Annotated in this window: 58 protein-coding genes and 1 tRNA gene (2 of these 59 cut by a window edge); 28 read left to right on the forward strand and 31 right to left on the reverse strand. The window is 53.9% G+C overall.

Annotated features, from left to right (window positions below; all coding sequences use genetic code 11):
• The 3 genes in view from AC6I8W_RS02285 to cydC are tightly spaced (at most 7 nt apart) and all read left to right on the forward strand, a layout consistent with a single transcriptional unit that may run on beyond the window.
• Positions 1-419: the 3' end of a cytochrome d ubiquinol oxidase subunit II gene (locus AC6I8W_RS02285; RefSeq protein WP_497836820.1), read on the forward strand. 628 nt of this gene lie to the left of the window's left edge; the window shows 419 of its 1,047 coding nt (coding positions 629-1,047); its start codon lies beyond the left edge, outside the window; it ends in the stop codon at positions 417-419.
• Between the two features lie 7 nt (positions 420-426).
• Positions 427-2,187, forward strand: a complete 1,761-nt coding sequence (gene cydD / locus AC6I8W_RS02290) for a thiol reductant ABC exporter subunit CydD (protein WP_497836821.1) — start codon at positions 427-429, stop codon at positions 2,185-2,187.
• Positions 2,184-3,827, forward strand: a complete 1,644-nt coding sequence (gene cydC, locus AC6I8W_RS02295) for a thiol reductant ABC exporter subunit CydC (RefSeq protein ID WP_497836822.1) — start codon at positions 2,184-2,186, stop codon at positions 3,825-3,827. Before cydD ends, cydC begins: the two co-directional genes overlap by 4 nt.
• Before the next feature lie 169 nt (positions 3,828-3,996).
• Here cydC and AC6I8W_RS02300 read toward each other — a convergent pair whose 3' ends face one another.
• The 8 genes from AC6I8W_RS02300 to aspA all read right to left on the reverse strand — a co-directional run bounded on the left by AC6I8W_RS02300 (position 3,997) and on the right by aspA (position 10,317).
• Positions 3,997-4,170, reverse strand: a complete 174-nt coding sequence (locus AC6I8W_RS02300) for a YlcI/YnfO family protein (RefSeq protein ID WP_497836823.1) — start codon at positions 4,168-4,170, stop codon at positions 3,997-3,999.
• A gap of 204 nt (positions 4,171-4,374) precedes the next feature.
• Positions 4,375-4,551 carry a hypothetical protein gene (locus AC6I8W_RS02305; RefSeq protein WP_497836824.1) on the reverse strand — a complete coding sequence of 59 codons (177 nt, stop codon included), beginning with the start codon at positions 4,549-4,551 and terminating at the stop codon, positions 4,375-4,377.
• A gap of 20 nt (positions 4,552-4,571) precedes the next feature.
• Positions 4,572-4,647 (reverse strand) — tRNA-Phe (locus tag AC6I8W_RS02310).
• Positions 4,648-4,755: 108 nt separating this feature from the next.
• Positions 4,756-5,334, reverse strand: coding sequence for a division control transcriptional repressor DicD (dicD, locus tag AC6I8W_RS02315; protein WP_497836825.1), 579 nt, complete (start codon positions 5,332-5,334; stop codon positions 4,756-4,758).
• 65 nt (positions 5,335-5,399) lie between these two features.
• Positions 5,400-7,100, reverse strand: a complete 1,701-nt coding sequence (locus tag AC6I8W_RS02320) for a protein-disulfide reductase DsbD (RefSeq protein WP_497836826.1) — start codon at positions 7,098-7,100, stop codon at positions 5,400-5,402.
• Entirely contained in the window at positions 7,076-7,399 is a 324-nt protein-coding gene (gene cutA, locus AC6I8W_RS02325) for a divalent cation tolerance protein CutA (protein WP_497836827.1), read from the reverse strand. Before cutA ends, AC6I8W_RS02320 begins: the two co-directional genes overlap by 25 nt.
• Before the next feature lie 76 nt (positions 7,400-7,475).
• Positions 7,476-8,777 carry an anaerobic C4-dicarboxylate transporter gene (locus tag AC6I8W_RS02330; RefSeq protein ID WP_497836828.1) on the reverse strand — a complete coding sequence of 434 codons (1,302 nt, stop codon included), beginning with the start codon at positions 8,775-8,777 and terminating at the stop codon, positions 7,476-7,478.
• 103 nt (positions 8,778-8,880) lie between these two features.
• Positions 8,881-10,317: an aspartate ammonia-lyase gene (gene aspA, locus AC6I8W_RS02335; RefSeq protein ID WP_013507630.1), complete on the reverse strand. Its 1,437-nt coding sequence runs from the start codon at positions 10,315-10,317 to the stop codon at positions 8,881-8,883.
• 385 nt (positions 10,318-10,702) lie between these two features.
• Between aspA and AC6I8W_RS02340 the strand changes: the two genes are divergently transcribed.
• The 4 genes from AC6I8W_RS02340 to AC6I8W_RS02355 all read left to right on the forward strand — a co-directional run bounded on the left by AC6I8W_RS02340 (position 10,703) and on the right by AC6I8W_RS02355 (position 13,891).
• Positions 10,703-11,155: an FxsA family protein gene (locus AC6I8W_RS02340; RefSeq protein WP_497838092.1), complete on the forward strand. Its 453-nt coding sequence runs from the start codon at positions 10,703-10,705 to the stop codon at positions 11,153-11,155.
• Between the two features lie 196 nt (positions 11,156-11,351).
• A complete protein-coding gene (locus AC6I8W_RS02345; protein ID WP_013507632.1) occupies positions 11,352-11,645 on the forward strand; it encodes a co-chaperone GroES in 294 nt (97 codons plus the stop codon).
• Positions 11,646-11,693: 48 nt separating this feature from the next.
• The gene (groL, locus tag AC6I8W_RS02350) at positions 11,694-13,349 is read left to right on the forward strand and encodes a chaperonin GroEL (RefSeq protein WP_497836829.1); all 1,656 of its coding nucleotides are present in this window, start codon (positions 11,694-11,696) and stop codon (positions 13,347-13,349) included.
• A gap of 194 nt (positions 13,350-13,543) precedes the next feature.
• Positions 13,544-13,891 carry a DUF4156 domain-containing protein gene (locus tag AC6I8W_RS02355; protein ID WP_480367731.1) on the forward strand — a complete coding sequence of 116 codons (348 nt, stop codon included), beginning with the start codon at positions 13,544-13,546 and terminating at the stop codon, positions 13,889-13,891.
• 107 nt (positions 13,892-13,998) lie between these two features.
• On the opposite strand, the gene epmB is transcribed toward AC6I8W_RS02355, so the two are convergent.
• Positions 13,999-15,027, reverse strand: coding sequence for an EF-P beta-lysylation protein EpmB (gene epmB, locus AC6I8W_RS02360; RefSeq protein WP_497836830.1), 1,029 nt, complete (start codon positions 15,025-15,027; stop codon positions 13,999-14,001).
• Between the two features lie 41 nt (positions 15,028-15,068).
• Between epmB and efp the strand changes: the two genes are divergently transcribed.
• The 4 genes from efp (at position 15,069) to epmA (ending at position 17,235) form a co-directional block, all read left to right on the forward strand.
• On the forward strand, positions 15,069-15,635 hold the full coding sequence (efp, locus tag AC6I8W_RS02365) for an elongation factor P (protein ID WP_013507636.1): 567 nt from the start codon (positions 15,069-15,071) through the stop codon (positions 15,633-15,635).
• Between the two features lie 55 nt (positions 15,636-15,690).
• The gene (locus AC6I8W_RS02370) at positions 15,691-15,822 is read left to right on the forward strand and encodes an entericidin A/B family lipoprotein (RefSeq protein WP_013507637.1); all 132 of its coding nucleotides are present in this window, start codon (positions 15,691-15,693) and stop codon (positions 15,820-15,822) included.
• A gap of 101 nt (positions 15,823-15,923) precedes the next feature.
• A complete protein-coding gene (locus tag AC6I8W_RS02375) occupies positions 15,924-16,058 on the forward strand; it encodes an entericidin A/B family lipoprotein (protein ID WP_480367739.1) in 135 nt (44 codons plus the stop codon).
• A gap of 199 nt (positions 16,059-16,257) precedes the next feature.
• The gene (epmA, locus tag AC6I8W_RS02380) at positions 16,258-17,235 is read left to right on the forward strand and encodes an elongation factor P--(R)-beta-lysine ligase (RefSeq protein WP_497836831.1); all 978 of its coding nucleotides are present in this window, start codon (positions 16,258-16,260) and stop codon (positions 17,233-17,235) included.
• A 12-nt stretch (positions 17,236-17,247) separates the two neighbouring features.
• Here the strand turns inward: epmA and degS are convergent, their stop codons facing one another.
• From degS to zapG, 3 genes are all read right to left on the reverse strand, one after another.
• A complete protein-coding gene (gene degS / locus AC6I8W_RS02385; RefSeq protein WP_497836832.1) occupies positions 17,248-18,312 on the reverse strand; it encodes an outer membrane-stress sensor serine endopeptidase DegS in 1,065 nt (354 codons plus the stop codon).
• A gap of 86 nt (positions 18,313-18,398) precedes the next feature.
• A complete protein-coding gene (gene degQ / locus AC6I8W_RS02390; RefSeq protein WP_497836833.1) occupies positions 18,399-19,769 on the reverse strand; it encodes a serine endoprotease DegQ in 1,371 nt (456 codons plus the stop codon).
• A 106-nt stretch (positions 19,770-19,875) separates the two neighbouring features.
• Entirely contained in the window at positions 19,876-20,280 is a 405-nt protein-coding gene (gene zapG / locus AC6I8W_RS02395) for a Z-ring associated protein ZapG (RefSeq protein ID WP_497836834.1), read from the reverse strand.
• Between the two features lie 184 nt (positions 20,281-20,464).
• On the opposite strand from zapG, the gene zapE reads away from it, so the two are divergent.
• The 5 genes from zapE (at position 20,465) to sspB (ending at position 24,122) form a co-directional block, all read left to right on the forward strand.
• Positions 20,465-21,592 (forward strand): cell division protein ZapE, encoded by a 1,128-nt coding sequence (gene zapE, locus AC6I8W_RS02400; RefSeq protein WP_497836835.1) that lies wholly within the window; start codon positions 20,465-20,467, stop codon positions 21,590-21,592.
• Between the two features lie 236 nt (positions 21,593-21,828).
• Positions 21,829-22,257, forward strand: coding sequence for a 50S ribosomal protein L13 (gene rplM, locus AC6I8W_RS02405; protein WP_006121722.1), 429 nt, complete (start codon positions 21,829-21,831; stop codon positions 22,255-22,257).
• A 15-nt stretch (positions 22,258-22,272) separates the two neighbouring features.
• On the forward strand, positions 22,273-22,665 hold the full coding sequence (gene rpsI / locus AC6I8W_RS02410) for a 30S ribosomal protein S9 (RefSeq protein ID WP_013507645.1): 393 nt from the start codon (positions 22,273-22,275) through the stop codon (positions 22,663-22,665).
• 326 nt (positions 22,666-22,991) lie between these two features.
• Positions 22,992-23,633, forward strand: coding sequence for a stringent starvation protein SspA (sspA, locus tag AC6I8W_RS02415; RefSeq protein WP_013507646.1), 642 nt, complete (start codon positions 22,992-22,994; stop codon positions 23,631-23,633).
• 3 nt (positions 23,634-23,636) lie between these two features.
• The gene (gene sspB / locus AC6I8W_RS02420; protein ID WP_497836836.1) at positions 23,637-24,122 is read left to right on the forward strand and encodes a ClpXP protease specificity-enhancing factor; all 486 of its coding nucleotides are present in this window, start codon (positions 23,637-23,639) and stop codon (positions 24,120-24,122) included.
• A 38-nt stretch (positions 24,123-24,160) separates the two neighbouring features.
• Here sspB and AC6I8W_RS02425 read toward each other — a convergent pair whose 3' ends face one another.
• Positions 24,161-25,918, reverse strand: a complete 1,758-nt coding sequence (locus tag AC6I8W_RS02425; protein ID WP_497836837.1) for a sulfite reductase subunit alpha — start codon at positions 25,916-25,918, stop codon at positions 24,161-24,163.
• A 63-nt stretch (positions 25,919-25,981) separates the two neighbouring features.
• Entirely contained in the window at positions 25,982-31,513 is a 5,532-nt protein-coding gene (locus tag AC6I8W_RS02430; protein WP_497836838.1) for a glutamate synthase-related protein, read from the reverse strand.
• A 902-nt stretch (positions 31,514-32,415) separates the two neighbouring features.
• On the opposite strand from AC6I8W_RS02430, the gene arcB reads away from it, so the two are divergent.
• Positions 32,416-34,749: an aerobic respiration two-component sensor histidine kinase ArcB gene (gene arcB, locus AC6I8W_RS02435; protein ID WP_497836839.1), complete on the forward strand. Its 2,334-nt coding sequence runs from the start codon at positions 32,416-32,418 to the stop codon at positions 34,747-34,749.
• Positions 34,750-35,645: 896 nt separating this feature from the next.
• Entirely contained in the window at positions 35,646-36,368 is a 723-nt protein-coding gene (mtgA, locus tag AC6I8W_RS02440; RefSeq protein ID WP_497836840.1) for a monofunctional biosynthetic peptidoglycan transglycosylase, read from the forward strand.
• 5 nt (positions 36,369-36,373) lie between these two features.
• Here the strand turns inward: mtgA and npr are convergent, their stop codons facing one another.
• From npr to AC6I8W_RS02495, 11 genes are all read right to left on the reverse strand, one after another.
• Positions 36,374-36,646: a PTS phosphocarrier protein NPr gene (gene npr / locus AC6I8W_RS02445; RefSeq protein ID WP_497836841.1), complete on the reverse strand. Its 273-nt coding sequence runs from the start codon at positions 36,644-36,646 to the stop codon at positions 36,374-36,376.
• A complete protein-coding gene (rapZ, locus tag AC6I8W_RS02450) occupies positions 36,643-37,497 on the reverse strand; it encodes an RNase adapter RapZ (protein WP_480367772.1) in 855 nt (284 codons plus the stop codon). Before rapZ ends, npr begins: the two co-directional genes overlap by 4 nt.
• A 52-nt stretch (positions 37,498-37,549) precedes the next feature.
• Positions 37,550-38,032, reverse strand: a complete 483-nt coding sequence (gene ptsN / locus AC6I8W_RS02455) for a PTS IIA-like nitrogen regulatory protein PtsN (RefSeq protein WP_497838093.1) — start codon at positions 38,030-38,032, stop codon at positions 37,550-37,552.
• 172 nt (positions 38,033-38,204) lie between these two features.
• The gene (gene hpf, locus AC6I8W_RS02460; protein WP_013507656.1) at positions 38,205-38,492 is read right to left on the reverse strand and encodes a ribosome hibernation promoting factor; all 288 of its coding nucleotides are present in this window, start codon (positions 38,490-38,492) and stop codon (positions 38,205-38,207) included.
• Positions 38,493-38,513: 21 nt separating this feature from the next.
• Positions 38,514-39,947: an RNA polymerase factor sigma-54 gene (gene rpoN, locus AC6I8W_RS02465; protein ID WP_497836842.1), complete on the reverse strand. Its 1,434-nt coding sequence runs from the start codon at positions 39,945-39,947 to the stop codon at positions 38,514-38,516.
• Positions 39,948-39,995: 48 nt separating this feature from the next.
• Positions 39,996-40,721: an LPS export ABC transporter ATP-binding protein gene (gene lptB / locus AC6I8W_RS02470; RefSeq protein ID WP_013507658.1), complete on the reverse strand. Its 726-nt coding sequence runs from the start codon at positions 40,719-40,721 to the stop codon at positions 39,996-39,998.
• Positions 40,722-40,726: 5 nt separating this feature from the next.
• Positions 40,727-41,281: a lipopolysaccharide ABC transporter substrate-binding protein LptA gene (gene lptA / locus AC6I8W_RS02475; RefSeq protein WP_036626375.1), complete on the reverse strand. Its 555-nt coding sequence runs from the start codon at positions 41,279-41,281 to the stop codon at positions 40,727-40,729.
• Positions 41,250-41,828, reverse strand: a complete 579-nt coding sequence (gene lptC, locus AC6I8W_RS02480) for an LPS export ABC transporter periplasmic protein LptC (protein ID WP_021184242.1) — start codon at positions 41,826-41,828, stop codon at positions 41,250-41,252. The genes lptA and lptC overlap by 32 nt, the downstream gene beginning before the upstream one ends.
• Complete coding sequence (gene kdsC, locus AC6I8W_RS02485; RefSeq protein ID WP_497836843.1) at positions 41,825-42,391, reverse strand: 3-deoxy-manno-octulosonate-8-phosphatase KdsC; 567 nt, start codon at positions 42,389-42,391, stop codon at positions 41,825-41,827. The genes lptC and kdsC overlap by 4 nt, the downstream gene beginning before the upstream one ends.
• 13 nt (positions 42,392-42,404) lie before the next feature.
• Positions 42,405-43,385, reverse strand: a complete 981-nt coding sequence (kdsD, locus tag AC6I8W_RS02490; RefSeq protein WP_480367783.1) for an arabinose-5-phosphate isomerase KdsD — start codon at positions 43,383-43,385, stop codon at positions 42,405-42,407.
• 16 nt (positions 43,386-43,401) lie between these two features.
• A complete protein-coding gene (locus tag AC6I8W_RS02495) occupies positions 43,402-44,382 on the reverse strand; it encodes a calcium/sodium antiporter (protein WP_497836844.1) in 981 nt (326 codons plus the stop codon).
• A gap of 225 nt (positions 44,383-44,607) precedes the next feature.
• Between AC6I8W_RS02495 and mlaF the strand changes: the two genes are divergently transcribed.
• From mlaF to murA, 7 genes are all read left to right on the forward strand, one after another.
• Positions 44,608-45,423, forward strand: coding sequence for a phospholipid ABC transporter ATP-binding protein MlaF (mlaF, locus tag AC6I8W_RS02500; protein WP_480367788.1), 816 nt, complete (start codon positions 44,608-44,610; stop codon positions 45,421-45,423).
• A 4-nt stretch (positions 45,424-45,427) separates the two neighbouring features.
• Positions 45,428-46,210, forward strand: coding sequence for a lipid asymmetry maintenance ABC transporter permease subunit MlaE (mlaE, locus tag AC6I8W_RS02505; protein WP_021184247.1), 783 nt, complete (start codon positions 45,428-45,430; stop codon positions 46,208-46,210).
• 4 nt (positions 46,211-46,214) lie between these two features.
• Positions 46,215-46,742, forward strand: coding sequence for an outer membrane lipid asymmetry maintenance protein MlaD (mlaD, locus tag AC6I8W_RS02510; protein ID WP_497836845.1), 528 nt, complete (start codon positions 46,215-46,217; stop codon positions 46,740-46,742).
• A gap of 19 nt (positions 46,743-46,761) precedes the next feature.
• Complete coding sequence (mlaC, locus tag AC6I8W_RS02515) at positions 46,762-47,394, forward strand: phospholipid-binding protein MlaC (RefSeq protein WP_497836846.1); 633 nt, start codon at positions 46,762-46,764, stop codon at positions 47,392-47,394.
• Complete coding sequence (gene mlaB / locus AC6I8W_RS02520) at positions 47,394-47,699, forward strand: lipid asymmetry maintenance protein MlaB (RefSeq protein ID WP_497836847.1); 306 nt, start codon at positions 47,394-47,396, stop codon at positions 47,697-47,699. Before mlaC ends, mlaB begins: the two co-directional genes overlap by 1 nt.
• A gap of 114 nt (positions 47,700-47,813) precedes the next feature.
• Complete coding sequence (ibaG, locus tag AC6I8W_RS02525; RefSeq protein WP_497836848.1) at positions 47,814-48,071, forward strand: BolA family iron metabolism protein IbaG; 258 nt, start codon at positions 47,814-47,816, stop codon at positions 48,069-48,071.
• Between the two features lie 54 nt (positions 48,072-48,125).
• Positions 48,126-49,385, forward strand: coding sequence for a UDP-N-acetylglucosamine 1-carboxyvinyltransferase (gene murA, locus AC6I8W_RS02530; protein WP_497836849.1), 1,260 nt, complete (start codon positions 48,126-48,128; stop codon positions 49,383-49,385).
• Positions 49,386-49,443: 58 nt separating this feature from the next.
• Here the strand turns inward: murA and AC6I8W_RS02535 are convergent, their stop codons facing one another.
• Together AC6I8W_RS02535 and ispB are read right to left on the reverse strand one after the other, a co-directional pair.
• Positions 49,444-49,755, reverse strand: coding sequence for a helix-turn-helix domain-containing protein (locus AC6I8W_RS02535; RefSeq protein ID WP_497836850.1), 312 nt, complete (start codon positions 49,753-49,755; stop codon positions 49,444-49,446).
• Between the two features lie 234 nt (positions 49,756-49,989).
• Entirely contained in the window at positions 49,990-50,961 is a 972-nt protein-coding gene (ispB, locus tag AC6I8W_RS02540; RefSeq protein WP_497836851.1) for an octaprenyl diphosphate synthase, read from the reverse strand.
• A gap of 255 nt (positions 50,962-51,216) precedes the next feature.
• On the opposite strand from ispB, the gene rplU reads away from it, so the two are divergent.
• From rplU to cgtA, 3 genes are all read left to right on the forward strand, one after another.
• Positions 51,217-51,528 (forward strand): 50S ribosomal protein L21, encoded by a 312-nt coding sequence (rplU, locus tag AC6I8W_RS02545; RefSeq protein ID WP_480367804.1) that lies wholly within the window; start codon positions 51,217-51,219, stop codon positions 51,526-51,528.
• A 15-nt stretch (positions 51,529-51,543) separates the two neighbouring features.
• Positions 51,544-51,801 (forward strand): 50S ribosomal protein L27, encoded by a 258-nt coding sequence (rpmA, locus tag AC6I8W_RS02550; RefSeq protein ID WP_031375434.1) that lies wholly within the window; start codon positions 51,544-51,546, stop codon positions 51,799-51,801.
• Positions 51,802-52,047: 246 nt separating this feature from the next.
• Entirely contained in the window at positions 52,048-53,223 is a 1,176-nt protein-coding gene (cgtA, locus tag AC6I8W_RS02555) for an Obg family GTPase CgtA (RefSeq protein ID WP_497836852.1), read from the forward strand.
• A 148-nt stretch (positions 53,224-53,371) separates the two neighbouring features.
• On the opposite strand, the gene AC6I8W_RS02560 is transcribed toward cgtA, so the two are convergent.
• The 4 genes in view from AC6I8W_RS02560 to AC6I8W_RS02575 are tightly spaced (at most 17 nt apart) and all read right to left on the reverse strand, a layout consistent with a single transcriptional unit that may run on beyond the window.
• Entirely contained in the window at positions 53,372-53,788 is a 417-nt protein-coding gene (locus AC6I8W_RS02560; RefSeq protein ID WP_497836853.1) for a hotdog fold thioesterase, read from the reverse strand.
• Positions 53,789-53,791: 3 nt separating this feature from the next.
• Positions 53,792-54,550 carry a 2,3-dihydro-2,3-dihydroxybenzoate dehydrogenase gene (gene dhbA / locus AC6I8W_RS02565; RefSeq protein ID WP_497836854.1) on the reverse strand — a complete coding sequence of 253 codons (759 nt, stop codon included), beginning with the start codon at positions 54,548-54,550 and terminating at the stop codon, positions 53,792-53,794.
• Positions 54,547-55,401, reverse strand: coding sequence for an isochorismatase family protein (locus tag AC6I8W_RS02570; protein ID WP_497836855.1), 855 nt, complete (start codon positions 55,399-55,401; stop codon positions 54,547-54,549). The genes dhbA and AC6I8W_RS02570 overlap by 4 nt, the downstream gene beginning before the upstream one ends.
• Positions 55,402-55,418: 17 nt before the next feature.
• On the reverse strand, positions 55,419-56,159 hold the 3' portion of the coding sequence (locus AC6I8W_RS02575) for a (2,3-dihydroxybenzoyl)adenylate synthase (protein ID WP_497836856.1). It continues 876 nt past the right edge of the window; the window shows 741 of its 1,617 coding nt (coding positions 877-1,617); the start codon falls outside the window, past its right edge; it ends in the stop codon at positions 55,419-55,421.

A 56,159-nucleotide genomic window follows, 5' to 3' on the forward strand; every position in this document is an offset into this window, starting at 1 on the left:
CCATCTTCTGGTTAGCGATTGCCGCAGTGGTCATTACCTGGGTGTGGAGCGCCGCGATTTTTGACTGGGCGCGTGCGAAATGGTTTGGTCCGCACTTCTGGATTTGGGGGCTGTTTGGTCTTATTGCCCTGTTCTGCATTGAGCAGGTGCGTCGTGACACCCTGAAAGATAAAGATTTTGCGGCGATTATGTGGTTCAACGGTGCGGCGTTTATTTTGGGCTTCGGGATGTTGATTACCATGTTCCCATGGTTAGTACCGAATACCTGGACCATTTGGGCCGGTGCCAGTCCGCAGGTTTCCCTGATCACCTTTACCCTGACGATGGGTGGGTTTGTGCCAGTGATGATTATGTATAACTGGTATCAGATTTGGGTATTCCGGGGCCGCATCTCTAAACTGGTTGGCTACGGACACTAAACGCATCATGTCGGCTCGTCCTCCCCTTAGTGGAGCGGCCGCTCGTCTGGCGGAACGCTGGCTCTCCAGTCAGCGTCGCCAGGCTGGCGCCTTCTTCTCCCTGTCTGTCACCATGGCAACGCTGAATGCCATCATGATGATTGTCCAGTGCTGGTTGCTGGCATGGTTGATCGACCGGGTTGTCATCGGCGGCAAAGGATTGACCGAACTGTTCCCCGCACTTTGGCTACTGCCTGTCGTGATGATCCTGCGTGCAGGTCTGGACATGCTGCGCCAGGGCTTCGCGTTTGAGAGCGCCGCACGCATTCGACAGACGTTGCGGGGAACGTTACTGGAACGTATCGCCGCACTTGGCCCGACCTGGAGCCAGCAACAGCGTACCGGCAGCATCGCCAGTTCGCTGGGTGAAGGTGTCGAAGCGATCGAAACCTATTTCTCCGCCTTTCTTCCGCAAAAAATCATTATCGGTATTGTGCCACTGGCGATTCTGGTGGCGTTGTTCCCTTCCGACTGGGTGTCAGGGTTGATTATGTTGATAACGGCTCCGCTGGTGCCGTTATTTATGATCCTGGTGGGCAAGGGTGCCGAGAAAATGAGCCTCAGGCAATGGCATAAACTCAGCCTGATGAGTGCGCATTTCTTTGATGTGATTTCCGGTCTGACGACGCTGCGCCAGTCCAATGCGGCCCGCAGGCAGGCGCAGATCATTGCGGTGATTTCCGAAAACTACCGTCATACCACGATGAAGGTGCTACGCGTGGCGTTTCTGTCCTCGCTGGTACTGGAGTTTTTTGCCACCATCAGTACCGCCATGGTGGCGGTCTATGTCGGCTTCCGTCTGTACTACGGTGAACTGGCTTTCCTGCCGGGCCTGTTTGCCCTGTTGCTCGCGCCGGAATTCTTTCGTCCTTTGCGCGACCTCGGAGCGCATTATCACGCTCGCATGGATGCCCTTGGCGCGACCGAAGGCTTGTTAGCCATCCTGAATACCGAGCCGCCAGTGCCTTCGCCAAACAGGGTGGTGCCGGTGGGTGCTCCGCAGGAGATTCGCGTCGAAGGTGTGGGTTATCAGCATCAGGAAGGTGGCGGTGTTGCGGACATCTCCTTTACGCTGCGCCGGGGAGAAACGCTGGCTATCGTTGGAGCGAGTGGCGCAGGCAAAACCACCCTTGCCAGGCTGCTGCTGCGCTTTATTAGCCCAGCCACCGGGCGGATTCTGATTGATGGGCACGATCTCGCCGAGCTGGATTTGCCCGCCTGGCAAAAGCACATCGGCTGGTTGCCGCAGCGACCCACGCTGTTTGCGGGATCAATAGCGGATAACATCTGTCTGGCCCATCCTGAAGCCGGGAACAGCGAGCTGTACGCTGCCGCAACACTGGCTCAGGCGGCAACCTTTATCGAGGCGTTACCCACCAGCTACGCCACGCAGGTTGGCGATGGCGGCCAGGGGCTTTCTGGCGGCCAAATCCAGCGCGTGGCGATGGCGCGAGCAGTACTGACCGCGCCACCGGTACTGATTCTTGATGAGCCGACGGCGGCGCTGGACAGCCACACGGCGCGGCAAATGATGACCGCGTTGGCTGAAGCACTGCCCAATTCGGCACGATTAGTGATTACTCATGATACCGAGGTGGCAGCTATGGCCGATCAGGTATTGGTGTTGTCGCAGGGCAGAGTGATCGAGTCAGGCAAGCCCCAGGATCTGTTGTTGAGTGGCGGTGTGTTTGCTGAGCTTGCACGGCTGCAGAAAGGAGCAACGGCATGAACGACTTACGTCATCTCTTAATGCTGGCGCGTCCCTGGCGGTGGCGAATGGCGCTCGGTATCGGGTTGTCAGTGGTGGTTATCCTGTCGAATGTTACGCTGCTGGCGCTGTCAGGCTGGTTTATCGCTTCGATGGCGTTGGCCGGTGTTGGGGCGCTGACGCTGGAGTTCTTCACGCCTGCTGCCGCCATTCGTGGGCTGGCGGTGCTCAGGACATTCGCGCGTTACCTGGAGCGTCTGGTGACGCACGATGCAACCTTACGGTTGCTGTCGGTACTGCGTGTCTGGTTCTATCAACGTCTTGAGCCGCTGGCTCCCGCCCGCTTACAGGGTTTTCGCGACGGTGATGTGCTGGCGCGCCTGAGAGCCGATATCGATAGCCTGGATAATTTTTACCTGAGAATTCTGGCTCCGGCGATTGCCGGGCTGATCTCATCGATCGCCATTCTGTGCGTGCTGTGCTGGTTCTCTCCGGGTGTCGCTGTCATTGATGGCGTTATGTTGTTGCTCGCAGGGGTTATTGTGCCGCTGGTGGTGGCGTCCCGTACCAGGGAAAGTGGTCACGCAGTCGCGGGATTACGTGCAGCAATTCAGGCCGCGTCGACCGATCTGATTCGTGGCCTTGGTGAGTTACAGGTGGCGGGTGCCGTTGCCAGGCAGGCGCGGCATTTGTCTCTGCTTTCGCAAAAGTTGATTGCCGCACAGCGCCAGCAGGCGTGGGTCGGGGCAGCAGGCAGCGCATTGTCAGCGCTGGCCGGCCAGTTGGGTATGTTTTGTGCCTTTATCCTGTTGGTCGGTGCCAGCCATGCGGGGAGTATTGCCGGTAATGACATCGTCATGCTGCTCTTTGCGGTGCTTGCCAGCACCGAAGCAGTGGCGGCATTGCCAACGGCATTTGCCGCGCTGGGGGTCACACGTGAAGCGGCGCGCCGGATTTTTTCCATGGCAGAGCTTACCCCAACCGTGGTTTTGCCCCATAGCAGTAAAACGCCTGACACCTTCGATCTGGCCTTTGCAACGGTAACCATGCGCTATGCGCCTGAGCAGCCGGTTGTTCTGGATTCACTCAGCTTCCGGATTGCGCAAGGGAAGTGCCTGGCGCTTCTTGGCCCCAGTGGGGCAGGTAAAACCACGATTTTGAACCTGATACAGGGTTTTTGGGATTGTGACAAAGGCGATGTGTTGATTGGTGGCAGTCCGGTAAGAAACTTATCGGACGAGGTATTACGCCAGATCATCTCGGTGGTTGGACAAAAAACCTACCTGTTTAATGCCTCGATCAGGGACAACCTGCGGCTGGTGGCACCTGAAGCGGATGATGCCACCTTATGGCAGGCGCTCACTCAGGCTTCACTGGCTGAGGAAGTTCGTGCTTTCCCGGCGGCCCTGGATACGCTGGTCGGCGAACTGGGTGCCCGGCTTTCTGGTGGTCAGGCGCGCAGGATCTCAATTGCGCGAGCATTTCTGTCGCATGCCCCCATTATCTTATTAGATGAGCCGACAGAGGGATTAGATGCCAGCAATACGGAAATGGTGCTGAATTCTCTAAAAGAATTGGTCAAAGGAAAAACGACGCTACTGGTGACACACCAGATTCAGCCGTTAATCCTGGCAGACAGTCGGTTGATGCTGGAAAGTTAATAAAATAGAAGGCCTGTTATGGGAAAGTTATTATCCATAACAGGCCTTTTGTTTATCCATGCGAATATCGTTTTAAAATTCAGTCATCCTCTCACCCGCACTTATGTCTTATTATTTTTTTGTCGCTTGCATGGTGGGTTAAATAACCGGGGGTATTTAAAGGATAATTTTATCTTTTAAAATTCTTTTGAATCTCACGCACTTTAAGACGACAGGCATCGACGACCCAGGCTGAGAAGTTCTGGCTGTTTTCACTGCTCATACTTTCTTCAATCTGATCGAGCAACGCATGAGAGAATCGGATGTGTTTGCGACGGGTTTTGGAATTTGTCATTTTGTCCATATTTGTCCCCTGTAAAATTATCAAAATCTATAAAGGTGGCTGAAAGGTAGAATAATATTTCTCTCAGGCGGTTTCTGTAGAAAAATATCTGCAGGTGAATTTTGATACTTTCCTGAACCGTATAATTTTCCTGATGTGGAAATAATGCTATAAAAATTTTCTCGATAAGGGTACTAAAAGGGGAGGTAATTCATTTACAAAGCGTTAGCTAATGTAAAAACGGCTGAAGGCAAAAAAAAAACCAGTCATTGTAGCGGCGCGATTTATCGCGCGGATTAAATAACCTCTGAAAACAGCGCGATAAATCGCGCCGCTACCAATGCGGGTGGAGCGTAGTTCGATGACGAGCAGCTCGGTTTCAAAAAGCAAAAACCCAGCCATTGGCTGGGTTTTCTGAATTTTGGTGCCCGAACCCGGAATCGAACCAGGGACACGGGGATTTTCAATCCCCTGCTCTACCGACTGAGCTATTCGGGCAACGGGGCGCATTAAACCCTAATGGCTTACGGTCGTCAACGGCTTTCGCGAAAAAACCGCAGGAAACGTGATTGATTGCCTGCTTTTCAGGCAAAGCGGTCAAAATCGTCAGGATAGCGCCCCGTTTTTACGGCACAACGCGATGCTAAGCACGTCTTCCGCCAGACGGCGCGCCATCGCGACATCCTGCACATTGCGTTTCACCAGCAGCTTGCTCAGGCAACCTTCCAGAATCAACTCCATCTGATCCGCCACCATTGTCGGGTTATCCAGTTCAAGATTGACCAGAATATCGTGGGTAAATTGCCAGGAGGCGCGTTTTTGCTGCTCAGCCAGTTGATGAACCGGTTGATCGGGCTGCGGATAGAAGCTACAGGCGGCGATAAACAGGCAGCCGGGGAAACGGCCTTTGCTGACGTGCTCCGCCAACACCTCGTAACGTGCCAGCAGTTTTGCTTCGGCACTCAGATGCTCGTTAAGCTGAATCTGACGTCGCCAGCTATCAATTTGCTGGCCGTGATAGCGCAGGGCGTCATACAGCAGTGCATCGCGATCCGGCCAGTAGCGTTCCAGTTGCTCTGGTGACAGTTCACTGTCTCCGGCCAACTGGGGCAATGAAGTGGTTGCGGCGAGGCCGCGCTGTTCAAGCACATTCAACGCATGCTCGAGTATCTGTTCACGTTGCAAGTGACTCTCCTCTGGTATGCGACCCGTCCGGCAGTCGGACGGGGTGTGTCTTGCTCCAGTGTCGTTTAACGCGGCAGATTGTGCAAATGTGCGCGGAATTCGTCGGCGTTAAGGAAGCCGGTCACGCGTGAGTCAGGAATCTCTTTACCTTGCGCGTCAAAGAACAGAATGGTCGGCAGGCCCAGTACCTGTAAATGTTGCAACAGCGCGTTATCCTGGGGGTTATTGGCGGTGACGTTCGCCTGCAACAGCTGTACCTGGCTCAGGGCGCTGCGCACCTGGTCGTCGCTAAAGGTGTATTTCTCAAATTCTTTGCACGCCACACACCAGTCAGCATACAGATCAACCATGGTGATGCGTCCCTGGGCCTGTTGCAGCGCCGTATCAAGCTGCTGGCTGCTGGCAATTGGCTGGAAGGGCAGATGCGCCACGGTTTGAACTTGGTTATCGACGCCGAACGCCCAGTCCTGCAATGGACGTGCGGCCACCACCGCTGCCGCCAGCATCACCACTTGTACAATGCGTCCTTTACCTTGTAGTCCGAGGCTCAGGCGGAACGCCCAGGCAAAGAAGGCGACGCCGAGCAGACTCCACAGGCGCATTCCCCAAACATCACCAATCACGCGTTCCAACAGGAAAACCGGCAACGCGAGGATCACAAAACCAAAACCCTCTTTGACGCTATGCATCCACGGGCCGCTTTTGGGCAGCAGTTTGTTGCCGAACAACGTCACGGCAATCAGTGGCAAACCCATACCAAACGCATACAACCACAAGGTGCCGGCACCGGCCAGCAGATTGCCGCTCTGGGCGATATACAGCAGGATCGCGCTGAGTGGCGCGGTGGTGCAGGGGGAGCAGATCAAACCCGCCAGCGCGCCCATCGCGAATACGCCCGGCAGCGAGCCACCCTGATGGCGGTTGCTCCAGAGCGTCAGACGTGTTTGCAGACTGGCAGGTAGTTGCAGCGTGAACAGGCCAAACATCGACAGCGCCAAAATGATGAACAGTACCGAGAGGCCAATCAATACATAAGGATGCTGCAACGCTGCCTGAAAGCGCAGCCCGGCGGCTGCGACTACCACGCCGAGCGCGGTGTAGGTCAGCGCCATGCCCTGCACGTAGACCATCGCCAGTGCGAACAGGCGTCCGAGCGAGTAACGACGTGGGCCGCCAAGGATAATGCTGGAGATCAGCGGATACATTGGCAATACGCAGGGGGTAAAGGCCACGCCGATACCAATCAGTAACGCCCATAACGGAGAGAACGGCAGCGAGGTGCTGTGGTTGTCCGGTTGGGCGCTTACCGGCGGTGCGGCGTTATTGGCCGCAACGGCGTTGAGCGGCACCGAGCGTGTTTCTGGCGGATAACAAAAGCCCGCAGCGGCACAGCCCTGATACGTCACCGTCAGGGTGGCACCGTCGCTGGCCTGATGAATGGTCACGGGTAGTTGAAGATCCTGCGGATAGATTTCACTTTTGCCGTAGAACTCATCCTCGTGCGCTTGCCCTTGCGGCAGTGCCAACGGGGCGATCTGCGCTTTTTGCGGCGTGACGTGGATTTGCTGACGATAAAGGTAATAGCCGGATTTAACTTTCCAGCTTAACGTCAGCTGATTACCCTGCTGGCTAAAGTCAAAGCCAAAGGCCTGATCAACCGGCACAAAGCGGCTGTTGTTATTGGGCGAAAAGATTGAAGCCTGAGCCGACAGGCTGATAAACAGCGCCAGGCAGAGGCCGATCAGGCGAGAGATGCGCGCAACCATGACAAGTATTCACTGTCTCCATGTTGTACCGGCAGTGCCAGCAGTTCGGGCACATCATACGGATGCGCCGCTTTAAGCAAATTCATCAGCGCCTGCTGATGTTGCGTATCGCACTTCAGCAACATCTGTACTTCGCTGACCCGTTCCAGTTTCCCTTCCCAGACATACAACGAGGTCGCACCTGGCAGCAGCGTGACGCAGGCCGCCAGTTTCGCATTCAGTGCGCGCGCGGCCAGTTGCTCAGCACTGGCCTGATCCGGCGCAGTGCACAGCACCACAATGGCAGAGTTGATGCTCATCAGTAGGCTCCCATGACGAAAGGGGGGTGATCATAACACGACCAGCTAAACACAAGGTTTACAGGATGTAACCCGGCTACAGGATCAGGCTGCCAAACAGGAAACCAAATAACACCGACAAGGCGATAGCCAGCACACCAGGCACGATAAATGAATGATTAAAAACATACTTACCGATGCGTGTGGAGCCGGTGTCGTCCATCTCAACCGCTGCCAGTAGCGTCGGGTAAGTGGGCAACACAAACAGGGCCGAGACCGCAGCAAATGACGCAATGGCTGCATGGGGTGATACGCCCAGCAGCAGCGCAGCGGGCATCAGCGCTTTGGTGGTCGCGGCCTGTGAATAGAGCAGGGTTGCGGCAAAGAACAGCACCAGCGCCAGCAACCACGGATAGCTTTGCAGCATATCCCCGGCCAGCGTCTGGATCGCGTCAAGGTGCGCTTTCACAAAGGTATCCCCTAACCAGGCCACCCCCATTACGCAGATACAGGCGCTCATACCCGACTTGAAGGTACTGGCGCTCAGAATCTCACCGGTATCGATTTTACAGGTCAGACAGATAAGCGTGGCGATGGTTAGCATAAACACCACTATGGCTTCGTTGCGCGGCAGCACCGGGTTGGCGAGCAAACCGACGCTATCGCTGATCGCGGTGGCATACAACACTACTGCTGCAATGCCGACCAGGAATAGCACCACCGAGCGTTTCGCACCGGGTTTGAGGTCAAATACCTGCGCACCGCGTAGTGTCACTTCACCTTTTGCCAGCCGCGCCTGGTAGATTTCATCGTCTTTCAGTTCTTTACCAAGAAAATTGGTCACGATGGCGGCACAGAAGATCGCCAGCATCGTCGAGGGTAATGCCACGCCGAGCAAGGCGAGATAACTGACGCCGCGGGGTTCCAGCAGCGAGGCGAAAAACACCACCGCAGCGGAGAGGGGGGAGGCAGTGATGGCAATTTGCGACGCCACCACGGCGATGGAAAGCGGGCGTGAAGGGCGTACCCCTTGTTCTTTGGCGACTTCTGCAATCACCGGCAGAGTGGAAAAGGCGGTATGCCCGGTGCCAGCCAGTAGCGTCATGACATAAGTGACCAGCGGTGCGAGGAAGGTGACATAACGGGGATGGCGGCGCAGCAGGCGTTCGGCGAGGCTCACCAGATAATCCATGCCGCCCGCCACCTGCATGGCAGCAATGGCAGCGATCACCGCCATGATGATTTCAATCACATCAAAGGGAATCGCGCCCGGTTTCATGCCGCAAAACAACGTTAGCACCAGCACGCCGAGTCCCCCAGCGAAGCCAATACCGATGCCGCCCAGACGGGCACCCAACCAGATCGCCAGCAACACGATCATCAATTCGATCACGATCATCTTTTCACTCCCTGAAACGCGACATTCCTTAGTTGTAGTCGCCCAAAAAAAACACGCCCGTATTCTATACGGGCGTGCTTGCTACAACGTGATCCAGAACGGGTTATTGTTCGTTTTCGTCGGTGTAGCGTTTCGCTTTGTAGGCCGGGAACATCAGGTTCTGAATGGAGAAAATATCGTCCAGTTCTGCTTCAGTCAGCAGGCCGCGCTCCAGCACCACTTCACGCACGCTCTTACCGGTTTCAGCACAAATCTTACCGACGATGTCACCATTGTGGTGACCAATGTATGGATTGAGGTAAGTGACGATACCGATGGAGTTGAACACGTAGGCTTCACACACCGCTTTGTTGGCGGTGATGCCGTTGACACACTTCTCCAGCAGGTTATAGCAGGCGTTGGTCAGGATGCTGATGGATTCAAACAGCGCCTGGCCGATCACCGGTTCCATCACGTTGAGCTGCAACTGCCCGGCTTCGGCCGCCATCGTCACCGTAGTGTCGTTGCCGATGACCTTGAAGCATACCTGGTTCACCACTTCCGGCACCACCGGGTTAACTTTGGCTGGCATGATGGAAGAACCCGCCTGCAATTCCGGCAGGTTGATCTCGTTGAGACCGGCACGTGGACCTGAGGAGAGCAGGCGCAGGTCATTACAGATTTTCGACAGTTTCACCGCCAGACGCTTCAGCGATGAATGCACCATCACGTAGGCACCGCAGTCGGAAGTGGCTTCAATCAGATCTTCCGCCGGAACCACCGGCAGGTTGCTGACTTCCGCCAGACGCTGCACTGCCAACTGCTGATAACCGTCCGGCGTATTGAGGCGTGTGCCGATGGCGGTCGCGCCGAGGTTCACTTCCAGCAGCAGTTCTGCGGTACGCAATACGCTGCGCGTCTCTTCGTTCAACAGCACGTTGAACGCGTGGAACTCTTGTCCGAGGGTCATCGGCACCGCATCTTGCAACTGGGTACGGCCCATCTTGAGGATGTTCTCGAATTCCACCGCTTTGCGCTGGAAACCTTCACCCAGTTGGTTGATGGCATCGATCAGTTTCAGAATCGAGGTATACACCGCGATACGGAAACCGGTGGGATAAGCGTCATTGGTGGACTGACACTTGTTCACATGGTCGTTCGGGTTGAGATATTGATATTCACCTTTGTGATGACCCATCAGCTCCAGACCGATGTTAGCCAACACTTCATTGGTATTCATATTCACTGAAGTCCCTGCGCCGCCCTGATAGACGTCCACCGGGAATTGATCCATGCACTTACCGTTGTTCAGCACCTCATCACAGGCCTGAATAATGGTGTTAGCAATATTGCGGGGAATTGTTTGCAGCTCTTTGTTTGCCAGGGCGGCTGCTTTCTTGACCATCACCATACCGCGAACGAATTCAGGTATGTCACTGATTTTGCTATTACTAATATAGAAGTTCTCAATCGCACGCAGAGTGTGAACACCATAGTAGGCGTCGGCCGGAACTTCACGCATGCCTAACAGGTCTTCTTCGATACGAATGTTGTTCGCCATGATTACCTTCTTATTATGGCTGCTGAGTGGCTGCCGGACGCACTCTGAGGCGATCAGAGAAGGGCGGCGAGTCACGTGCAGGTGATGCAATTATATTGTCGTGGAATACCAGCGCCGACATTTTATCCATCTTCGGTCTGGCGAGCACGATCATATTCTGTCATTACAGAAAAGCCTGTGCACAGATCACTTTACGGGCTTTTGCTGACGCTACGCTAATAACGATATGTGATGTTTCTCACAATTTTAAGTCAGCCGGAAAAATTTGGCAGGATCGGTTGAAATCAGCGCTCTGAATGACCATCTCTTTCTTTACGGTCCCTTTGACCATCCCATTCTGCTGTCTGGCCTGGCGCGAGGCAGCCTCAACTCACAGGAGATATCGGTGCGCTGGTTACCGTTTGTGATCTTTTTTGTTCTGGCCTGGATTGAAATCACCCTTTTCATCAAGGTCGCGCATGTGCTGGGCGTGCTGCTCACCATGCTGCTGGTGATTTTCACCTCATGTATTGGTATCTCGCTGGTGAAAAATCAGGGTGTGAAAAACTTCATGCTGATGCAGGAGAAAATGGCGCGTAATGAAAGCCCGGCAGCAGAGATGATCAAAAGCGTTTCGCTGATCATCTCTGGTTTTTTGCTGCTGTTGCCCGGCTTTTTTACCGATTTTCTCGGCTTACTGCTGCTGTTGCCACCGGTGCAGAAGCACCTGACGCTGAAGCTGATGCCACATTTGCGCGTCTGGCGTGGACCGGGTGCAGGGCCAGACAGTGGTTTTACCGTTGATGGTGAATACGAGCGCAAAAATAACGATCGTATCGGCCACGACAAAGACCAGTAATTTTCTCAAGGCGGCGCAAGCCGCCTTTTTGCTGCATTTTTCGGCGTCTGTTACAAAAACGAAAATTTTTTCTGGTTTCCCCCTTGAAAGCCTTCTTATTAGCCCTAATCTCTTCCACCACGAGGCCGGAAGCCATGAAGCCCGGCGTTCAACCCCTAAAACTGAATGATTGGACTTTCTAAAGGAGAGCTATCACATGTCAATTCGTCCGTTACATGATCGCGTGATCGTCAAGCGTAAAGAAGTTGAAGCAAAATCAGCTGGCGGCATCGTTCTGACCGGTTCTGCGGCAGGCAAATCTACCCGTGGCGAAGTGGTTGCCGTAGGTAAAGGCCGTATCCTGGAAAACGGCAACATCCTGCCACTGGACGTTAAAGTGGGCGACGTGGTGATTTTCAACGAAGGTTACGGCGCAAAAACCGAGAAGATCGACAATGAAGAAGTCCTGATCATCTCTGAAAGCGACATTCTGGCGATTGTTGAAGCGTAATTTTTACGCGTAATTCACTGAACGAAACGAATTTAAGGGATATTTGAAATGGCAGCTAAAGACGTAAAATTCGGTAATGACGCACGCGTAAAAATGTTGCGTGGCGTGAACGTACTGGCAGATGCAGTAAAAGTTACCCTGGGCCCGAAAGGCCGTAACGTGGTACTGGATAAATCTTTTGGTGCACCGACCATCACTAAAGATGGCGTTTCTGTGGCACGTGAAATCGAGCTGGAAGACAAGTTCGAGAACATGGGCGCGCAGATGGTGAAAGAAGTGGCCTCTAAAGCGAACGACGCAGCAGGCGACGGCACCACCACCGCAACCGTACTGGCACAGGCTATCGTTAACGAAGGTCTGAAAGCTGTTGCGGCTGGCATGAACCCGATGGACCTGAAGCGCGGTATCGACAAAGCCGTTATCGCTGCTGTTGAACAGCTGAAAGCGCTGTCAGTTCCGTGCTCTGACTCTAAAGCGATTGCTCAGGTTGGTACTATTTCTGCTAACTCCGATGAAAGCGTCGGTACCCTGATCGCTCAGGCGATGGAAAAAGTGGGTAAAGAAGGCGTTATCACCGTTGAAGAAGGTACTGGCCTGCAAGACGAGCTGGACGTGGTTGAAGGTATGCAGTTCGACCGCGGTTACCTGTCTCCGTACTTCATCAACAAGCCGGAAACCGGTGCTGTTGAGCTGGAAAGCCCGTTCATTCTGTTGGCTGACAAGAAAATCTCTAACATCCGCGAAATGCTGCCGGTGCTGGAAGCCGTTGCCAAAGCAGGCAAACCGCTGCTGATCATCGCTGAAGATGTAGAAGGCGAAGCGCTGGCGACTCTGGTGGTTAACACCATGCGCGGTATCGTGAAAGTGGCTGCGGTTAAAGCACCGGGCTTCGGCGACCGTCGTAAAGCCATGCTGCAGGATATCGCTATCCTGACTGGCGGTACTGTTATTTCTGAAGAGATCGGTATGGAGCTGGAAAAAGCGGCGCTGGAAGACCTGGGCCAGGCTAAACGCGTAGTGATCAACAAAGACACCACCACCATCATCGACGGTGTGGGCGACGAAGGCGCTATCTCTGGTCGCGTGACCCAGATTCGCCAGCAGATCGAAGAAGCCACTTCTGACTACGACAAAGAAAAACTGCAGGAGCGCGTAGCGAAACTGGCAGGCGGCGTAGCCGTGCTGAAAGTTGGCGCAGCCACTGAAGTTGAAATGAAAGAGAAGAAAGCGCGCGTTGAAGATGCCCTGCACGCCACTCGTGCTGCGGTAGAAGAAGGTGTGGTTGCCGGCGGCGGCGTGGCGCTGGTACGCGTTGCGGCAAAAATCTCTGCATCTGACCTGAAAGGCCAGAACGAAGATCAGAACGTCGGTATCAAAGTTGCGCTGCGCGCAATGGAAGCTCCGCTGCGTCAGATCGTCTCTAACGCCGGTGAAGAGCCGTCTGTGGTTGCCAACAACGTGAAAGCGGGCGACGGTAACTACGGTTACAACGCGCAGACTGAAGAATACGGCAACATGATCGATTTCGGTATCCTGGACCCAACCAAAGTAACCCGTTCTGCGCTGCAGTACGCGGCTTCTGTGGCTGGCCTGATGATCACCACCGAATGTATGGTCACTGACCTGCCGAAAGGCGACGCACCTGACTTAGGTGGCGGTGCTGGCGGTATGGGTGGCATGGGCGGTATGGGCGGCATGATGTAATCGCCGTTGACTGCTTAAGTCATCTGAGAACCCCTGATCGGCAACGGTCAGGGGTTTTTCTTTTGCTGGCGAAAGGGTATAAGTAAGGGCGCAATACTTCGGCTTTGCGGGTTAGGGCAATGAATGTTCAGAAAAAATGTGCGCTTTTCTGCTACGCTGCCGCCCGACACTGATGATAATAAATGGGGATTACAATGCGGATTAACCTCTTGCTCGGACTGGCAGTCGGTAGTTTACTGCTGGCGGGTTGCAGCAGCTCAAATCAACTGAGTTCTGGCGGCGAGCGCGTGACTTTCGTCGATCAGCAACCGGGCAGTGAATGTCAGCTTCTGGGAAATGTCACTGGTTCACAGAGTAACTGGCTGAGTGGTTCTGGCGGTGAAGGCAGTTCACTGCGTGGCGCAGCCAACGATCTGCGCAACCGCGCGGCAGAAATGGGCGGCAACACGATTTATGGCGCTACCAGCCCAACGCAGAATCTGCTGTCTGCGTTTGCCCCGCTCGACAGCAAAATGACCGGTCAGGTTTACAAGTGCCCGTAATGGCATAGTCAGATAGATTCGGTATATCCCCGTAGCGGCGCGATTTATCGCGCTCTTTTCAGGCTAAAACCTGCGCGATAAATCGCGCCGCTACGGTTGGTTGTTTGCTATTCCTGACGTAACTGCAAATCGAGTGGCGTTTTACTCGGTTCCCCGCCGATCTCACGTGCCAACTTCGGCACCATATATCCCGACACCATGGTCAGTAGCTCACGCACCAGCGCACGGGCTTCATCGTCCGGCACGAAGAAATGTGCCGCGCCCTGCACCTTGTCCAGCACATGCAGGTAATAAGGCAAAATACCCGCATCAAATAACGCGTTGCTGAGGTCGGCCAGCTGTTGCGCATTATCGTTAACGCTACGCAGCAGCACGCTCTGATTAAGTAGCGTAACACCCGCACGTTTCAGCATCTGCATACCGTAGCGTAATTCATCATCGATCTCCTGCGCATGGTTGATATGGCTCACCAGCAGGACCTGCAAGCGGGTATTTGCCAGCAACTGGCATAATCCCTCGGTAATACGCGCCGGAATCACCACCGGCAGGCGGCTGTGAATACGCAGACGTTTCAGATGCGGAATCTTCTCCAATGCCTCAACCAACCACACCAGTTCATGATCCCTGGCCATCAGCGGATCGCCGCCGGAGAAAATGATCTCGTCCAGCTCGGGATGATCGGCGATGTAATCAATGGCAGCCTGCCAGTTACGTTTGTTGCCCTGATTATCCTGATAGGGGAAGTGGCGGCGGAAGCAGTAGCGGCAATTGACGGCACAGCCGCCTTTTACCAACAACAGCGCACGGTTTCTATACTTATGCAGTAAACCCGGCACCACGCTGCTCTGTTCATCCAGCGGGTCGGTGCTGTAACCGGGCGCATCATTGAATTCCTGACGGCTGGTCAACACTTGCAACAGTAGCGGGTCCTGCGCATCGCCGATTTTCATGCGCTGAATGAATGCACGTGGCACGCGCAGGGCGAAAAGTCGCCTTGCTTCAGTGCCTTCGACCAATTCAGCATGGCGATCGAGAGCTAAAAGTTGCAGTAATTCAGCAGGATCGGTGACAACATCAGCAAGTTGCTGCAACCAATCTTCTCTGGAAGGGGGATTTAGGGTTACAATGTGTGCCATTTTTTTGGCTATTACCAGTTCAATATTTACAGAGGGCCTTTATGGCGACTTATCTTAGCAACGATTTTCGTTCCGGTCTTAAAATCATGTTCGAAGGCGAGCCGTATGCCATCGAATCCAGTGAGTTCGTTAAGCCGGGTAAAGGCCAGGCATTCGCGCGCGTTAAAATGCGTCGTCTGCTGACCGGTTCTCGTGTTGAGAAAACCTTCAAATCTACCGACTCCGCCGAAGGCGCAGACGTGAAAGATATGACGTTGCAGTACTCCTACAACGACGGCGATTTCTTCTACTTTATGCACCCGGAAAGCTTCGAGCAGTATCAGGTTGAAGCTAAAGTTCTGGATGAGGTGCAGAAGTGGTTGCAGGACAATGCTGATTGTATCGTTACCCTGTGGAACGATAAAGCCATTGCCGTTCAGCCGCCGAACTTCATCGAAGCTGAAGTTATCGAAACCGATCCGGGCCTGAAAGGTGATACCGCAGGTACTGGCGGTAAGCCGGCTACGCTGGCAACAGGTGCAGTCGTTAAAGTGCCGTTGTTCGTGCAGATTGGCGAAGTGGTGAAAGTTGACACCCGCTCTGGCGAATACGTTTCTCGCGTAAAATAATCGTCAAATCAGGCGCATCCTTCGATGCGCCTTTTTTCTAAGTGAGTTCAGAATAATGAAAAAGCTGGCAAAATTCGTCGCCTTTGCGTTGCTGGTCTCCTCGGCATTGAGTGCCTGCAACACCTTTCACGGCTTTGGCGAAGATGTCTCCCACCTGGGTGGCGCTATCTCCCGAGCCGCTAAGTAATCGCCTGACATCTCCTTTTTCCGCGGTCAGTGCCGCAGCGTTGCGTATTAATACTATGCTTTAAAGGCTGTACTTTTACTGCAACCAAAAAGGATATGGCTATGTTAAAGAAAAGTATTGTTGCGATTTTCTCGGTACTGATTCTTTCCTCCCTGCTTTCTGCCTGCAACACCACCCGTGGTGTAGGGGAAGATGTCGAAGCAGGTGGCAAGGCGATTCAGCGCAGCACGCAGTAATGTCTGACCGGTGCGGAACGCGTTTCGTACCGGCTTTTCTTTTCTCCCGGCTTTATCCCAAACCTCTCATTTTCCACTCCTGACTGCTTTTAAACCTTCTGACCCTATGCTGATATTGAGGGCGTAAGCGTGGCGGCGTTGTCTGTCATCACCAATACGGGTAGACTTCCACCCCTTATCTGTATAAGGAGTCATCAACATGAGCGAAACGGCAAGCTGGCAGCCGAGCGCACCCATTGCCAATTTGTTGAAACGTGCCGCTATCATGGCGGAAATACGACGTTTCTTTGCCGATCGCGGCGTGCTGGAGGTCGATACCCCGGCGATGAGCCAGGCGACCATCACTGACATCCATCTGGTGCCCTTCCAGACGCATTTTGTTGGCCCCGGAGCCAGTGAAGGGCGTGATCTCTGGCTGATGACCAGCCCGGAATACCATATGAAGCGCCTGCTGGCGGCGGGCAGCGGCCCGATTTACCAACTGGGTCGTAGCTTCCGCAATGAAGAATCGGGGCGTCATCACAACCCTGAATTCACCATGCTGGAATGGTATCGCCCGCACTACGATATGTACCGACTGATGAATGAGGTCGATGATTTGCTGCAACAGGTGCTGGAGTGCGACAGTGCGGAATCGCTTTCGTACCAGCAGGCGTTTATTCGTCACCTGGAGCTGGATCCGCTGTCTGCGGATAAAGCGCAACTGCGCGAAGCCGCAGAAAAGCTCGGTGACGGCGAACTGGCGCGCGATGAAGACGATCGCGATACCTTGCTGCAATTGCTGTTTATGCTGGGCGTCGAACCGAAAATCGGTATCGATAAGCCAACATTTGTCTATCACTTCCCGGCCAGCCAGGCGGCACTGGCGGAGATCAGCACCGAAGATCACCGCGTCGCGGAGCGTTTTGAGGTGTATTACAAAGGGGTGGAGTTAGCGAACGGTTTCCGTGAATTAACTGACAGCCGTGAGCAGCGTCAGCGTTTTGAGCAGGATAACCGCCGTCGCGCAACGCGTGGCTTGCCACAGCATCCGATCGACACCAACCTGCTGGATGCGTTAAAACACGGTATGCCTGCCTGTTCAGGAGTAGCGCTCGGTGTGGATCGTTTGATTATGCTGGCGCTAAAAGCCAACTCGTTGAGTGAAGTGATCGCCTTCCCGGTCGATCGCAGCTAGTCGGTACGACGATTAATTCCCGCTGTTCTGCGGGAATTCCTCAATCGTCACCGGCAAACTCATCTTCTGCTCGTTACGCAGCACCTGCACATCAATCACTGAACCAGGGCGAATCTCCGCCACCTGGTCCATGGTCTCCTGCGCGGAGACCGCTGGTTTGCCGTTGACGCTAAGCAGGACATCGTTAGCCTGAATCCCGGCCCGATCGGCGGGACCACCTGGCGCCACGTCGCTGACAATAATTCCTTGCACGCGATCCAGGGTGCTGCCCTGACCATGTAATGGCGGCAATTCACGTCCGGTAATACCGATATAGCCGCGAATCACCCGGCCATCACGAATCAGTTTATCCATGATTTTGGTCGCAAGCGCGGTCGGAATGGCAAATCCAATTCCTTCCGGCGTCTCGCCATCATTGCTTTTATCAAACGTCAGGGTATTGATACCCATCAGTTCGCCCAGCGAGTTGATCAGTGCGCCGCCTGAGTTGCCCTGGTTGATCGAGGCATCGGTTTGCAGGAAGTTCTGACGGCCGGAGGAGCTGAGGCCGACACGACCGGTAGCGCTGATGATACCCTGCGTCACGGTCTGACCGAGGTTATAAGGGTTACCGATAGCCATCACCACATCGCCAATGTGTGGTACACGCTTAGCATTAATCGGGATGACGGGGAGATTGGTGGCGCTGATTTTCAGCACGGCAAGATCGGTCATGGCATCGGAACCTACCAATGTCGCTTCAAAGAAACGGCCATCCTGTAATGCGACAATAATCTGGTCGGCGTTATTGATGACGTGTTTATTGGTAAGAATGTAGCCTTTTACGTTCATGATCACGCCGGAACCCAGCGTGGTGATACCGCGATTGTTGTTGCCATGCGCGCTACGGTTATAGACGTTGACCACCGCAGGCACAGCACGACGCACACCCTGGTTAAAACTGAAGGGTGCTTCATCATTGCTGCTGTCATGTTCAATCAGGGCACTGGTGCCCATGCGGAGTGTTGGGATCGCTGCCAGCAGAATGCCTGCAACGATCAGGCCCATCACCACAGAACGCAAAAGTTTAAGAAACATGGTGTTAGTTTAAGCCGGATAAGATCGCAGGGCAGAATAGCATGAGAAAGGCGGACAAACACCTGCTTGTCCGCCTGTTGAGATGATTATCGCAATAGCAGGTAAATACTTTCGTCGCCGCGCACCACATTCAGCGCCAGCACCGGCGGTTTTGCCTCCAGCACTTTACGCATTTCCGCCAGGGTCTCCACCCGGTTGCGGTTCACGCCAACAATCACATCATCTTTTTGCAGGCCCACCTGTTCAGCTGGCGTGCCTTTTTCGATAGTGTCGACTTTCACGCCTTTATCACCCGTTTTGGTGGTGCCGTCGCTGAGGGTTGCGCCCTGCAATGCAGGTGACAGCAACTGCGCGCTGGCGGTGGTTTGCGCGCTCTGATCCAGCGTAACGTCGACGGTGATCGGTTTGCCATCGCGCAGCAGGCCCAGTTTGACTTGTTGTCCCGGTGGCGTGGTGCCGATCTTCACCCGCAATTCGGCAAAGCTGGTGATCGGTTTATCGTTCACGGAGGTGATGATATCGCCCGCTTTGATCCCGGCTTTTTCCGCCGCTGATTTCGGCAGTACTTCGGAGACGAATGCGCCGCGCTGTGCATCGACATTAAAAGCTTTCGCCATATCGGCGGTCATTTCGGTGCCTTTGATGCCCAACTGCCCACGTTTGACTTCGCCAAACTGAATCAACTGCTGCGCCAGGTTCATCGCCATATTACTTGGGATGGCAAAGCCGATACCGATATTGCCGCCGCTGGAGGCCAGAATCGCGGTGTTAATACCGATCAGCTCGCCATTCAGGTTAACCAATGCGCCGCCGGAATTGCCCCGGTTAATGGCAGCATCGGTCTGGATAAAGTTTTCCAGGCCTTCCAGATTCAGGCCGCTACGGCCCAGGGCCGAGATAATGCCCGAGGTAGCGGTCTGACCGAGGCCAAACGGGTTACCAATAGCGACCGCGAAATCGCCCACTTTAAGCGTGTCTGAATCGGCGATTTTAACCTGGGTCAGGTTTTTCGCGCCCTGAACCTGAATCAACGCAATGTCCGTCTGCTCATCGTGACCAATCAGTTTGGCGTCATATTCGTTGCCGTCGCTCATTTGAACGCTGATTTTGTCTGCACCATTGACGACGTGGTTGTTGGTCAGGATGTAACCTTTCGCGGCGTCGATAATGACGCCTGACCCCAGTCCTTCAAAAGGTTGTGGTTGATTTTGTCCTGGCATTTGGCCAAAGAAGCGTTTCAGCGGTTCAGGCAAATCCTGCCCCTGAGCGGCGGTTTCAGTGCCTTCCACATGGACACTGACCACAGCAGGCAACACTTTTTCCAGCATCGGTGCCAGGCTCGGCAGTGGCTGTCCCTGGATTTGTGCCGGGAGAGTCGCCAGGGCAGCCGGGGTGGCGGCCAGACTCATCCCAATGCTCAAGGCTAATGCGCTTAACAGTCGTGCTTGTTTTTTCATTGCTACAACGCTCTCGCTGCGAAAAGGGGATTAAAAAAGTGTGACAGTTGTTTAGGGTAAGGGTTCGACAAACAAAAAGGGCACAGCGTTGCTGTGCCCCAAAAGATTAATTACGCGGTGCGCGTTCGCCGCCACGTAACAGGCCGGATGCGCCTTCGGAGTAATCACGCGGGATTTGCACCGGCGCCTGATCGTTATCCGCCTCGGCTTCCGTAAGCTGGTAGGCAAACGGGTTTTTCTCGCCAGGCAGATTCGGTAGCAGGTCGTTCGAGCCTTTTGCCATATGCTGATACAACTGGCGGTAGTCACGCGCCATGTTATCCAGTAATTCTGCACTGCGGGCAAAATGGTTGGTCAGCTCTTCACGATAATCCGCCAGCTCTGCCTTGGATTTTTCCAGTTCGTACTGCATGGTGCGCTGTTCGCGCAGTTTTTTGTTGCCAAAACGCATTGCGACTGCGCCGACAATAATGCCAATCACTAAACCAATCAGCCCGTATTCCCAGGTCATAATGACTCCCGTGTAATTTCCGTTGCTTCGTAGGGCATTGCTTCTGCTTCAACTTCAATAACAGCCACTATACCTGTTAATCGATTGGATGTGGAACTCTGGAGCGGCATCGCTTAGTGTAGAGCGGCCTAATTTTCGACAACCGACATGTGAATCGGACTTTTTCAGGGACTCTGAGAGAACCATGCAAACCTCATCTCCGCTTGCGCGCTATGAGCAAGCGCTGTCGCAGGGCGAATTTCGCCCGGATGACGTACAACGGGAAGCCATTACCCGCTTAGATGCCATTCAGCAAGGATTGGTCGCGCGCCAACCCACGACGCAGCCAGCCAGTAAAGGCTTATTTGGCCGCCTTTCTAAGCTGATGAACAAAGAAAAGAGCAGTAAAGAAGCGCCAGTACGCGGCCTGTATATGTGGGGGGGGGTGGGGCGTGGCAAAACCTGGGTGATGGACCTGTTTTTTCAGTCTATTCCTGGAGACCGAAAATTGCGTCTGCACTTTCACCGTTTTATGCTGCGCGTCCATGAAGAACTGACGCAATTGCAGGGGCACAGTGACCCGCTGTTGATTGTGGCGGACCGCTTTAAAGCTGAAACCGATATTCTGTGCTTTGACGAATTTTTCGTCTCCGATATCACAGACGCCATGCTGCTCGGCACCTTGATGGAAGCGCTGTTTGAACGGGGCATCGCGTTGGTTGCCACTTCGAATATCCCGCCGGACGACCTCTACCGCAACGGTTTGCAGCGCGCGCGTTTTTTACCGGCGATTGAGCAGATTAAGCGTCATTGTGATGTGATGAACGTTGATGCGGGTATCGATTACCGTCTGCGTACCCTGACGTCGGCGCATTTGTGGAGCTTCCCGCTCAATGACGCCACGCATGCGGAAATGGAGCGTATGTTCCGTGCGCTGTCGGGTAAACCACGCAATGACGCACCGGTACTGGAGATTAACCATCGTCAGATGCCGACGCTGGGGGTGCAGGATGGGGTGCTGGCAATTGATTTCCTGACGCTGTGCGGTGAAGGCCGCAGCCAACATGACTATATCGAGCTGTCACGCCGTTTCCATAGCGTTTTGCTGTATGATGTGCCGGTGATGATCTACAAGACAGAAGACCAGGCTCGCCGCTTCCTCGCACTGGTGGATGAGTTCTACGAACGGCATGTGAAACTGGTGGTGGCGGCTGAAACCTCGTTGTTTGAGATCTATCAGGGCACGCGCCTGAAGTTTGAATATCAGCGCTGCCTGTCGCGCTTGCAGGAGATGCAGAGCGAAGAGTACCTGCGACTGCCACATTTACCCTGATGCAGCGCAAAAAACCTGACGTGGGGGCGTAAAAAAGTTCGATCTTTGTAGTCGACTTCTCTATAATCTTGCGACCCCACGTTACGGCAAAGGTTTTTCTTCCCAGAAACCTTTGTGATCCGGTAACTCTACCTGAGGGGGTGGGCTTGCTGGGCGAAATGGTCGTGTGAGCCTCAATCGTTAACTTGGCGTTTGGGATTTCACCAACGTGTAACTTTATTTGGGTAAGCTTTTCAATGAAAACTTTTACAGCTAAACCAGAAACCGTCCAACGTGACTGGTATGTTGTTGACGCAACTGGCAAAACCTTGGGTCGCCTGGCGACTGAACTGGCACGCCGTCTGCGTGGTAAGCACAAAGCGGAATACACTCCGCACGTTGATACCGGTGATTACATCATCGTTCTGAACGCAGAAAAAGTTGCTGTAACTGGCAACAAGCGTAGCGACAAGATTTACTATCACCACACTGGTCACATCGGTGGTATCAAGCAGGCGACCTTCGAAGAGATGATTGCCCGCCGTCCTGAGCGTGTGATTGAAATCGCGGTTAAAGGCATGCTGCCGAAAGGCCCGCTGGGTCGTGCTATGTACCGTAAACTGAAAGTTTACGCAGGCAACGAGCACAACCATGCGGCGCAGCAACCGCAAGTTCTTGACATTTAATCGGGATTACAGGCAATGGCTGAAACTCAAAACTACGGCACTGGTCGCCGCAAAAGCTCATCCGCTCGCGTCTTCATCAAGCCGGGTAGCGGTAACATCGTAATTAACCAGCGCTCTCTGGAGCAATACTTCGGTCGCGAGACTGCACGCATGGTCGTGCGTCAGCCGCTGGAGCTGGTTGATCTGGTTGGTAAACTGGACCTGTACATCACCGTTAAAGGTGGTGGTATCTCTGGTCAGGCAGGTGCGATCCGTCACGGTATCACCCGCGCTCTGATGGAGTACGACGAGTCTCTGCGTTCTGAACTGCGTAAAGCGGGCTTCGTTACCCGTGATGCGCGTCAGGTTGAACGTAAGAAAGTCGGTCTGCGTAAAGCACGCCGTCGTCCGCAGTTCTCCAAACGTTAATTGTTGCTGCTTCGGCAGTTACAGTTGGCACAAAAAACCCGCTTCGGCGGGTTTTTTGCTTTCCAGGACAGGGATTGCCGCCACAAAAACGCTAGCTTCGCCCGCATTTTGCCTGCAAATCACTTTCCACGCCCCACAAGCTGCTTAAAATCTGGTAAACTGACTGTCACTTTGCGCCCGCGAGCCGGAGCGTTGTGGTTACTTTTCCCGCCAGGATGGGCGGGAAATGCCGCAAATGCTGGCTGTGAGCGAATCTGATAAGCAGGTGAGTCGCCGTGTGGTTGGCTATTCGCAGTAATTTTTTGTGAACAAACTTGGAGGTTTTCATGGCTGTCGCTGCCAACAAACGTTCGGTAATGACGCTGTTTTCTGGTCCGACTGACATTTTCAGCCATCAGGTACGTATTGTACTGGCTGAGAAGGGCGTCAGCGTGGAGATCGAGCAGGTTGAAACGGATAATCTGCCGCAGGATCTGATTGACCTCAACCCGTACCGCACCGTGCCAACGCTGGTCGATCGTGAGCTGACGCTGTATGAATCCCGTATCATCATGGAATACCTTGATGAGCGTTTCCCGCATCCACCGCTGATGCCTGTCTATCCGGTTGCCCGTGGCGAAAGCCGTCTGATGATGCACCGTATTGAGCAGGATTGGTACAGCCTGATGCGTATCATTGAAACCCGCACCGGCGCAGAAGCCGATGCCGCGCGTAAACAACTGCGTGAAGAATTGCTGGCGATTGCACCGTTGTTCTCACGTACGCCGTTCTTTATGAGCGAAGAGTTCAGCCTGGTTGATTGCTACCTCGCGCCGCTGCTGTGGCGTTTGCCGTCGATGGGCGTTGAGCTGGCTGGCGCAGGTTCTAAAGAGCTGAAAGGCTATATGAACCGCGTATTTGAACGTGACTCTTTCCTCGCTTCACTGACTGAAGCAGAACGTGAAATGCGCCTTCAAGCCCGGGGCTAATCTATGGAAATGTCGCAATTAACGGCTCGTCGTCCCTATCTGTTGCGTGCGTTTTATGACTGGTTGCTTGACAACCAACTGACGCCGCATCTGGTGGTCGACATTAATCTGCCTGGTGTGCAGGTGCCGCTGGAGTACGCGCGTGATGGTCAGATTGTGCTGAACATTGCGCCGCGTGCGGTAGGCAACCTGGAGCTGGGCAACGATCACGTGCAATTCAACGCACGCTTCGGTGGCGTGCCGCGTCAGGTCTCCGTACCGATGGCGGCAATTCTGGCTATCTACGCCCGTGAAAACGGCGCAGGTACGATGTTCGAACCGGAACCAGCCTATGAATTGGCCGGCCAGGATGAACTGGAGGGTCAGGAAGAAACCATGATGTCGGTGATTGATGGCGATCGCCCTGATGATTCGACTGACGATGAAACCCCGCCAGATGATGAGCCGCCGCCGCGAGGTGGTCGACCTTCACTGCGTGTGGTGAAATAAAAAACGGGCCAGATGGCCCGTTTTTTTATACCTGCGTCTTAGTAAACGTCACGCAGGTAGCGTTTATCTTTCTTCAACTGATCGACGTACGCCGCCGCACGTTCGCTGGACAGACCGCCGAACTGACGCACCACTTCATACAGCGCCGCATCGACATCTTTCGCCATGCGTGATGCATCACCACATACGTAGAAGTAAGCACCTTCCTGAAGCCAGGCGTACAGCTCAGCGCCTTTCTCCAGCATACGGTTCTGCACGTAAATCTTCTCTTCCTGATCGCGTGAGAACGCCAGATCAAGGTGAGTCAGCAGGCCGCTTTGTTGCCACTCGTTCAGCTCATCCTGGTAGATGTAATCATGTTCCTGATGTTGGTCACCGAAGAACAACCAGTTTTTGCCATCGGCTCCAGTCGCTTTACGCTCCTGCAAGAAGGCGCGGAACGGCGCAATACCGGTACCCGGACCGACCATGATCAGCGGAGCCTTATTGTTGGCTGGCACGCGGAATGCTTTGTTCGGTGAAATAAAGATCGCCGGTTTTTCGCCACGACGGACACGCTCTGCCAAATAGGTGGAGCACACACCGTTGCGGGCTCGGCCACCACTGTGATAACGCACAGAAGCGATGGTGAGATGTACCTGGTTCGGATGTGCTTTCGAACTGGAAGAGATGGAGTAAGCACGGTGTTGCAACGGACGCAGCATCGCGACAAATTCTGGCACTGACAGGCTGCGTGTCAGCTCCAGTTGCAGCAGATCCAGCGTGTCTTTGCCCCACAGCCATACGCCGAGGGTATCTTTATCGTCGTGTTGCAGGACGTGGCGCAACTCCTGGTTGGTGGTGTTCTGTCCCACCCATTCGATCAGCTTGCGTGACGGTTCAGAGATTTCGAACTGATACGTCAGCAGATCACCCAGGTTGCGGTCGAAGCTCGGCACCGGGGTTTCATAGTCAGCATTCAACTGGGTCAGCAGCAGCGCCACCAGCGCAGGGTCATTCACTGGGATCACACCCAGTGCGTCGCCCGCTTCGTACTTTAGCCCGCTGTCCGTCAGATCAAACTCGAAGTGGCGGATATCTTTGCCTGACTGCTCGCCAGACAAGCGTTTGTTAGTCACCAGTGCCGCAGCATAAGGGTTCTGTTTATTGCTACCCGGGATAACCGGTGCTTCCGGCGCACTTTCCAGCGCGGTACCGCTGCTGCCTGCGCTGGCCGCAAACTGTGGCATCGCGCCGCCAATCCATGTGCTGGAGGGTTCTTCGTAATCAATGTCGCAGTCGATACGATCAACCACACGTTTCGCACCGAGCTGCTCCAGGCGCATATCAATAAATTTACCTGCCTGGCAGAAACCATCGTAGCCAGTGTCACCAATCGCCAATACGGCGAAGTGCATCTGCTCCAGACGCGGTGCGGTGCTGGCGGAAATGGCCTGCCAGAACAGTTGGGCGTTATCCGGCATTTCACCTTCACCATAGGTGGAGGTGACGATCAGCACATGGCGCATGGTGGCGAAGAGGTCAATATCCACTTCACCCAGCGCCTGAACCACCGGTACCAGGCCTTTGGCACGGGCGGCTTTGGCTGCCGTCTGGGCCAACGCTTCCGCGTTGCCCGTCTGTGAACCGAACAGGATATGCAGCTGCGTGGTGGTCGCTGCACCCGCCGCAGGGGCGGTCTGCTGCTTATCTTCTAACACCAACAGGCGCGAGTGGAGACCGGCGAGAAAACCCGCCAGCCAATATTTCTGATCACCGTTGAACGGTGCATCTTCAGGAATGTAAGGAATCTTCATGGGTACTTTTACTCAATCCCGTTCATATTCAGTCAGTAATACACAAATCCGTTGATTCAGCTATCAGGATAATTTTCCGACAGCTGCCGCGATTTCTGGCAATGCCGCACGGGCAAACAACTCTTCAAAATCAGGCAGATGACCCAGCACTTCACGGTTACAGGCATCCTGATAGATGATCCAGCCATAGGTCGCCAGGCTGTCCATCGAGCGGATGTTGCGTTGCGTCAGCGCCGCTTTGTAATCCGACATACGTTTAGATGCGATCAGGCTCGCCAGTTCATCATCGTTGTAGTTCTCGATAGCCGAACGTGCATGGCGTTGCAGCTTGCTGACCAGCGAGAAATCTTCCGTCATCAGCAGGTTACGTACGGCTTTCTCCACCGACGGATCTTCCACTGAAGTGCCTTTCGGCAACTTGCTCAGTGCCAGCTGTTGCGCGAAGCTCAGCACGGTGTAATTGTTCAACAGCACGAACATTTCCAACGTATCGGTAGCACCATACGCCGGGACTGCGCCATCAGCGATGGTTTTACCGTCACGCCAGGCTGCTTTGAACTTGGTGACCTGATGCGCAGCCAGCGACGTTGACAGTTCTTCCAGCAGATCCTTACGTGATTTCGCCTTCAGAATCTCACCGCCGTCCTGATAGAGCAACAGCGAACGTGGCATGACATACACAAAGTGGTGGCATTCGGTATCCCAGTTCGCCAGCAACCATGCAGCACGCGGTGAGTTGGTCGCTTCCAGATGCCAGTTGAGCATGGTCAGCACCGCTTGTTTGTGCACTTTCGCCATTTCGTCTTCATCAGCGATGGAGCCGAACAGCACTGAGTCACCGGCTGCGTGTGCGGCCAGTGAGCCGTACGGGTCGTACTGGTAGGCAAAGCCACCGCTCATGCCGTTACCAAAGCCTTTACCGAAGGTGCCGAGGTTAAGAATGGCACCGTTGGTCATATATTCACAGCAGAAGTCACCCACGCCTTCAACCACGGCGGTTGCGCCGGAGTTACGCACGGCAAAGCGGTCACCGGCCTGGCCCTGGACAAACAGGCGGCCACCGGTAGCGCCAAACAGCGCGAAGTTACCGATCAGAACGTTGCCATCGCTGTCCTGCGCGCCGCCGCCCGGTGACATCACCACCAGCTCGCCGCCGCACTGACCTTTACCGACGCCATCGTTACAGGTGCCGTAGTGTTTCATCAGCATGCCGTCGTTGCAGAATGCGCCAAAGGACTGGCCGGCAGAACCCGAGGTATGGATCTGCACAGTGGCCGGTGCCAGGTAATGACGGCCACGGTCATCTTTCATCACTGCCGGGATGGCGGCTTTTTGCTCGACAGACAGCTCATGATTCAGCATGCGTTCGATATCAATCGCTAACTGACCACCCACGCTCTTGTTACGGTTGTTCAGCGTGATACCTGCGCCCAGCGCGATCTCACGGCTGCCTTTCGCCACCAACTGATCTTTCAGTTCTTCAACCCAGCCGTTATCCAGTTCAAAATCTTTTTCCAGATAGACCGGTTTAGCGATTTTCTGCTCCGGTACGACGGTCAGCATGGCACGCAGGTCCAGTTTGCCGACTTCCAGCGGGTGATCCATCAGGTGCAAAAGATCCGAACGACCACGCGCTTCGCGCAGTGAACGCAGACCGAGGCGTGCGAGGAACTCACGTACTTCCTGTGCCACGTTGATGAAGTACTGGGCCAGCTGGCGTGGATCGCCATCAAAGGCTTCGGCGTTGGTGGTCAGACCGGCCGGGCATTTGACGTTACAGTTTTTCGCCATCACGCACTTCAACATCATCAGCGCGGTTGTACCGAACTCGAAGCTGTCGCCACCCAGCAGGGCGGATTTGATCACATCGCTGCCGGTCTGCTGCGCGCCGGAGCAACGCAGCTGTACTTTGTCACGCAGACCGTTAGCACACAGCGCCTGATGTACCTCGGCGATACCAATTTCCGCCACACGGCCGGTGTATTTCAGGCTGGTAACCGATGCAGCACCTGTACCGCCGGTGTTACCGGCAACGTTGATCACGTCTGCACCGGCTTTCGCTACGCCAACCGCGATGGTGCCGATACCTTCGGAAGAGACCAGTTTAACGATGACGCGGACGCGCGCGGCTTTACAATCGTGGATCAGCTGCGCCAAATCTTCGATTGAATAGGTGTCGTGGTGCGGCGGCGGAGAAACCAGCTCCACACCCGGTGTACCACCACGCGCTGCCGCGATCTCTACCGTCACTTTCGGTGCCGGTAACTGACCGCCTTCGCCCGGTTTTGCCCCCTGGCCAATTTTGATCTCCAGCTCTTCCAGCATCGGATCGGCGAGGTAAGCCGCCCAAACGCCGAAGCGGCCAGATGCCAGCTGTTTGATACGTGAGGCGCGGATGGTGCCGTGACGTGAATAGTGTTCACCACCTTCACCGCAGTTACTCATCCCGCCAACCATGTTGGTGCCGTGCGCGACGGCTTCATGCGCCGGGGCAACCAGTGCGCCGTGGCTCATCGCACCTGAGGCAAAGGTACGGGTGATTTCGTGCGCAGGCTGAATCTCTGCCAGCGGCAGTGAAGGCAGCGCGGTAAAGATGAGTGACAGGTAATCAGCAGCCTTGCCGTAAGCGGTGATATGCAGTGTGTCATTCACCACTTCGCTTTTTTCGATTTCATCGGCAAAACGGGTTTTCAGCGCCCGCGCCAGCGCGGCCAAACGCTCGCTTTCTGGTTTCAGGCCCGCGATGGCATCTACCAGGCGCAGAGTGAACTGGTTCAGGCTGCCGTTGACTGCTGCACATTGCAGACCGCGGGTAGCGAAGCCGTTGTTCACCAGCGAGTAACGCCCCAGCTTGCGACCAAATTCTGCTTCGCTATCGACGTGGGTCAAATCACACGGCAACGCGAGGATATCACGCAGCGCCGCCGGACGACGTTTACGTTCGGCATACATCAGGCTGGAGAACTGACGGTAATCCGGCGTGATGGTGAAGCTGTCGATGACGTCATTCGGGATACGTTCGAAGCTGCTGTCTTTGAACGCTTCCGCTTTAATGTTGAAAGCGTTATCCAGCTTCGCCAGGGTCATCAGACGGATAAAGTTATCCTCTTCGCGGGCTTTATCCGCAAAGCGAATCGGCTGCTCCGTCATATCAATAAAAGTGCGCACAGCGATGGTGCCGTAAGAGTGACCGGCACCTTCGGCGCGTTCTTTAAACAGACCCAGCAAGGGGACTTCCGCCTCACCCTGAATCTTCAGCGAGCTTTGATGCCAGTCCACCGCCATCTGGGCGATAGCCGGGAAGCCTGCGCCACCCACCGGCGTTCTGATATTCGGGAAGTATTTTTTCAGCACCGGGTCGTTAGTATCGAGGAAGTTCGGCTCGAAAAACTCGCCGCAGCTGTAGCTTTCCACGGTACACAGGCCCACTTTGCCCATGGTTTTCATCAGCGCTTTTTCTGCGGCTTTGGCATAGCGCTTAAAGGCTTTGTTACCTTCTTCGCCTTCGCCAAATTTTTCCTCGGCACGCATCTGCACGCCCAACGGATAAACTGCGGACGCACCGAAGCCCAGCGTGGCAGCAATGTGGTGTGAAGAAATGCTCTGTCCGCTTTCAACTACCAGCGAGACATCCAGACGTAGACCTTCCTGCACCAGACGTTGGTTGATGGCTGAAACCATCAGCAGCATCGGGATCGCTGCATAGGTCGATGAAATATGGCGGTCAGTCAGCACGGCGATGCCGCCCTGCTGACGGGCAAAGTCCACGACTTTCTGTGCCAGGTCGTCAATGGCTTTTTCCAGCGCGGCAGCATTAGCGGCACGGCTAACGATATCTTTGCCGATCACTGGCTCATACAGCATCTCAAAACGTTGATAAGGCGCAACTTTCTGCTCACGCAAACGCAGCATATCAAGGTGCGTCAGGATCGGGGTCGGCACCACAATCTGCTGGCCTTTGCTGCGGCCCAGATGCGGTTTGGCACCCAGCGCCACGCGCAGCGTCATGCCATCCGCTTCGCGGATAGAATCGAGCGGCGGGTTCGTCACCTGCGCAAAGCGCTGGGAGAAGTAGTGGGCCATGCCGCCTTCGTGATCGGATAAGCCATTGATGGCGTTGCCGTAACCCATCGCCGAGATTTTCTCAGCGCCGGTTTGCAGCATCGGGTCCATCATGAATTTGAAACTTTCCTGGTTGTAGTAGTAGGCCACAAAACGCTGATAGGTTTTGAGGTCGCCACCATAACGCAGCGGTGATCCGAGTTTCTCTGCCGGGATCTCCGGCAGCTCATGCAGGTCGACACGCGCCGCGCTCAGCAGGGCAGGGTAATCTTTCTCAGCCGCGAGTTTTTCCAGCGCTTCTACGGTGGTGTAGGAGCGTTTTTCGCGGTGATCGTAATACAGCATACCGCCCGCTTCGATACGGCCGCGACGCAGGACGCTTTCAGGCGGGAAGGCAATCTGGCCCGCTTCGGACATGGCACCGATATACTCAGCGGTCTCAACAGAACGCAGCGGGCGCAGGCCGAGACGGTCCAGACGCGCACCAATCACTTCGCCGTTACCGAAAATCAACGCAGCCGGGCCATCGTTCTTCTCTTCATACAGTGAGAAGTACTCCAGCATGGCGCGGACTTCGGTGGAGAGCGAGGTATCGTTCTCCCACGCTGGCGGCATCATCGATACCACGGCGTTGATCAGATCGAGATTGTCTTCCATCAGACGGCTATGGATGCTCTGGTCGAGACGCGAGCTGTCTGACTGACCGTTAGGACGTACGATCTTCTTGCCGCGAGCCAGCGCCAGCGCCGATTCAGCAATGCGGTTTTTACGGTCAGTGTTCAGTTCACCGTTATGCGCCATCAGACGGAACGGCTGTGCCATGGTGGTGTGCGGATCAGTGTTGGTGGAGAAGCGGGTATGGAAGAACAACCCACGCACCTGATGGTCCGGGTCGGTCAAATCTTTGAAGTAAGGAATCACTTCGTTGGAGTTCAGGCGTGCTTTAAACACCTGCGTGCGCGAGGAGAGCGACAGCGGATAGAGACCGCCAAATTCGCTTTCAGTAAAGGCCTGCGCTTCAATGTCCAGCAGCGCACGATAAATGCGTTGCTCAAATTCGTTCTGGCTGGTGATCTCCTGCGGGGCCGTAAACACCCACTGCACAATCGGCAGCTGGAATTTCAGGGCAGCAGGGCGCGTTACGCTGCCGTCCAGCGGCATGTCGCGTTTTACCAGTACCGGGAAGTTATAGGCTGCCAGGGTTTCTTCCACCAGGCGCTCAGCATTCGCGCGCAGTTCGGCATCTTTCGGGACAAAGAAGTTGCCCACACCGAAACGACCGACTTCCAGCGGCTGGCCGGTAATTTTACGGAAGAAGTGCAGAGAAAGATCGACGTTGACACCTGCGCCATCGCCCACACCTTCTGCTGACATCCCGCCACGGTGCGGCACGGTGCATAGCGCACTGTGCGCCATTTGCAGGATCTCATGAGTCTGCTCGCCGTCCTTACGGGTAATGAAACCTACACCACAGCTGTCACTGCCCGCTGTTGGATCATACAAGCCATAGGGATAAGGTTTTTGAGTGGACATTGAGGTCTCCTTAAACTGCTTTTGACATTACCTGCATTATTTCAAGCACAGAGCACTGCTGAGTCAGCTCACAGGCGCTGTATCAATTTCTGCTCCGCTCGGCAATGAGCGGGCGTCGCAACACCGAGCAATTCCTCTCAAGACATAGTATGGACGTCCTTGATGAGCTGCTCTTTAATCCGGGTCTCTTAACTGGAGATAACTTGCATCTAGAGGGAGTCTTCTTGCTGCATAGATATGCCGAGACACTGGCCCGACAGGAAAGCATCCAGCGGAATTCCAACTTATCGGGAAAGCGTACTCAGGTCAAATAGCCAGCTTTATTGAGGGTAATATGCTTTTTTGTTGGTTAACTTAATGATTTAAATGAATAAGTTGTGTAAAAAGTTGGCACTCTACGCCTGGTCAATCCCGCAAGAAGTGTGAGCCGTCTCACTGTGGTGCAGCCATCAAATCGCTGCACCATGCTGGAGCTGATGAACTTTTCAGCATAAAATGCTGTTCGGGCCACTCCGTGCACAGGATGTATCTGTTTTTCTTATGGCGTCATATTTGAATCAGATCAGGGGGCGTCATTAGTAAAATTAATCATCGCCGCTGTGCTTAAAATAGCGCTTAAGTTGAATGGATATGCAAAAAGTAACAGCAACCATCGGACGATATGGCTGCCAGGGTATTGATTCGCACGAGGTGCTGAGAAATGGGCCGCAAAAGCGCGGCCCTACAGATTATTCAGTTGGCGGAATTAGTCAAGCGCTTTACGCATAATGACGGGAACGTCGGCGAAATGGTATTGCAATGCACCATAACGGGGCGGAACGGCCACGTCAGGATCAGGCCAACGGGCGCGAATCGCGGATAATTGCGCTATCATGAGCCAGATTTCGTTCAGGGAGCGGGTAATGAAACAGATTCGTCTTTTAGCGCAATACTATGTTGATTTGATGGTCAAACTGGGGCTGGTCCGCTTTTCGCTATTGCTGGCGTCAGCGCTGGTGGTGTTGGCGATGGTGGTGCAGATGGCCGTCACCATGGTGCTGCGTGGTCACGTTGAGAGCATTGACGTGGTGCGTTCGGTGTTCTTTGGTCTGCTGATTACGCCCTGGGCGGTTTATTTTCTCTCGGTGGTGGTTGACCAACTGGAAGAGTCTCGTCAGCGCCTGTCGCGGCTGGTGGATAAGCTGGAGGAGATGCGCACGCGCGATCTTGAACTCAATCAGCAGATGAAAGAAACCATTACCCAGCTCAACCATGAAATTGCTGACCGTATTAAAGCCGAGCAGGCGCGTGAGCAGGTGATGGATAAACTGCGTGAAGAGATGGCGCGTCGTGAGCAGGCGCAAATTGAGCTGGAGCAGCAATCTTCCTTCCTGCGTTCATTCCTTGATGCGTCGCCGGATCTGGTGTTCTACCGCAATATTGATAAACAATTCTCCGGCTGTAACCGCGCGATGGAGCTGCTGACCGGACTGAGCGAGAAACAACTGATTGGTCTGACGCCGCGCGATATCTACGACGAAGATGCCGCAACCAAGGTACTGGAAACCGATGAAAAGGTATTCCGCCACAATGTGTCACTGACTTACGAGCAGTGGCTACAATATCCCGACGGACGCAAAGCCTGCTTCGAAATCCGTAAGGTGCCTTATTATGACCGTGTTGGGAAACGCAGCGGCCTGATGGGCTTTGGCCGCGATATTACCGAGCGTAAGCGTTATCAGGACGCGCTGGAGAACGCCAGCCGCGAGAAGACCACCTTTATTTCTACCATCAGCCATGAGCTGCGTACGCCGCTCAACGGTATTGTCGGTCTGAGCCGTATTCTGTTGGATACCGATCTCAATCAGGAACAACTGAAGTACCTGAAAACCATTCATGTCTCCGCCATTACCCTGGGCAATATCTTTAATGATGTGATTGAGGTAGACAAGATTGAACGTCGCAAGGTGCAGCTCGATAACCAGCCGCTCGACTTTACCGGTTTCCTCGCCGATCTGGAAAACCTCTCCGGCCTGCTGGCACAGCCGAAAGGGCTGAAGTTCGTCATGTCGCCTGAGCTCCCGCTGCCACACAAAATCTCGGCGGATGGCACCCGACTGCGCCAGATCCTGTGGAATCTGATTGGTAATGCGGTGAAATTCACTCAACAGGGCGAGATCGTGGTTCGTGTTGCCTATCATCGGGATGAAACCCTGCATTTCGAAGTGGAAGACTCCGGCATGGGTATCCCACAAGAGGAGCAGGACAAAATCTTCGCCATGTATTATCAGGTGAAAGATCAGCATGGCGGTAAACCGGCAACCGGAACCGGTATTGGGCTGGCGGTGTCACGTCGGCTGGCACAGGCGATGGGCGGCGATATCACCGTACGTAGCATACAAGGGCAGAGTTCCTGCTTCACCGTCGAGATCAAGGCACCACGGGTCGCGGAAGAGGTTGAGGACGATAACCTTGACGATGCGATGCCGCTACCGGCATTACATGTCCTGTTGGTAGAAGACATCGAGCTGAACGTGATTGTGGCTCGCTCGGTACTGGAGAAGCTCGGTTGCAGTGTGGAGGTGGCGATGACGGGCACCGCCGCGCTGGAGATGTTCGATCCACAGGAGTTTGATTTGGTATTGCTGGATATCCAGCTACCGGATATGACGGGCCTCGATGTATCGCGTGCCATTCATCAGCAGCATGTCGGTGATATCCTGCCGCCGTTAGTGGCACTGACCGCCAATGTCCTCAAAGATAAAAAAGAGTATCTGGATGCGGGTATGGATGATGTGCTGAGCAAACCATTGGCCGTACCTGCGCTGACCGCGATGATCAAAAAATTCTGGGATTATCAGGCTGAAACTGATACCCCGATGGCCGAGCCGACGGACGAGAAAAACCGGACGCTACTGGATGTGCCAATGCTGGAGCAATATATCGAACTGGTAGGGCCGGGGCTGATCACGCAAAGCCTGACGATGTTCGAACAGATGATGCCGGGCTATCTCGACGTACTCGATTCCAACATGATGGCGCGTGACCAGAAGGGCATTGCTGAAGAGGGGCACAAAATTAAAGGAGCTGCGGGTTCTGTCGGTCTGCTGCATCTGCAAAAGCTGGCGAAACAAATCCAGTCACCGGAACTGCCAGCGTGGTGGGATAACGTGCAGGAGTGGATCGACGAACTGAAACAGGAGTGGCGGCATGACGTTAATGTGTTGCGTGAGTGGGTTGCTTCGCGGGAAAAGTAACAGGGATTAGAAAAAAATGACCCCAGTCGAAACCGGGGTGCGCGAATACTGCGCCAACACCAGGGAAAATGGCGCTGCTGCTATTATTTGAGGTCTATCCTGAGCAACAGCGTGGTATTGGTTAACGCTTCAAAACCACCTTAGCAAATTCGTCACCACTTGTGACAAGATTCATTAAATTGTGTGATGTTGAGCAGCGTTTAAATACAGAAAACATTAATTTGCTGACACAGTCAAGCAAGGAATCAATTTCTTTGACTCATTGCATTAATTTTGACCGGTTGTTCTGTTTTTTCCAGGGTTTTAACCTTCTGAAGTGACATAAAAACCCGGTAAGAGTGATGAAAGTTGCCTGGTAATGAAAAATTCGCTTTTTTTTATGTTAACTACATGAAATATGGCATGAATAAGGGTAAATGGCAGAGGTTATCCAAAACGTTTTGGAAACCATCGGCAGAAAGTTCCAGTTTAAGGTTTTAACGATGGATGTAAACCAATCCGCAGCCAAATTACTTAACCGTAATCTTGTGGCGCAGCAAAATCTTTGCGGATAATTTACACATTATTTTCGGAAAGCTCTCAATAATCAATGAGAGGGTTCAAACACTGTGAAAAATGAATGTTAAGTATTGTGAAACATTTTGCGTGATGTGAGTCACGTTTTGCTGAACGTCTGTCAGTAAGTTTTCTGATGGGTATTTAGACATGGAACCGATTCCTTCATAGCGGAAGTGCTTGATGTATTTGGCTCTATTAAAGGAACGATGGTTGCGTAGGTGATGAATTTGTTCGATAAATCAACTGGTCACGGGGCAATTCTTAGCTTTCGAAGCTCATCGAATGCTTTGGTGACCTGGGTGATTGATTAATACAGGGAACAGGTAAGAGATAATTTGATGGCTAAGAATAAAGGGAAACTTTGGCAACGTGTAAAAGTGTGGATCGCGAAATTTCTTATCGCCTGGCTGGGTGTTTGGCTGGCGGGGATTGTGCTTTTTTCCTTTCTACCGGTGCCTTTTTCCGCAGTAATGGTTGAGCGACAGCTGGGGGCCTGGCTGCACGGAAATTTTGACTATGTGGCGCATTCGGATTGGGTCAGCATGGATGAGATCTCACCGTGGATGGCGCTGGCGGTCATCGCGTCAGAAGATCAAAAGTTTCCAGAACACTGGGGATTTGATGTGGCCGCGATCCAGTCGGTACTGGATAACGAGGGTGATGAACGGATGCGCGGTGCCTCGACGCTATCGCAACAAACCGCGAAAAACCTGTTCCTGTGGGATGGGCGCAGCTGGGTGCGTAAAGGGCTGGAAGCAGGATTGACGGTGGGAATCGAAACCGTTTGGACCAAGCGCCGTATTCTGACGGTGTATCTCAATATCGCTGAGTTTGGCAACGGTGTATTTGGGGTTGAGGAGGCGTCTCAGCGCTATTTTCACAAGCCAGCCAGTCGCCTGACCATGGCGGAAGCTGCTCTGCTGGCAGCGGTGCTGCCCAATCCGATACGATTTCGTGCGGATGCCCCTTCAGGCTATATTCGCCAACGTCAGCAATGGATTATGCGCCAGATGCGACAGCTGGGTGGGGAAGGCTTCCTCAATCGCTACAAATTGCACTGAGGCGGTTAATCCTCATCAAAACCTGCTTCAAATAGCTCAATCACCGCTGCCAGTGCCTGGGTTTCTTCCGGGCCGCTGGCTTCGATCTCAATATGGCCGCCTTTGGCAGAATCCAGCATCAGCAGCGCTATCACGCTGCTGGCTTCTGCTTCGGTTCCCGCTTCATTGCGCAGCAACACTTCTGCGTTAAAACTCTGCACCAGTTCAAACAGCTTCATCGCCGGGCGCGCATGCATACCCAGCTTGTTACGAATCTCAACGGTTTGCTTCACGGTCATGATTTGCGTTTTTCCAGGGTGCGATGGCGGGACTGCACATTTTTACCACGTGAGCGGAAATAGTCGGCCAGCTGTTCGGCGATATACACCGAACGATGCTTACCACCGGTACAACCGATTGCGACGGTGAGATAGCTGCGATTGTTGGTTTCCAGCATCGGTAGCCACAATTCAAGGTAGCTGCGCGTCTGGTAGATAAAGTTATGCACTTCGGTATGCCGATCGAGAAACGCGGCCACCGGACGGTCGAGACCGGTCATCGGGCGCAGTTTGGGATCCCAGTGCGGGTTAGGCAGAAAACGCACGTCAAACACATAATCGGCATCAATCGGAATACCATGCTTGAAGCCAAAGGATTCAAACACCATTGTCAGCTCACGTTCGCGTTTACCCAGCAAGCGGGTACGCAGCATTTCCGCCAATTCGTGTACCGACATCTCAGAAGTATCGATGATCAGATCAGCCCGCGAACGCAAGGGTTCGAGCAGGTCGCTCTCCTCATCAATGGCGCTTTCCAGTGACAAATTTTTACTGGAGAGCGGATGCAAGCGGCGTGTATCGCTGTAGCGACGGATTAGCGTGTTACGGTCAGCGTCGAGAAACAGCAGCTGTGGCGAAAAAGAATCCGGCAGATTATTAAGCGCGGTTTCGAAAACCTCCGGCGATTCCGGCATATTACGCACGTCGATACTGACGGCGGCAGAGATGTTGCGTTCGCTTAAGGTATTGGCCAATTCTGGTAACAACACCACTGGCAGGTTATCGACACAGTAAAACCCCATGTCCTCGAGCGCACGCAACGCGACTGATTTTCCTGAGCCTGACCGACCGCTAACGATCATCAGCACCATCACATTTCTCCCGTTTTAAACCGGCACTCTGGCCGGTAAAAGTAGCTGTCGCTTAAAGGTGGTCTTCCTGCGCTTCTGTGATAATGGCATAGAGTTCTTCATCGCTCTGCGCAGCGCGTAGACGACGACAAACGGTTTTATCTGCCAGGCGTTTTGCCACCAGCGATAGTGTATGCAGATGGGTTTTACACTGGTCTGCGGGCACCAGTAGCGCAAACAGCAGATCCACTGGCTGGTTGTCTACCGCATCAAAGGCGATGGGCTGATCGAGGCTAATGAACACGCCAACGGCGCGCAGTGTATCCTCCTCCAGTTTGCCATGTGGAATGGCAATACCATTGCCAATACCGGTACTGCCCATGCGTTCACGGGTGAGGATCGCTTCGAAAAGCGTCTGGTGAGGCAGATTGAGCTGTTTCGCTGCCAGCTCGCTGATTATTTCCAGCGCACGTTTTTTACTCTGGCAGTGTACGCCGCTGCGGGTGCAGTCCAGCGTGAGGACCGAGCTCAATTCCAGTGTCAGATCGTTGTTCATCATCGTTTCACTTGCGAGTTCACATAGCCGCGAGGATCACTCACTTTACCCCGATAGCGGGAAAAATACAGTTATCCTGTTGGCGCTTGCGCAGATGACAAAACGGGGCGGTTAGCCCGCCCCATTCTGTGCTCTAAGTGCCGAACCGGTCAGCACTCTGCAAGCGTGAAGGTTAGTGTTTTTTCAGTTTGTCTTTATGTTTGGTCAACTGACGGGAAAGCTTGTCGATCAATCCGTCAATGGCCGCGTACATGTCTTCCGCTTCCGATGTCGCGTGCAATTCACCGCCGTTCACATGCAGTGTTGCATCAGCAATCTGCGTTACCTTTTCCACTTTCAGAACAATATAGACCTGATTAATCCGATCAAAATAGTGTTCCAGTTTGGCAAATTTACTATTTACAAATTCGCGCAGCGGTTCGGTAATCTCTACATTCAGTCCGGTAAGGTTTATTTGCATAGGTCTTCCTTCTCAATACATTCAAACCAGCTGCTTACGCTGATTCGAGGGCGGGATGGACAAAGACTCGCGATACTTAGCAACCGTACGGCGGGCCACCATGATGCCCTGTTCAGATAACATGGAGGTCAGTTTGCTGTCGCTCAAGGGTTTTGCGGGATTTTCCGCAGAGATCAATTTTTTCACCAACGCACGAATCGCCGTCGATGAGGCTTCGCCGCCACCTTCGGTATTCACATGACTGGAGAAAAAATATTTCAGTTCAAAGATGCCACGCGGGCTATGTAGATACTTTTGCGTAGTCACACGGGAAATCGTGGATTCATGCATATCCACAGCCTGAGCGATGTCCGCCAGCACCATGGGACGCATGAACTCCTCGCCCTGTTCAAAAAACGCCTGCTGCTGCTCGACAATACAGCGTGTCACTTTCAGCAGCGTGTCGTTACGGCTCTCCAGGCTCTTAATCAGCCATTTGGCTTCCTGTAAATTGCTGCGGATAAACTGGCTGTCGCTATCATTACGTGCAGCGCCGCCCATTGCAGCATAGTGCTGATTAATCTTGAGACGTGGCACGCTGTCGGCATTCAGTTCTACCGTCCAACGTGTGCCGATTTTTCGCACCAGTACATCCGGGATGACGTACTCAGGTTCGCTGGTGTTGACCGATTGACCCGGACGCGGATCAAGCGATTGAATCAGCACCATCGCCTCTTTCAGTACATCTTCTTTCAGGCGCGTCATACGCATCAGGCTGCGGAAATCGTGATTGGCTAACAGATCAAGATGCTCGCTAACGATTAAACGCGCTTCCGCCAGCATTGGCGTATCGGTGGCATATTGAGAAAGCTGCACCAGCAGGCAGTCACGCAGGTCACGCGCGCCAACGCCAACCGGATCGAAACGCTGCACGCGTTTTAAAACCGCTTCTACTTCTTCCAGCGTGAGTTCTTCATCACCGATGCTGTCACAAATATCCTGGATCGTCACCGTGAGATAACCGGTGTCGTCGATAGCATCAACAATTGAGGTTGCAATGGCGCGATCGGTATCAGTGAACGGCGTCAGCTCAACCTGCCACATCAGGTAATCCTGCAACGACTGGGTGGTTTCACCCTGATAAACCGGTAGTTCATCATCCTGGTAATCTGTTCCGGTACCAGAAGGCGTTCCGGCGGTGTAGATTTCATCCCAGGTTGCATCGAGCGGCAGCTCTTCCGGCATCTCTTTTTGTTCCAGCGCCTCGCGAGTATCGAGTGCCTCATTTTCCTGATATTCGCGAGCGTCTACTTCCTCGTGTACTTCTGATTGTTCAAGCAATGGGTTGCTTTCCAGCGCCAATTGTAATTCCTGCTGGAGTTCAAGCGTAGAGAGTTGCAGCAAGCGGATTGCTTGCTGCAACTGGGGTGTCATCGCCAGCTGTTGGCTGAGCCTGAGTTGCAAACCTTGCTTCATAATCCGGATTGAGTTTCCTAAGCAAACGTCGGAGGTTACGACACCTTATCAGAGTCTGAACTCTTCGCCCAAATAAACACGCTTAACCTGCTCATCTGCAAGTATTTCATCGGGAGTGCCGTGGGCAATCAAATGCCCCTGACTGACGATGTAAGCGCGTTCACAGACGGCAAGGGTTTCGCGTACGTTGTGGTCGGTAATCAGCACACCCAACCCGCTATCGCGCAAATGTTCAATGATCTTCTTGATATCAATAACGGAAATGGGGTCAACTCCGGCAAAAGGCTCATCCAGCAGGATGAATTTAGGATTGGCGGCCAGCGCGCGGGCAATCTCGACACGACGGCGTTCACCGCCGGAAAGTGCCTGACCCATGCTGTCACGCAGGTGTTCAATGTGGAACTCTTCCATGAGTTCGTTGGCACGATCCTGGCGTTGTTCTTCGGTGAGATCGTCACGGATCTGCAACACCGCCATCAGGTTGTCGTAAACGCTAAGGCGACGGAAAATTGACGCTTCCTGCGGCAGATAGCCGATGCCGCGACGTGCACGTGCATGCAGCGGCAGAATGCTGATGTCTTCATCATCAATCACAATACGACCGGCATCGCGTGGCACGATACCGACCACCATGTAGAAGGTGGTCGTTTTACCGGCCCCGTTGGGGCCAAGCAAACCGACGATTTCGCCGGATTTAACTTGCAGGCTAACGTCTTCTACCACGCGGCGGCCTTTGTAGGCTTTCGCCAGGTTTTCAGCGATCAGTGTGGCCATAGAAATTAGTTACTCTTTTTTTGGCTCTGGGAGGAACCGTTTTTGTCCTGCAACTGCGACGGCACCAGCACGGTGGTCACACGTTTGCTCTGGCCCTGACTGTAGGCCTGCATTTTCTGTTCTTTCACCAGATAGGTGATGCGATCGCCTTTGATGTTGCTGTCCAGCTGTTCAATGTAGGCGTTACCGGTCAGCTCAACAAAGTCATTCGCCAGTTCGTAGTGAAGTTTGGCGGCATGGCCTTGCACCGGCTTACCGTTGTCCTGCATCTGATAAAAGGTCGCTGGGTTGCCCCAGGCATCAACAATGGTTTTTTTGCTGTCGCCGCCCGGACGGGTGACGACCACTTTGTCAGCGGTGATCTTGATCGATCCCTGCGTAACGATCACGTTGCCAGTGAAGGTAGCGACGTTGCCTTGCAGATCCAGCGACTGATTCTCTGAATCGATATTGACGGGTTTGTCCGAGTCCCCGGTTAATGCCAGAGCGGGCAGGCTGGTGGCTAACAGGGCGCTGACCAGCAGTAATTTAAGGCTGTTGTTTTTCATTTTGGATTTCATAGGAGGATTTGACCTTTTCAATCAACTGGGCATTTTTCGTCCGTAGGTTGCCGCGCATCTTCATGCCAGTAGAGTTAAAACTGCGGCCATAAAGGGTGACCTGATCGTCAGAGGTGACATCCTGGGTGACGAGATTGACCACCGCATTATCGGTTTTAATGCGCTCCAGCTCCGAATCCTGCGTCAGGGTGTTCACTTCAACATGGCCGTAAAGATAAAGCATACGATCTTTGGTGAGCTTTGCCTTGTCGGCGCGCACAGACCAGGTCGGAATTTTGTTCACGTCGTAAGTGGTCATCACCGGATTATCGAACCAGCTCAGTTCATCGGCAGCAAAGTAGGTCACTTTATCCGAAATCAATTTATAGGCCAGCGCACCGTCTGGATTGTACACCACGGTGTGAGAAGTCGAGCTAGTGTAAGTCGGCTCCTGGTCATTGGTGGTTACCGGCGCTTTGCTCTCATCCTGGTTGGTAAGATTCCAGCCAATCAGCACCAGAGCGATTAGGGCCAGAATCAGCGTTATCCAACGCCTGCTTTTACTCATACTGATTGCCCTTTGGCATCCTCAAATTTGTTCTGCGCCATTAAGATCAGATCGCAAAGTTCACGTACCGCGCCACGACCACCGGCAATACGGGTGACGTAATGCGCGCGCGGCAACAGAATCGGGTGTGCATCGGCGACCGCGACGCTCAGACCGACGCGGGCCATTACCGGCCAGTCGATCAGGTCATCACCGATATACGCCACCTGTTCCGCAGATAATGACAGTTTATCCAGGAGTTCGCGCCAGGCCAAAAGCTTATCCGATTGTCCCTGGTAAAGATGCGTAATGCCGAGGGTTTTGCAGCGATCTTCCATCAGTTTGGCATTGCGACCGGTAATAATAGCCACTTCAATGCCGGAGGTCAGCAGGCAACGAATACCATAGCCATCGCGCACGTTGAAGGCTTTCAGTTCTTCACCGCTGTTGCCCATGTAAATCAGGCCGTCTGACATCACACCATCAACATCACAAATCAGCAGGCGGATCTGCGCCGCGCGCGCCATTACTGCTGCGCTCACCGGACCATAGCAGGTCTCGATCTCAGCTGTTTCAACACTCATGTTCTTTTCCTGTTCAGACCACACCGGCGCGCAGCATGTCATGCATATGTACCACACCAAGCAGGCGATCGTCATCGGCCACCAGCAGCGCAGTGATGTTTTTGTTTTGCATCAGATTAAGTGCGTCAACGGCCAGCATGTTGGGGCGCACGCGAATGCCACCGCGCGTCATCACATCTTTGATGCTGGCTGACTGGAAATCGATACCCATATCAAACACCCGGCGTAAGTCACCATCGGTAAAGATACCTTCGATTTTCATCAGATCGTCGACGATCACCGTCAGGCCGAGATTTTTACGCGTGATCTCCAGCAATGCATCACGCAGTGAGGCATCACGCGAAACGTGCGGGATCTCGTCGCCGCTGTGCATGATGTCACTGACATGCAGCAGCAGTTTACGTCCGAGTGCACCACCGGGATGGGACAGCGCAAAATCTTCCTGGGTAAAGCCACGAGCTTCCAGCAGTGCGACTGCCAGCGCATCGCCCATCACCAGCGTCGCAGTGGTGCTGGTGGTGGGAGCGAGGCCCAGAGGGCAGGCTTCCTGCGGCACTTTAACGCACAGATGCACATCGGCGGCACGTCCCATAGCGCTGTCGGCACGGCTGGTGATGCAGATTAGCTGGACTTTCTGCCGCTTCAGAACGGGGACCAGCGCGAGGATCTCATTGGATTCACCGCTATTGGAAATGGCAACCACCACATCATCGGTACTGACCATGCCAAGGTCACCATGACTGGCTTCAGCCGGATGCACAAAGAAGGCGGGGGTTCCGGTACTGGCGAAGGTGGCGGCGATTTTTTTGCCGATATGCCCGGATTTGCCCATGCCCATCACCACCACTTTGCCCCGACAGGCGAAGATCATCTCGCAGGCGTGGGAGAAATCGTCATTGATATATTGATCGAGTTGCTCAAGCCCTTCACGCTCAATGCGCAGCACCGTTTTGCCTGCCTGTTGAAAGTCAAAATCCAGTCGCTGATGTGACATGTTCAGTCTGTCCTTATTAACTTGGGGTAAACATGGGGCTAAGCCACAGCCAGCACACCCACACGATAAATCCAGCTAACAACAAGGTGCCTGCTACACGGCCAATACGGCGGCGTGGTTGCAGGCACAGCAAGGCGAACAATACGCTAACGCCCAACATAACCCAGTAATCCCGGGCAAATGCATGAGGATCAATGCTGCCCGGATGAATCAGTGCAGGCAGGCCCAGTACGATAGCCAGATTATAAATGTTGGCACCGATCAGGTTGCCGATAGCGATATCGTCCTCGCCTTTCATGGCACCGGCAATCACGGTCGCCAGTTCTGGTAAGCTGGTGCCTACGGAGATCAGCGTCAGACCCATCACCAGTTCGCTCACGCCGAAGTAGTCGGCAAAGGCGGTTGCGTTATCGATCACCATGCGGGTCGACATGGGTAGAATGAGCAAAGCGACGGCAAGCCACAGGAAGGCCACCGTATTGCCGGTTTCGTCGCGCGGTAGCTCCGCTAATTGTTCGCGTGTCAGGGTATCGTTGTTTTCGCGTTCAGCCCGACGCGCGATACGAATCACGACCAACAGATAAACCAGCGCAATCAGCAGCAAGGCTACCCCATCCAGGCGGCTAAGATGATTATCAAACAACATGATGCCGCTCAGCAGTGAGACCAGCAGCATTAACGGGAGTTCGCGACGAATCAGATTGGAATGGACGGTTAAGGGGTGCAGCAACGCTGCGCCGCCGAGGATTAACAGAATATTGGTGATGTTCGAACCCAGCGCGGTGCCCACCGCTAAATCCATCTGTCCATGTTGCGCAGCGGAAAAAGAGACGATCAATTCGGGAAGCGAAGTACCGATGCTGACCACCGTCATGCCGATGATTAATGGCGGGATGCCAAAGGATCGACTGAGGATCGCGGCACTGAAAACTAATCGGTCAGCGCCGTAAGCCAGTAAAATCAATCCAATAAACAGCAGGGCAGTGGCTACGAACATGAAAAATCCTTGATGGCCGGGGGTGTCGGCACACCTGGCCGACGGGTAAAAACATGAGCGCATTGAAACAGGCGCTGATTTTGACTGTCTGAGAGGCAAAAGTAAATTTTAAGGCGGTTTTCGCCACATCGGGTGGGTAAGTTTCTGTAAAACTCTCGTGGATTTTGGTCTTACAGGCTACCATCCCCGGACACGATAACGCCCGATCCCCATTAAGAGGTAAAGATGATCCAGCAACAAACGAATCTGGTTGAGGTTCGTGGCGTAAGCTTTTCGCGCGGAGATCGCACCATCTTCGACGATATATCCTTAACCGTACCGGCGGGTAAAGTCACCGCCATTATGGGGCCGTCGGGCATTGGTAAAACCACGTTGCTTCGTTTGATTGGCGGCCAGCTGCAACCTGATAAAGGTGAAATCTGGTTTAACGATGAGAACATCCCCACGCTTTCGCGCCGCAGATTGTATGAGGTGCGTAAAAAAATGAGCATGTTGTTCCAGTCGGGGGCACTTTTTACCGATCTCAGCGTCTTTGATAACGTCGCTTGGCCGCTGCGTGAGCACACGCAATTACCGCCAGAGTTGCTGCACAGTACGGTGATGATGAAACTGGAAGCGGTCGGCCTGCGCGGTGCGGCACAGCTGAAACCGGCGGAATTGTCGGGCGGTATGGCGCGGCGTGCTGCGCTGGCGCGTGCCATCGCGCTGGAACCCGATCTGATCATGTTCGATGAACCCTTTGTCGGACAGGATCCGATCACCATGGGGGTTCTGGTAAAATTGATCGATGAACTTAACCATTCGCTGGGGGTGACCTGCATTGTGGTTTCGCACGATGTGCCAGAGGTCTTGAGCATTGCCGATCATGCCTATATTGTTGCCGGGCAAAAAATTATTGCTCAGGGTAGTGCGCCTGAATTGCGGCAAAACGCCGATCCACGTGTGCGCCAGTTTATTGAAGGGCATGCGGATGGCCCGGTGCCGTTCCGCTTTCCGGCCGGGGACTATCTGGCCGATTTGACCCATGCAGGGAGAACCTAAACTGATGTTGTTACAGGCGCTGGCGTCACTCGGACGTCAGGGGATAAACACCTGTGCGGCGTTTGGCCGGGCAGGAATGATGCTGTTTCATGCGCTGGTGGGTAAACCCGCGTTTCGCAAACACGCGCCATTGCTGATTAAGCAACTCTACAGCGTGGGCGTTATGTCGCTGTTGATCATCATGGTGTCCGGGCTGTTTATCGGCATGGTGCTGGGATTGCAGGGTTATCTGGTCCTGACCACCTACAGCGCGGAAACCAGTCTTGGCATGTTGGTGGCGTTATCGCTATTGCGTGAACTTGGCCCGGTGGTCACAGCACTGCTGTTTGCCGGGCGAGCCGGTTCGGCGTTGACAGCGGAAATCGGCCTGATGAAGGCAACTGAGCAACTCTCCAGCATGGAGATGATGGCGGTTGACCCGCTGAGGCGCGTGGTGTCACCGCGTTTCTGGGCCGGTTTCATCAGCATGCCACTGCTGGCGTTAATCTTCACGGCGGTGGGGATTGCTGGTGGTGCACTGGTGGGCGTCAGCTGGAAAGGGATCGATCCGGGTTTCTTCTGGTCCGCAATGCAGAATGCCGTGGATTTCCGTACTGATGTCATCAACTGCATTATCAAAAGCGCCGTCTTCGCCATTACGGTGACCTGGATTGCGCTGTTCAATGGCTATGATGCCATCCCGACCTCGGAAGGGATCAGTCGGGCGACGACGCGTACCGTGGTGCATGCTTCACTGGCGGTACTCGGATTGGATTTTGTGCTGACAGCACTGATGTTTGGGAAATGATGCAATGCAAAGCAAGAAAAACGAAATTTGGGTAGGCGTCTTCATGCTGCTGGCTCTGCTGGCTCTGCTGTTTCTCAGCCTGCGTGTTGCCGATCTGAAATCGCTGGGGACTGAACCCACGTGGAAGCTGTATGCCACCTTCGATAATATCGGCGGCCTGAAAGTCAGCTCACCGGTCAAGGTTGGCGGTGTGGTGATTGGCCGGGTGACGGATATTTCGCTGGATGACAAAACCCTGTCACCACGCGTCACGATGGCGATCAGCGATCAATATGCTGACAAGATACCAGACACCAGTTCACTGGCGATCCGTACCCAGGGACTACTGGGTGAGCAGTTCCTGGCGCTGAATCTGGGCTTTGATGACCCGGATCTGGGTTCCGCTATGCTGAAAGATGGCGGAACGCTGCGTGATACCAAATCGGCGCTGGTGCTGGAAGATTTGATCGGCCAGTTCTTGTATAAGAGCGGCGATAACAAAAACGATAATAAACAACAGGGTGCGGAGAGCGCGCCTGCAGCAACGGAATAATCCCAAGAGGTACAACACGATGTTTAAACGTTTACTGATGATTGCCATGCTGGCCATTGTTCCCCTGGCTGCTACGGCCGCGGACCAGAGCAATCCCTATAAGCTGATGAATGAAGCGGCGGCGAAAACCTTTACTCGCCTGAAAAACGAACAGCCCAAGATCAAACAGAATCCGAACTACCTGCGCGATATCGTGCGCCAGGAATTGCTGCCGTATGTACAGATCAAATACGCCGGTGCGCTGGTGCTGGGGCGTTACTACCGTGACGCGACCCCCGCGCAGCGTGATGCTTACTTTAACGCCTTTGGTGATTATCTGGCGCAGGCTTACGGCCAGGCACTGGCCTTGTATCATGGTCAAACCTATCAAATCCAACCGGAGCAGCCGATTGGCGATGCCAATATCGTGGCGATTCGCGTCACGATTATTGATCCCAATGGCCGTCCACCGGTCCGTCTTGATTTCCAGTGGCGTAAGAACAGCCGCACCGGCGACTGGCAGGCCTACGACATGGTGGCTGAAGGCATCAGTATGATCACCACCAAACAGAACGAGTGGGGCGATCTGCTGCGTACCAAAGGTATTGATGGTCTGACCGCGCAGTTGAAAGCGTCAGCGGCACAGCCTATCTCTCTGGATAAGCAGCAATAATGAGCGAACCATTACGCTGGCAGCGCACTGCCAGCACTCTGGCCCTGAGCGGCAAACTGGATCGCGACACGCTTCTGGCCTTGTGGCATCAGCGCGATACCGCCATGGTGGGTATCGATACCATTGATGTGGCTGCGCTTGACCGCGTTGATTCAGCAGGCCTGGCTCTGTTGGTGCATTTACGTGAAATCGTACGTGCACAGGGCAACACGCCATGCTTTAGCGGCATTACTGATAAACTCCAGTCACTGATTACGCTTTATAACTTGCAGCAGATAATTGTTTCTGCGGAAAAAACAGCCTAATCATTCCCACACCGATAAAGCCCCTGATGCTTTCAGGGGCTTTTGCGTATTTAAGAGTCAGGAACTTTCCTCTAAGATGTCTGGCTTATTCTTATTAACTTGAAGCAAAGAGCGATGGAAAATAGTGAAGTTCAGGCTGTGCTGATGCAGGCGCTGCCTTTAGACGAAGTACATGTCCTCAGCAACGATGGCAGCCACTTTCAGGTGATTGCCGTCGGTGAGATGTTTGGTGAGCTGAGCCGAGTTAAAAAGCAGCAGGCGGTTTATGCCCCTCTGATGGAATATATTGCGGATAATCGCATTCATGCGGTTTCTATTAAAACTTATACCCCTGCCGAGTGGTCGCGCGACCGGAAACTTAACGGTTTCTAAGCGCACAAGCCTGCTCAGGCGGGCTTGTTGGGATGGATATTGAGAACCATGTTAATGGACAAATTTCGTGTGCAAGGCCCTACCCGTTTGAGTGGTGAAGTGACCATCTCCGGGGCGAAGAATGCTGCGCTACCTATTCTGTTTGCAGCGCTGCTGGCTGAAGAGCCGGTAGAGATTCAGAATGTGCCGAAACTGCGTGACATCGACACCACCATGAAGCTGCTGAGCCAGCTGGGTGCGAAAGTTGAACGCAATGGTTCGGTACATGTTGATGCGCGCGAAGTTAATGTTTTCTGTGCGCCGTACGATCTGGTTAAAACCATGCGTGCTTCTATCTGGGCGCTGGGTCCGCTGGTCGCGCGTTTTGGCCAGGGGCAAGTCTCTCTGCCGGGTGGTTGTGCTATTGGTGCACGTCCGGTCGATCTGCACATTACCGGCCTTGAGCAGCTGGGAGCGGAGATCAAACTGGAAGAGGGCTATGTCAAAGCCTCAGTTGATGGCCGTCTGAAAGGCGCGCATATCGTGATGGACAAAGTGAGCGTGGGTGCCACCGTGACCATCATGAGTGCTGCAACTCTGGCGACCGGTATCACCATCATTGAAAACGCCGCGCGTGAGCCGGAAATTGTCGATACGGCAAATTTCCTGAACACGCTGGGTGCGAAAATTAGCGGTGCAGGTAGCGATAAAATCACCATCGAAGGCGTAGAGCGTTTGGGTGGCGGCGTATACCGCGTACTGCCGGATCGTATCGAAACCGGTACTTTCCTGGTGGCGGCCGCGATTTCACGTGGCAAAGTGCTGTGTCGTAACACTCAGCCGGATACGCTGGATGCGGTACTGGCTAAACTGCGTGACGCAGGTGCAGATATCGAAACCGGTGAAGACTGGATTAGCCTCGACATGCACGGTAAGCGCCCGAAAGCCGTCAACGTGCGTACTGCCCCGCATCCGGGTTTCCCGACTGACATGCAGGCACAGTTCACACTGCTGAACCTGGTGGCCGAAGGTACCGGTGTGATCACTGAGACTATTTTCGAAAACCGCTTTATGCATATCCCTGAGCTGATTCGCATGGGCGCACACGCTGAAATCGAAAGCAACACCGCAATCTGTCATGGTGTTGAGACCCTTTCCAGTGCTCAGGTGATGGCGACCGATTTACGTGCGTCGGCCAGTCTGGTTTTGGCGGGTTGTATCGCTGAAGGCACCACGCTGGTGGATCGTATCTACCATATCGATCGCGGTTATGAGCATATCGAAGACAAACTGAAAGCGATGGGTGCGAATATCGAACGCGTCAGCGGCGAATAACGAACTTATCGGTTTGAAATGAAGAAACCAGTCGCGTCGTGCGGCTGGTTTTTTTTCATCAGAGATCCGCACAAGGCGCTTCAGGATCTAAAGGCAATTCCGGATCCTTTGCAGGTGGTAGACGTATTTTACGATCGCGTAAGCAGCGTGTCTTCGGATCATAATATCGGCTTGGCCAGATCTCTGAAGGATGAATATTGAGTGCTCCGGCAATCAACCACTCGCCTTTCGGCCATGGGCGAACTATTGCATTGGCCAGCGTTGATGAACTTAGACCTGACTGTCGCGATAATTCCGCCATTGACATGCCCTTTTTTCTTAACCGGGCAATGATGTCAGCTGAATGCCAGTCTTTTCTCCTTATGCGCATAAACGTTCTACTCCTTGTCCATGTTGTTAGCTTATCCAACGGGAGAATGTGCCTTTCCTGAGCCAAGATAGCTGGAAAGTTATGGATATTTATAGCAAAAAGATTCCTGAAAGTTCCAGTAAGTTTCAAGTAATGATCGATAACTGCGTGATCTTTCGCAAAAGTTTTGCAAACGATGTAAAGGGAGGGGGCAGAAGTGAGAGCGAGAAGGGGCCACGAACGGCCCCATAGAGATTAGAAATCGCGTTGGACGGACATATGGGCCAGGGCTTCGAGTGCACTACGCCATGGCGTTTCAGGCAGAATTTTCAGTGCAGCAATCGCTTTATCCGCCTCTTCTTCTGCACGCTGGCGCGTCCATGTGAGGGAGCCACATTGTTGCATTGCTTCCAGCACGGGTTCCAGCAGATGGCGGCCATTGCCTTCTTCAATTGCACGGCGAATCATCTGCGCCTGCTCAGGCGTGCCATGGTGCATGGCATGTAGCAACGGCAGCGTCGGTTTGCCTTCGCTCAGGTCATCACCGGTATTTTTACCGAGTGTTTCCCCATCGGCGCTGTAATCCAGTAAATCGTCGATTAACTGGAAAGCGGTGCCAATATAGCGTCCATAATCCTGTAGCGCTTTTTCCTGGGCTGGCGTGGCTTCGGCGAGGATCGCGGAGGCCTGCGACGCAGCTTCAAACAGGCGGGCAGTTTTGCTGTAGATCACCCGCATGTAGTTCTCTTCAGTGATGTCCGGATCATTAACGTTCATCAGCTGTAACACCTCGCCTTCGGCGATCACGTTAACGGCTTCAGACATCAGTGCGAGGATCTTCAGGGATCCCATGCTGGTCATCATCTGGAACGCACGGGTATAAATAAAATCACCCACCAGCACGCTGGCGGCGTTGCCAAAGGCGGCATTGGCCGTGGCTTTGCCCCGACGCATATCGGATTCATCCACCACATCGTCATGGAGCAGGGTGGCGGTGTGGATAAATTCGATCAGCGCCGCATTGGTGATATGTTGCGAACCCTGGTAATTCAGTGCACGTGCTGACAGCACAGCAATCATCGGGCGAATGCGTTTTCCGCCACCGCTGATGATGTAATAACCCAACTGGTTAATCAGCGAGACTTCTGAATTCAGCTGGTCGAGGATGGTCTGGTTGACGGCCGCCATGTCCTGCGCGGTTAATTCATTAATCTGTTCTAAGTTCATTCGTCTGTTCAGCTATGACTCGTTTCTCGGCATGGTAAGCGCTTTTACCCAGCGTGAGTTCAGGTAATCTGTTACTGATTGTACTTGAAAAATCGGCTTGATAAACGTTTGCATTCATCCTGCGCTTTTTTTCTGCAAGAGAGTGCAAAGTGCACTTGTCTTCTTCTGGAGATTTGCGTAGAATTCGCGCCCTATTGTGAATATTTATAGCGCCGCCTGATAAACAAAAAGGCAAGCGCAGAAGCGGAGTTTTATATGTACGCGGTTTTCCAAAGTGGTGGTAAACAACACCGAGTAAGCGAAGGTCAGACCGTTCGCCTGGAAAAGCTGGACATCGCAACCGGTGAAAGCATTGAGTTCGACCAGGTTCTGATGATTGCAAATGGCGAAGACGTGAAAATCGGCGCGCCACTGGTTTCAGGCGGTGTGATCAAAGCAGAAGTTGTTGCTCATGGTCGTGGCGAGAAAATTAAGATCGTTAAGTTTCGTCGTCGTAAGCACTACCGTAAGCAGCAGGGCCACCGTCAGTGGTTCACTGATGTGAAAATCACTGGCATCAGCGCCTAAGAGGAGATCTGACAAATGGCACATAAAAAGGCTGGTGGCTCGACTCGTAACGGTCGTGACTCCAATGCAAAACGTCTGGGTGTAAAACGTTTCGGTGGCGAATCTGTTCTGGCAGGTAGCATCATCGTTCGTCAGCGTGGTACTAAATTCCACGCCGGTAACAACGTAGGTTGTGGTCGTGACCACACTCTGTTTGCTACCGCAGACGGCAAAGTTAAATTCGAAATCAAAGGTCCGAACAACCGTAAATACATCAGCATCGTTGCTGAGTAAGGTTGTCGTGACGCAGACGGTTAACGTCTGAACGAACGAATGAAAGGCCCCGCAGCTTTGCGGGGCTTTTTACATTCTGCTGCGGAGCGCGCCTGAGCCTGCATCCTTAAGTAGAATGCTGTACAATTTATGTACACAAGGCATTGCCAATCCTGTATTATCCGCCGCCGGTCAGCGCAGAAGACCCTGGCGGACCCGTTTGCAGTCAGACACCTGCTGTGAACGTTAGTGTGACGGAGAAAGAAAATGAAGTTTGTTGATGAAGCGACGATCCTGGCGGTTGCGGGTGATGGCGGTAATGGTTGCGTCAGCTTCCGCCGCGAAAAATACATTCCGAAAGGTGGCCCGGACGGCGGTGACGGTGGCGATGGCGGCGACGTTTACCTGCTGGCTGATGAAAACCTGAATACCCTGATCGATTATCGTTTCGAAAAATCTTTCCGTGCTGAGCGTGGTCAGAATGGCCAGAGCCGTGACTGTACCGGCAAACGTGGTAAAGACATCATCGTCAAAGTTCCTGTCGGTACGCGTGTTATCGATCAGGGCACCGGTGAAACGCTGGGCGATATGACGCGTCACGAGCAGAAGCTGATGGTCGCCAAAGGCGGCTGGCATGGTCTGGGCAACACCCGTTTTAAATCTTCTGTGAACCGCTCACCACGCCAGAAAACCATGGGTACGCCGGGCGAAAAGCGTGACCTGCAACTGGAGCTGATGCTGCTGGCTGACGTCGGTATGCTCGGTTTGCCGAATGCCGGTAAATCGACCTTTATTCGTGCCGTCTCTGCGGCAAAGCCAAAAGTTGCCGATTATCCGTTTACCACCCTGGTACCAAGCCTGGGCGTGGTACGTATGGACAGCGAAAAAAGCTTTGTGGTAGCTGATATCCCGGGTCTGATTGAAGGTGCTGCTGAAGGCGCTGGCCTCGGTATTCGCTTCCTGAAACACCTCGAACGCTGCCGCGTGTTGCTGCACCTGATCGACATCGCGCCAATTGATGAGTCTGATCCGGTGGAAAACGCGCGCATCATCCTCGGCGAGCTGGAAAAGTACAGCGAGAAACTGTACCAGAAGCCGCGCTGGCTGGTGTTTAACAAAACTGACCTGCTGAGTCGTGAAGAAGCGGAAAGCCGCGCTAAAGCGATTGCAGAAGCGCTGGGTTGGGAAGATAAATACTATCTGATTTCTGCTGCCAGCCGTAATGGCGTCACCGACCTGTGCTGGGACGTGATGAGCTTCATCATCGCTAACCCGAAAGAAGCCGAAGAAGAAGCGAAAGAGCCGGAGAAAGTTGCCTTCATGTGGGATGATTACCACCGTGAAGCGATGGAAAACGCGCAGGAAGTGGAAGAAGACGAAGACTGGGATGACGACTGGGACGAGGACGACGACGAAGGCGTCGAAATCATTTACCAGCGTTAAGCGCACCAGCAAAAAGCGGCCAGATGGCCGCTTTTTTGTTGCCGAAATAATGACATGTATCTGTAGCGGCGCGATTTATCGCGTAATCCGGAGCACCATGCCGGAAAGACCCGCGCGATAAATCGCGCCGCTACAGAATGTGTGGAAATTACCCCAGCACTGCCACCGTCAAACGGCTACTGCAACACAGTTGGTCGCGTCCATTGCGAATCTCAATCTGCCAACTTTGATTACGCGCACCGAGATGCAGTGGGCGGCAGATACCGCGCACTTCGCCGCTACTGACCGCACGGTGATGACTGGCACTCACCTCAATCCCCACCACACTTTTTCCCTCTTCCACGCTGAGATACCCGGCAATCGATCCCATCGATTCTGCCAACACCACCGATGCGCCGCCGTGCAACAAGCCAAATGGCTGCTGCGTGCGTGCATCAACAGGCATGATAGCCTCGAGGTGATCGTCGCCGATCACGGTGAACACAATGCCCAGATGTGCCAGCATCGAGTTCTCACCCATCCGGTTGAGTTCATCCAGTTCTATTGATCGTTTCCAGATTGCCATGCGTCAGGCTCCCAGCGTTGCGCCACCGTCCACCACGATATCCTGGAGTACCACGTGGCTGGCGAGATCGGAAGCGAGGAACAGGATATTGGCGGCGATCTCCTGGGGTTTGGCGATCTTACGCAGCGGGATCCCGAGCTTGTATTGATCCTGGAAGCCGTTGATCATCTCCTGCTCCGCTTCTGGCGTATGCCACAGGCTGCGTTGCATATCGGTATCGGTCGATCCCGGTGACACGATATTGCAACGCACGCCGAGCGGGGCCATTTCCAGACCTACGGTGAGGCACAGGCTACGCAGCGCGGCTTTGGACGCACCATAGGCAGACATGCCAAGGCGTGGCGCATGGGCGGCATTGGAGGCGATGGTGACGATGGCACCGGCCCGCTGTTGGCGAAATACCGGAAGCGTCTGCTGGAACATATTAAACGCACCACCGGCGTTGACGGCGAGGCAGGCTTGCCAGTCCTCAAATGCCAGCTCTTCGGTGCTACCGATGCGCAGAATGCCGGCCCCGTTCACCAGTACATCAAGACGGGGTTGCTCGGCCAGCAGGCGCTGGCAGACGGTTTTGACTTCTGCGGCATCGGCGACGTTCATCACCTGACAGGCAAACGGATAGTCTGATTGATCAAAACGCAGATCAAAGCCCACCACTTGGGCGCCCGCCTGATGAAAAGCCAGCGCCGTATGGTAGCCAATGCCTTTACCGGCCCCGGTGACCCAGACAATTTTTCCACGAAAATCAAAAGGCAGGCTCATTTTGCCGACTCCCGCGACAGCAGCGCCCACCAGCCATCAATGCTGGGATTCTTCGCCAGGCTGACGAAATCGATATCGCTGTGCACCTGACGCCAGCGCGCTGCCAGCGCCATCACCCGCACGGAATCGAGACCGTAGTCGATCAGGTTCTCATCATCTTCCGGCACATCGTCATCTTCCAGCAGCGGCAGGATCAGCGCGCGCAAATCGTCTTTGCTCAGCGGCAATGGCATCAGATCGGCGGTCATCACCACTTTGCCGCTACGGCCAGCGGTGTAGGTCAGCGCCATCAGATGTTCTTCACGGGTGAAGTCAGCCAGCGCATCGGCCACCATAAACGGCTGAATGTTGCGCATAAAAGCGTCGGTGGCGGTGGTCAGGCAGCCGATGTGGGCGTACACGCCAGTAATGATCAACTGATCGCGGCCCATCTCTTGCAGGATCGACTCCAGCGGCGAGCGGTGGAAGGCACTGTAGCGCCATTTGGTCAGCACATGATCGTCCTGATCCGGTGCCAGTGCGTCGACGATCTTCTGTTGATCGGGATGCTTGTTGAGGCCCGGTCCCCACATATCATTCAGCAACGCGCGATCTTCATCGCTCTGCTGGTTGGGTTGCGCGGTATAGAACACCGGAATACCCTGCGCTTTGCAGTAAGCACGCAGACGCGCGATATTTTCGACAACCTGATTCACCAGCGGGCTGTTTTCGCCCCAAAAATTAAGGAAATAGGCCTGCATATCGTGAATCAGCAGCGCCGCGCGTTGCGGCTCCAGCGCCCATTTCACCTTGTTGGCAGGCAACTCGGCGGCGGTCGGCAGCGGATAAGAGGTCAATTTTGGAATAGCCATACAATCTCCGGAACAGGTCAGGCTTGCGCTTGTTGGTCGGCAAGTTGTTGGCGCAGACGTTTTTTATCCACCTTGCCAACCGGGGTCAGCGGCAGGGCGTCTACGCAGGTAATACGATCGGGTAATTTGAACTCGGCAACGCCCAGCTCACGTAGATGGCGACGCAGCGCCACCGGCTTAATCGGCTGGCTGGCGACAATAAAGGCGCAGCTCTTTTCACCCATCAGTTCATCATTCATCGACACCAGCGCGGCATGAATCACATCCGGGTGGCGTTGCAGCAGATTTTCGATCTCTTCTGCGGCGATCTTCTCACCGCCGCGGTTGATCTGATCTTTCTCGCGTCCCTGCACGGTGATGTAACCCTGCGGGTTGATCTCAATCAGATCGCCGGAGCAGTAAAATCCGTCGGCATCGAAGCTGGCGGCGTTATGCTCCGGGCTGCGATAGTAACCGCGGAAGGTATAAGGTCCGCGTGTCATCAGACGTCCCACTTCACCCACCGGCAGCGCATTGCCGTCGGCATCGGCGACCCAGACTTCATCATCATCAGAAATCGGGCGTCCCTGAGTGGTGAGGATGGTTTTCTCATCGTCGTCGAAGCGTGTGTAGTTCACCAGCCCTTCCGCCATCCCGAACACCTGTTGCAGGCGGCAACCAATCTCCTGCTGGATACGCATTGCGAGGGTTTCACCCAGCTTCGCGCCGCCAACCTGCATCCGTTCCAGCGAAGCCAGCTGTGTGTTGCTGCCCCACTC

The organism is Pantoea sp. X-Soil-TKNS-1211, assembly GCF_059730495.1.

Excerpts from the sequence above, each read along its gene's own strand:
- cydD (WP_497836821.1), top strand. The coding sequence starts at position 427 with ATGTCGGCTCGTCCTCCCCTTAGTGGAGCGGCCGCTCGTCTGGCGGAA.
- cydC (WP_497836822.1), top strand. The coding sequence starts at position 2,184 with ATGAACGACTTACGTCATCTCTTAATGCTGGCGCGTCCCTGGCGGTGG.
- AC6I8W_RS02300 (WP_497836823.1), bottom strand. The coding sequence starts at position 4,170 with ATGGACAAAATGACAAATTCCAAAACCCGTCGCAAACACATCCGATTC.
- AC6I8W_RS02305 (WP_497836824.1), bottom strand. The coding sequence starts at position 4,551 with ATGGCTGGGTTTTTGCTTTTTGAAACCGAGCTGCTCGTCATCGAACTA.
- AC6I8W_RS02320 (WP_497836826.1), bottom strand. The coding sequence starts at position 7,100 with ATGGTTGCGCGCATCTCTCGCCTGATCGGCCTCTGCCTGGCGCTGTTT.
- cutA (WP_497836827.1), bottom strand. The coding sequence starts at position 7,399 with ATGAGCATCAACTCTGCCATTGTGGTGCTGTGCACTGCGCCGGATCAG.
- AC6I8W_RS02330 (WP_497836828.1), bottom strand. The coding sequence starts at position 8,777 with ATGATCGTGATCGAATTGATGATCGTGTTGCTGGCGATCTGGTTGGGT.
- aspA (WP_013507630.1), bottom strand. The coding sequence starts at position 10,317 with ATGGCGAACAACATTCGTATCGAAGAAGACCTGTTAGGCATGCGTGAA.
- AC6I8W_RS02345 (WP_013507632.1), top strand. The coding sequence starts at position 11,352 with ATGTCAATTCGTCCGTTACATGATCGCGTGATCGTCAAGCGTAAAGAA.
- groL (WP_497836829.1), top strand. The coding sequence starts at position 11,694 with ATGGCAGCTAAAGACGTAAAATTCGGTAATGACGCACGCGTAAAAATG.
- AC6I8W_RS02355 (WP_480367731.1), top strand. The coding sequence starts at position 13,544 with ATGCGGATTAACCTCTTGCTCGGACTGGCAGTCGGTAGTTTACTGCTG.
- epmB (WP_497836830.1), bottom strand. The coding sequence starts at position 15,027 with ATGGCACACATTGTAACCCTAAATCCCCCTTCCAGAGAAGATTGGTTG.
- efp (WP_013507636.1), top strand. The coding sequence starts at position 15,069 with ATGGCGACTTATCTTAGCAACGATTTTCGTTCCGGTCTTAAAATCATG.
- AC6I8W_RS02370 (WP_013507637.1), top strand. The coding sequence starts at position 15,691 with ATGAAAAAGCTGGCAAAATTCGTCGCCTTTGCGTTGCTGGTCTCCTCG.
- AC6I8W_RS02375 (WP_480367739.1), top strand. The coding sequence starts at position 15,924 with ATGTTAAAGAAAAGTATTGTTGCGATTTTCTCGGTACTGATTCTTTCC.
- epmA (WP_497836831.1), top strand. The coding sequence starts at position 16,258 with ATGAGCGAAACGGCAAGCTGGCAGCCGAGCGCACCCATTGCCAATTTG.
- degS (WP_497836832.1), bottom strand. The coding sequence starts at position 18,312 with ATGTTTCTTAAACTTTTGCGTTCTGTGGTGATGGGCCTGATCGTTGCA.
- degQ (WP_497836833.1), bottom strand. The coding sequence starts at position 19,769 with ATGAAAAAACAAGCACGACTGTTAAGCGCATTAGCCTTGAGCATTGGG.
- zapG (WP_497836834.1), bottom strand. The coding sequence starts at position 20,280 with ATGACCTGGGAATACGGGCTGATTGGTTTAGTGATTGGCATTATTGTC.
- zapE (WP_497836835.1), top strand. The coding sequence starts at position 20,465 with ATGCAAACCTCATCTCCGCTTGCGCGCTATGAGCAAGCGCTGTCGCAG.
- rplM (WP_006121722.1), top strand. The coding sequence starts at position 21,829 with ATGAAAACTTTTACAGCTAAACCAGAAACCGTCCAACGTGACTGGTAT.
- rpsI (WP_013507645.1), top strand. The coding sequence starts at position 22,273 with ATGGCTGAAACTCAAAACTACGGCACTGGTCGCCGCAAAAGCTCATCC.
- sspA (WP_013507646.1), top strand. The coding sequence starts at position 22,992 with ATGGCTGTCGCTGCCAACAAACGTTCGGTAATGACGCTGTTTTCTGGT.
- sspB (WP_497836836.1), top strand. The coding sequence starts at position 23,637 with ATGGAAATGTCGCAATTAACGGCTCGTCGTCCCTATCTGTTGCGTGCG.
- AC6I8W_RS02425 (WP_497836837.1), bottom strand. The coding sequence starts at position 25,918 with ATGAAGATTCCTTACATTCCTGAAGATGCACCGTTCAACGGTGATCAG.
- AC6I8W_RS02430 (WP_497836838.1), bottom strand. The coding sequence starts at position 31,513 with ATGTCCACTCAAAAACCTTATCCCTATGGCTTGTATGATCCAACAGCG.
- arcB (WP_497836839.1), top strand. The coding sequence starts at position 32,416 with ATGAAACAGATTCGTCTTTTAGCGCAATACTATGTTGATTTGATGGTC.
- mtgA (WP_497836840.1), top strand. The coding sequence starts at position 35,646 with ATGGCTAAGAATAAAGGGAAACTTTGGCAACGTGTAAAAGTGTGGATC.
- npr (WP_497836841.1), bottom strand. The coding sequence starts at position 36,646 with ATGACCGTGAAGCAAACCGTTGAGATTCGTAACAAGCTGGGTATGCAT.
- rapZ (WP_480367772.1), bottom strand. The coding sequence starts at position 37,497 with ATGGTGCTGATGATCGTTAGCGGTCGGTCAGGCTCAGGAAAATCAGTC.
- ptsN (WP_497838093.1), bottom strand. The coding sequence starts at position 38,032 with ATGAACAACGATCTGACACTGGAATTGAGCTCGGTCCTCACGCTGGAC.
- hpf (WP_013507656.1), bottom strand. The coding sequence starts at position 38,492 with ATGCAAATAAACCTTACCGGACTGAATGTAGAGATTACCGAACCGCTG.
- rpoN (WP_497836842.1), bottom strand. The coding sequence starts at position 39,947 with ATGAAGCAAGGTTTGCAACTCAGGCTCAGCCAACAGCTGGCGATGACA.
- lptB (WP_013507658.1), bottom strand. The coding sequence starts at position 40,721 with ATGGCCACACTGATCGCTGAAAACCTGGCGAAAGCCTACAAAGGCCGC.
- lptA (WP_036626375.1), bottom strand. The coding sequence starts at position 41,281 with ATGAAATCCAAAATGAAAAACAACAGCCTTAAATTACTGCTGGTCAGC.
- lptC (WP_021184242.1), bottom strand. The coding sequence starts at position 41,828 with ATGAGTAAAAGCAGGCGTTGGATAACGCTGATTCTGGCCCTAATCGCT.
- kdsC (WP_497836843.1), bottom strand. The coding sequence starts at position 42,391 with ATGAGTGTTGAAACAGCTGAGATCGAGACCTGCTATGGTCCGGTGAGC.
- kdsD (WP_480367783.1), bottom strand. The coding sequence starts at position 43,385 with ATGTCACATCAGCGACTGGATTTTGACTTTCAACAGGCAGGCAAAACG.
- AC6I8W_RS02495 (WP_497836844.1), bottom strand. The coding sequence starts at position 44,382 with ATGTTCGTAGCCACTGCCCTGCTGTTTATTGGATTGATTTTACTGGCT.
- mlaF (WP_480367788.1), top strand. The coding sequence starts at position 44,608 with ATGATCCAGCAACAAACGAATCTGGTTGAGGTTCGTGGCGTAAGCTTT.
- mlaE (WP_021184247.1), top strand. The coding sequence starts at position 45,428 with ATGTTGTTACAGGCGCTGGCGTCACTCGGACGTCAGGGGATAAACACC.
- mlaD (WP_497836845.1), top strand. The coding sequence starts at position 46,215 with ATGCAAAGCAAGAAAAACGAAATTTGGGTAGGCGTCTTCATGCTGCTG.
- mlaC (WP_497836846.1), top strand. The coding sequence starts at position 46,762 with ATGTTTAAACGTTTACTGATGATTGCCATGCTGGCCATTGTTCCCCTG.
- mlaB (WP_497836847.1), top strand. The coding sequence starts at position 47,394 with ATGAGCGAACCATTACGCTGGCAGCGCACTGCCAGCACTCTGGCCCTG.
- ibaG (WP_497836848.1), top strand. The coding sequence starts at position 47,814 with ATGGAAAATAGTGAAGTTCAGGCTGTGCTGATGCAGGCGCTGCCTTTA.
- murA (WP_497836849.1), top strand. The coding sequence starts at position 48,126 with ATGGACAAATTTCGTGTGCAAGGCCCTACCCGTTTGAGTGGTGAAGTG.
- AC6I8W_RS02535 (WP_497836850.1), bottom strand. The coding sequence starts at position 49,755 with ATGCGCATAAGGAGAAAAGACTGGCATTCAGCTGACATCATTGCCCGG.
- ispB (WP_497836851.1), bottom strand. The coding sequence starts at position 50,961 with ATGAACTTAGAACAGATTAATGAATTAACCGCGCAGGACATGGCGGCC.
- rplU (WP_480367804.1), top strand. The coding sequence starts at position 51,217 with ATGTACGCGGTTTTCCAAAGTGGTGGTAAACAACACCGAGTAAGCGAA.
- rpmA (WP_031375434.1), top strand. The coding sequence starts at position 51,544 with ATGGCACATAAAAAGGCTGGTGGCTCGACTCGTAACGGTCGTGACTCC.
- cgtA (WP_497836852.1), top strand. The coding sequence starts at position 52,048 with ATGAAGTTTGTTGATGAAGCGACGATCCTGGCGGTTGCGGGTGATGGC.
- AC6I8W_RS02560 (WP_497836853.1), bottom strand. The coding sequence starts at position 53,788 with ATGGCAATCTGGAAACGATCAATAGAACTGGATGAACTCAACCGGATG.
- dhbA (WP_497836854.1), bottom strand. The coding sequence starts at position 54,550 with ATGAGCCTGCCTTTTGATTTTCGTGGAAAAATTGTCTGGGTCACCGGG.
- AC6I8W_RS02570 (WP_497836855.1), bottom strand. The coding sequence starts at position 55,401 with ATGGCTATTCCAAAATTGACCTCTTATCCGCTGCCGACCGCCGCCGAG.